The sequence below is a fragment of the Chromobacterium vaccinii genome, assembly GCF_001855275.1.
In the GTDB taxonomy this organism is placed as follows: Bacteria; Pseudomonadota; Gammaproteobacteria; order Burkholderiales; family Chromobacteriaceae; genus Chromobacterium; species Chromobacterium vaccinii.
Map to the genome: position 1 here is coordinate 2,298,577 of NZ_CP017707.1, position 56,467 is coordinate 2,355,043.

The 56,467-nt window shown below is 61.3% G+C and carries 53 protein-coding genes and 2 pseudogenes (2 of these 55 running past the window's edge); 25 read left to right on the forward strand and 30 right to left on the reverse strand.

All coding sequences use genetic code 11. The features are described 5' to 3' along the window. Positions 1-244: the 5' portion of an accessory factor UbiK family protein gene (locus BKX93_RS10695; RefSeq protein ID WP_021478497.1), read on the reverse strand. Its footprint begins 44 nt before the window's first position; only the first 244 of its 288 coding nucleotides appear in the window; the start codon lies at positions 242-244; its stop codon lies off the left edge, out of view. Positions 245-554: 310 nt separating this feature from the next. On the opposite strand from BKX93_RS10695, the gene glnK reads away from it, so the two are divergent. Together glnK and BKX93_RS10705 are read left to right on the forward strand one after the other, a co-directional pair. Further along, complete coding sequence (glnK, locus tag BKX93_RS10700; protein WP_021478498.1) at positions 555-893, forward strand: P-II family nitrogen regulator; 339 nt, start codon at positions 555-557, stop codon at positions 891-893. Positions 894-920: 27 nt separating this feature from the next. Continuing rightward, positions 921-2,231 (forward strand): ammonium transporter, encoded by a 1,311-nt coding sequence (locus BKX93_RS10705; protein ID WP_046168010.1) that lies wholly within the window; start codon positions 921-923, stop codon positions 2,229-2,231. Positions 2,232-2,346: 115 nt separating this feature from the next. Here the strand turns inward: BKX93_RS10705 and BKX93_RS10710 are convergent, their stop codons facing one another. The 6 genes from BKX93_RS10710 to BKX93_RS10735 all read right to left on the reverse strand — a co-directional run bounded on the left by BKX93_RS10710 (position 2,347) and on the right by BKX93_RS10735 (position 7,130). After that, entirely contained in the window at positions 2,347-2,778 is a 432-nt protein-coding gene (locus BKX93_RS10710) for a ClpXP protease specificity-enhancing factor (protein WP_046156647.1), read from the reverse strand. A gap of 10 nt (positions 2,779-2,788) precedes the next feature. Beyond that, the gene (locus tag BKX93_RS10715) at positions 2,789-3,391 is read right to left on the reverse strand and encodes a glutathione S-transferase N-terminal domain-containing protein (RefSeq protein WP_021478501.1); all 603 of its coding nucleotides are present in this window, start codon (positions 3,389-3,391) and stop codon (positions 2,789-2,791) included. A gap of 153 nt (positions 3,392-3,544) precedes the next feature. After that, positions 3,545-4,309 (reverse strand): cytochrome c1, encoded by a 765-nt coding sequence (locus BKX93_RS10720; protein ID WP_046156648.1) that lies wholly within the window; start codon positions 4,307-4,309, stop codon positions 3,545-3,547. A gap of 17 nt (positions 4,310-4,326) precedes the next feature. Beyond that, a complete protein-coding gene (locus BKX93_RS10725; RefSeq protein WP_046156649.1) occupies positions 4,327-5,670 on the reverse strand; it encodes a cytochrome b in 1,344 nt (447 codons plus the stop codon). Positions 5,671-5,684: 14 nt separating this feature from the next. Continuing rightward, positions 5,685-6,269, reverse strand: coding sequence for a ubiquinol-cytochrome c reductase iron-sulfur subunit (petA, locus tag BKX93_RS10730; RefSeq protein WP_070979767.1), 585 nt, complete (start codon positions 6,267-6,269; stop codon positions 5,685-5,687). A 114-nt stretch (positions 6,270-6,383) separates the two neighbouring features. Next, positions 6,384-7,130, reverse strand: a complete 747-nt coding sequence (locus BKX93_RS10735; protein WP_070979768.1) for a Nif3-like dinuclear metal center hexameric protein — start codon at positions 7,128-7,130, stop codon at positions 6,384-6,386. 349 nt (positions 7,131-7,479) lie between these two features. Between BKX93_RS10735 and rfbB the strand changes: the two genes are divergently transcribed. From rfbB to rfbC, 4 genes are read left to right on the forward strand one after another with little or no spacing between them, the layout of a single operon-like run. Beyond that, complete coding sequence (gene rfbB, locus BKX93_RS10740) at positions 7,480-8,538, forward strand: dTDP-glucose 4,6-dehydratase (RefSeq protein ID WP_070979770.1); 1,059 nt, start codon at positions 7,480-7,482, stop codon at positions 8,536-8,538. Positions 8,539-8,543: 5 nt separating this feature from the next. Then, on the forward strand, positions 8,544-9,470 hold the full coding sequence (gene rfbD, locus BKX93_RS10745) for a dTDP-4-dehydrorhamnose reductase (RefSeq protein ID WP_070981775.1): 927 nt from the start codon (positions 8,544-8,546) through the stop codon (positions 9,468-9,470). Between the two features lie 17 nt (positions 9,471-9,487). Beyond that, entirely contained in the window at positions 9,488-10,372 is an 885-nt protein-coding gene (gene rfbA, locus BKX93_RS10750; RefSeq protein ID WP_046168014.1) for a glucose-1-phosphate thymidylyltransferase RfbA, read from the forward strand. Between the two features lie 10 nt (positions 10,373-10,382). Next, entirely contained in the window at positions 10,383-10,925 is a 543-nt protein-coding gene (gene rfbC / locus BKX93_RS10755) for a dTDP-4-dehydrorhamnose 3,5-epimerase (protein WP_046168015.1), read from the forward strand. Between the two features lie 90 nt (positions 10,926-11,015). Here the strand turns inward: rfbC and groL are convergent, their stop codons facing one another. The 3 genes from groL to BKX93_RS10770 all read right to left on the reverse strand — a co-directional run bounded on the left by groL (position 11,016) and on the right by BKX93_RS10770 (position 14,263). Continuing rightward, positions 11,016-12,656, reverse strand: coding sequence for a chaperonin GroEL (gene groL, locus BKX93_RS10760; protein ID WP_046168016.1), 1,641 nt, complete (start codon positions 12,654-12,656; stop codon positions 11,016-11,018). 47 nt (positions 12,657-12,703) lie between these two features. After that, positions 12,704-12,991: a co-chaperone GroES gene (gene groES, locus BKX93_RS10765; protein WP_046168017.1), complete on the reverse strand. Its 288-nt coding sequence runs from the start codon at positions 12,989-12,991 to the stop codon at positions 12,704-12,706. A gap of 165 nt (positions 12,992-13,156) precedes the next feature. Then, positions 13,157-14,263 (reverse strand): MraY family glycosyltransferase, encoded by a 1,107-nt coding sequence (locus BKX93_RS10770; protein ID WP_046168018.1) that lies wholly within the window; start codon positions 14,261-14,263, stop codon positions 13,157-13,159. Positions 14,264-15,751: 1,488 nt separating this feature from the next. Here BKX93_RS10770 and BKX93_RS23685 point away from each other — a divergent pair. The 3 genes from BKX93_RS23685 to fcl are packed head-to-tail and all read left to right on the forward strand — an operon-like array spanning position 15,752 to position 19,463. Continuing rightward, entirely contained in the window at positions 15,752-17,317 is a 1,566-nt protein-coding gene (locus BKX93_RS23685; RefSeq protein WP_244887258.1) for a mannose-1-phosphate guanylyltransferase/mannose-6-phosphate isomerase, read from the forward strand. A 41-nt stretch (positions 17,318-17,358) separates the two neighbouring features. Further along, the gene (gene gmd, locus BKX93_RS10775; protein ID WP_070979772.1) at positions 17,359-18,477 is read left to right on the forward strand and encodes a GDP-mannose 4,6-dehydratase; all 1,119 of its coding nucleotides are present in this window, start codon (positions 17,359-17,361) and stop codon (positions 18,475-18,477) included. A 20-nt stretch (positions 18,478-18,497) separates the two neighbouring features. Next, positions 18,498-19,463 carry a GDP-L-fucose synthase gene (gene fcl / locus BKX93_RS23690; protein ID WP_083340507.1) on the forward strand — a complete coding sequence of 322 codons (966 nt, stop codon included), beginning with the start codon at positions 18,498-18,500 and terminating at the stop codon, positions 19,461-19,463. Positions 19,464-19,485: 22 nt separating this feature from the next. Here fcl and BKX93_RS25990 read toward each other — a convergent pair whose 3' ends face one another. Then, on the reverse strand, positions 19,486-19,776 hold the full coding sequence (locus tag BKX93_RS25990; RefSeq protein WP_425304945.1) for a sensor histidine kinase: 291 nt from the start codon (positions 19,774-19,776) through the stop codon (positions 19,486-19,488). After that, a complete protein-coding gene (locus tag BKX93_RS25505) occupies positions 19,709-20,314 on the reverse strand; it encodes a histidine kinase dimerization/phospho-acceptor domain-containing protein (protein ID WP_222103302.1) in 606 nt (201 codons plus the stop codon). The genes BKX93_RS25990 and BKX93_RS25505 overlap by 68 nt, the downstream gene beginning before the upstream one ends. Here BKX93_RS25505 and BKX93_RS25995 point away from each other — a divergent pair. Further along, positions 20,211-20,501, forward strand: a pseudogene (locus BKX93_RS25995) (TolC family protein); the annotation flags it as partial. The gene BKX93_RS25505 and the pseudogene BKX93_RS25995 overlap by 104 nt on opposite strands. Positions 20,502-20,693: 192 nt before the next feature. Here BKX93_RS25995 and lpxO read toward each other — a convergent pair. The 3 genes from lpxO to BKX93_RS10805 all read right to left on the reverse strand — a co-directional run bounded on the left by lpxO (position 20,694) and on the right by BKX93_RS10805 (position 24,898). Next, positions 20,694-21,614, reverse strand: coding sequence for a lipid A hydroxylase LpxO (gene lpxO, locus BKX93_RS10795; protein ID WP_070979775.1), 921 nt, complete (start codon positions 21,612-21,614; stop codon positions 20,694-20,696). 122 nt (positions 21,615-21,736) lie between these two features. Beyond that, positions 21,737-22,471, reverse strand: a complete 735-nt coding sequence (locus BKX93_RS10800) for a metallophosphoesterase (RefSeq protein WP_070979777.1) — start codon at positions 22,469-22,471, stop codon at positions 21,737-21,739. A 114-nt stretch (positions 22,472-22,585) separates the two neighbouring features. Next, positions 22,586-24,898: a penicillin-binding protein 1A gene (locus tag BKX93_RS10805; RefSeq protein ID WP_244887259.1), complete on the reverse strand. Its 2,313-nt coding sequence runs from the start codon at positions 24,896-24,898 to the stop codon at positions 22,586-22,588. A 166-nt stretch (positions 24,899-25,064) separates the two neighbouring features. Here BKX93_RS10805 and BKX93_RS10810 point away from each other — a divergent pair, with 166 nt between their 5' ends. The 8 genes from BKX93_RS10810 to BKX93_RS10845 all read left to right on the forward strand — a co-directional run bounded on the left by BKX93_RS10810 (position 25,065) and on the right by BKX93_RS10845 (position 32,147). Next, positions 25,065-26,177, forward strand: coding sequence for a pilus assembly protein PilM (locus BKX93_RS10810; RefSeq protein ID WP_046156186.1), 1,113 nt, complete (start codon positions 25,065-25,067; stop codon positions 26,175-26,177). Further along, complete coding sequence (locus BKX93_RS10815) at positions 26,178-26,753, forward strand: PilN domain-containing protein (protein ID WP_021478280.1); 576 nt, start codon at positions 26,178-26,180, stop codon at positions 26,751-26,753. After that, the gene (locus BKX93_RS10820) at positions 26,750-27,361 is read left to right on the forward strand and encodes a type IV pilus inner membrane component PilO (protein ID WP_046156184.1); all 612 of its coding nucleotides are present in this window, start codon (positions 26,750-26,752) and stop codon (positions 27,359-27,361) included. Before BKX93_RS10815 ends, BKX93_RS10820 begins: the two co-directional genes overlap by 4 nt. A gap of 5 nt (positions 27,362-27,366) precedes the next feature. Then, complete coding sequence (locus BKX93_RS10825) at positions 27,367-27,885, forward strand: pilus assembly protein PilP (protein ID WP_046156230.1); 519 nt, start codon at positions 27,367-27,369, stop codon at positions 27,883-27,885. Beyond that, positions 27,882-29,981 (forward strand): type IV pilus secretin PilQ, encoded by a 2,100-nt coding sequence (locus tag BKX93_RS10830; protein WP_046168024.1) that lies wholly within the window; start codon positions 27,882-27,884, stop codon positions 29,979-29,981. The genes BKX93_RS10825 and BKX93_RS10830 overlap by 4 nt, the downstream gene beginning before the upstream one ends. A gap of 34 nt (positions 29,982-30,015) precedes the next feature. Then, positions 30,016-30,570, forward strand: a complete 555-nt coding sequence (gene aroK / locus BKX93_RS10835) for a shikimate kinase AroK (protein ID WP_021478276.1) — start codon at positions 30,016-30,018, stop codon at positions 30,568-30,570. Further along, positions 30,570-31,649 carry a 3-dehydroquinate synthase gene (gene aroB, locus BKX93_RS10840; RefSeq protein ID WP_070979778.1) on the forward strand — a complete coding sequence of 360 codons (1,080 nt, stop codon included), beginning with the start codon at positions 30,570-30,572 and terminating at the stop codon, positions 31,647-31,649. Before aroK ends, aroB begins: the two co-directional genes overlap by 1 nt. Before the next feature lie 117 nt (positions 31,650-31,766). Further along, complete coding sequence (locus tag BKX93_RS10845; protein ID WP_021478274.1) at positions 31,767-32,147, forward strand: type IV pilus assembly protein FimV; 381 nt, start codon at positions 31,767-31,769, stop codon at positions 32,145-32,147. A 90-nt stretch (positions 32,148-32,237) separates the two neighbouring features. Here the strand turns inward: BKX93_RS10845 and msbA are convergent, their stop codons facing one another. From msbA to BKX93_RS10860, 3 genes are read right to left on the reverse strand one after another with little or no spacing between them, the layout of a single operon-like run. After that, on the reverse strand, positions 32,238-33,992 hold the full coding sequence (gene msbA, locus BKX93_RS10850; RefSeq protein ID WP_046168175.1) for a lipid A export permease/ATP-binding protein MsbA: 1,755 nt from the start codon (positions 33,990-33,992) through the stop codon (positions 32,238-32,240). A gap of 11 nt (positions 33,993-34,003) precedes the next feature. Further along, positions 34,004-35,119: a glycosyltransferase family 4 protein gene (locus BKX93_RS10855; protein WP_244887260.1), complete on the reverse strand. Its 1,116-nt coding sequence runs from the start codon at positions 35,117-35,119 to the stop codon at positions 34,004-34,006. Then, positions 35,119-36,009, reverse strand: coding sequence for a hypothetical protein (locus BKX93_RS10860; RefSeq protein ID WP_052717596.1), 891 nt, complete (start codon positions 36,007-36,009; stop codon positions 35,119-35,121). Before BKX93_RS10860 ends, BKX93_RS10855 begins: the two co-directional genes overlap by 1 nt. A gap of 242 nt (positions 36,010-36,251) precedes the next feature. Between BKX93_RS10860 and rfaQ the strand changes: the two genes are divergently transcribed. Further along, the gene (rfaQ, locus tag BKX93_RS10865; RefSeq protein ID WP_070979779.1) at positions 36,252-37,325 is read left to right on the forward strand and encodes a putative lipopolysaccharide heptosyltransferase III; all 1,074 of its coding nucleotides are present in this window, start codon (positions 36,252-36,254) and stop codon (positions 37,323-37,325) included. 2 nt (positions 37,326-37,327) lie between these two features. After that, complete coding sequence (locus tag BKX93_RS10870; protein WP_070979781.1) at positions 37,328-38,419, forward strand: glycosyltransferase; 1,092 nt, start codon at positions 37,328-37,330, stop codon at positions 38,417-38,419. Position 38,420: 1 nt separating this feature from the next. On the opposite strand, the gene BKX93_RS10875 is transcribed toward BKX93_RS10870, so the two are convergent. The 8 genes from BKX93_RS10875 to cysG all read right to left on the reverse strand — a co-directional run bounded on the left by BKX93_RS10875 (position 38,421) and on the right by cysG (position 46,951). Next, complete coding sequence (locus BKX93_RS10875) at positions 38,421-39,710, reverse strand: O-antigen ligase family protein (protein WP_083340509.1); 1,290 nt, start codon at positions 39,708-39,710, stop codon at positions 38,421-38,423. Next, positions 39,700-40,671, reverse strand: a complete 972-nt coding sequence (locus BKX93_RS10880) for an NAD-dependent epimerase (RefSeq protein WP_244887261.1) — start codon at positions 40,669-40,671, stop codon at positions 39,700-39,702. Before BKX93_RS10880 ends, BKX93_RS10875 begins: the two co-directional genes overlap by 11 nt. A gap of 64 nt (positions 40,672-40,735) precedes the next feature. Next, a complete protein-coding gene (locus BKX93_RS10885) occupies positions 40,736-41,659 on the reverse strand; it encodes a glycosyltransferase (protein WP_070979784.1) in 924 nt (307 codons plus the stop codon). Between the two features lie 18 nt (positions 41,660-41,677). Then, positions 41,678-42,820, reverse strand: coding sequence for a glycosyltransferase family 4 protein (locus BKX93_RS10890; protein WP_070979786.1), 1,143 nt, complete (start codon positions 42,818-42,820; stop codon positions 41,678-41,680). 42 nt (positions 42,821-42,862) lie between these two features. Further along, entirely contained in the window at positions 42,863-44,602 is a 1,740-nt protein-coding gene (gene ptsP / locus BKX93_RS10895; RefSeq protein ID WP_070979787.1) for a phosphoenolpyruvate--protein phosphotransferase, read from the reverse strand. Positions 44,603-44,776: 174 nt separating this feature from the next. Beyond that, complete coding sequence (locus tag BKX93_RS10900; protein ID WP_021478263.1) at positions 44,777-45,046, reverse strand: HPr family phosphocarrier protein; 270 nt, start codon at positions 45,044-45,046, stop codon at positions 44,777-44,779. Continuing rightward, the gene (locus tag BKX93_RS10905) at positions 45,033-45,530 is read right to left on the reverse strand and encodes a PTS sugar transporter subunit IIA (protein ID WP_326980797.1); all 498 of its coding nucleotides are present in this window, start codon (positions 45,528-45,530) and stop codon (positions 45,033-45,035) included. The genes BKX93_RS10900 and BKX93_RS10905 overlap by 14 nt, the downstream gene beginning before the upstream one ends. An 8-nt stretch (positions 45,531-45,538) precedes the next feature. Then, positions 45,539-46,951, reverse strand: coding sequence for a siroheme synthase CysG (cysG, locus tag BKX93_RS10910; RefSeq protein ID WP_070979789.1), 1,413 nt, complete (start codon positions 46,949-46,951; stop codon positions 45,539-45,541). Positions 46,952-47,100: 149 nt separating this feature from the next. Here cysG and BKX93_RS10915 point away from each other — a divergent pair, with 149 nt between their 5' ends. Continuing rightward, the gene (locus tag BKX93_RS10915) at positions 47,101-49,077 is read left to right on the forward strand and encodes a sensor domain-containing diguanylate cyclase (RefSeq protein ID WP_070979790.1); all 1,977 of its coding nucleotides are present in this window, start codon (positions 47,101-47,103) and stop codon (positions 49,075-49,077) included. 34 nt (positions 49,078-49,111) lie between these two features. Continuing rightward, a complete protein-coding gene (locus tag BKX93_RS10920) occupies positions 49,112-49,915 on the forward strand; it encodes a DUF3025 domain-containing protein (RefSeq protein WP_070981786.1) in 804 nt (267 codons plus the stop codon). On the opposite strand, the gene BKX93_RS10925 is transcribed toward BKX93_RS10920, so the two are convergent. Next, positions 49,867-51,075 carry a YihY family inner membrane protein gene (locus BKX93_RS10925; protein WP_046156222.1) on the reverse strand — a complete coding sequence of 403 codons (1,209 nt, stop codon included), beginning with the start codon at positions 51,073-51,075 and terminating at the stop codon, positions 49,867-49,869. The genes BKX93_RS10920 and BKX93_RS10925 overlap by 49 nt on opposite strands. Positions 51,076-51,173: 98 nt before the next feature. On the opposite strand from BKX93_RS10925, the gene wrbA reads away from it, so the two are divergent. Continuing rightward, positions 51,174-51,767, forward strand: a complete 594-nt coding sequence (gene wrbA / locus BKX93_RS10930) for an NAD(P)H:quinone oxidoreductase (protein WP_070981788.1) — start codon at positions 51,174-51,176, stop codon at positions 51,765-51,767. Between the two features lie 185 nt (positions 51,768-51,952). Here wrbA and BKX93_RS23700 read toward each other — a convergent pair. After that, positions 51,953-52,217: pseudogene (locus BKX93_RS23700) on the reverse strand (chromate transporter); the annotation flags it as partial. Positions 52,218-52,408: 191 nt separating this feature from the next. Further along, the gene (locus tag BKX93_RS10935; RefSeq protein WP_070979792.1) at positions 52,409-53,287 is read right to left on the reverse strand and encodes a LysR substrate-binding domain-containing protein; all 879 of its coding nucleotides are present in this window, start codon (positions 53,285-53,287) and stop codon (positions 52,409-52,411) included. 123 nt (positions 53,288-53,410) lie between these two features. Here BKX93_RS10935 and BKX93_RS10940 point away from each other — a divergent pair, with 123 nt between their 5' ends. Further along, positions 53,411-54,373: an amidohydrolase family protein gene (locus BKX93_RS10940; protein ID WP_070979794.1), complete on the forward strand. Its 963-nt coding sequence runs from the start codon at positions 53,411-53,413 to the stop codon at positions 54,371-54,373. 235 nt (positions 54,374-54,608) lie between these two features. Here the strand turns inward: BKX93_RS10940 and aguA are convergent, their stop codons facing one another. Then, positions 54,609-55,769: an agmatine deiminase gene (gene aguA, locus BKX93_RS10945; protein ID WP_235429487.1), complete on the reverse strand. Its 1,161-nt coding sequence runs from the start codon at positions 55,767-55,769 to the stop codon at positions 54,609-54,611. Positions 55,770-55,905: 136 nt separating this feature from the next. On the opposite strand from aguA, the gene BKX93_RS10950 reads away from it, so the two are divergent. Then, positions 55,906-56,467 carry the 5' portion of a LysR family transcriptional regulator gene (locus tag BKX93_RS10950; protein WP_222103304.1) on the forward strand. 413 nt of this gene lie beyond the right edge of the window, so only the first 562 of its 975 coding nucleotides appear in the window; its start codon is at positions 55,906-55,908; its stop codon lies beyond the right edge, outside the window.

Genomic DNA, 56,467 nt, shown 5'->3' on the forward strand with positions numbered 1-56,467 from the left:
CCTCGTCCGGGAACACTTGATTCTCCAGCCTGGCCAAGCGCGACTCCAGCGCGGCCAGCTTTTCCCGCGTGCGCGCCAGCACCGCCTGCTGCACATCGAATTCTTCGCGGGTGACCAGATCCATCTTGGAGAACGTGGAAGCCATCATCGCGCGGACGTTCTTCTCGATGTCCTTGGCCGGGCTGGCGGCGATGGTCTCGCTGATCTTGGCGCTGATTTCTTCAAACAGTTTCTGGCTCAACATGGTAGCGGCTCCCGCAGTGTCTTGATCTTCAGCCGAGTGTAGCAAAAAGCGCCCTCGCGCTCCCGCATTTCCTGCCCGCAAGGACATGTCAGCCCGTCTCCAGAATTCATCCGGGCCATGCTGCGGCGCAACGATGCACCAAAACTGTGCAGCATAAGCAGCCCCGGCGCACAAGGAAAGTGCCAAAACGGACAGCGCGGCCTTTTTTGCAGTGCATCACAATTCAGAGAACGCCCATCGCGGGCTGGCACGATTCCTGCATAACCATCCGCAGCAGAACCATCTGTCAATCGTCCGAGAAGGAGCCGCCATGAAACTCGTTACCGCAGTGATCAAGCCGTTCAAGCTTGACGAAGTCCGCGAAGCGCTGTCCGCCATCGGCGTACAAGGCGTCACCGTTTCCGAGGTCAAGGGCTTCGGCCGCCAGAAAGGCCATACCGAGCTGTATCGCGGCGCAGAATACGTCGTCGACTTCCTGCCCAAGGTGAAGCTGGAAATCGCCATCGACGACGCGCTGCTGGACCAGGTGGTGGAAGCCATCGAGAAGTCCGCCCGCACCGGCAAGATCGGCGACGGCAAGATCTTCGTCTACGACCTGGAGCAGGTGATCCGCATCCGCACCGGCGAAACCGGCGCCGACGCGGTCTGACCGCTTTGTGAAACTGGGGAAACCATAATGAAAAAGATACTCGCTGCAATGGCTTCCGGGCTCGCCGCCCTCTCGCTGCCCGCCCTGGCCGACGCGCCGGCCGGTCCGACGGTGGTCGCCGCCAAGGTGATCAACTCCGGCGACACCGCCTGGATGCTGACCTCCACCGCCCTGGTGCTGTTCATGACCATTCCCGGCCTGGCGCTGTTCTACGGCGGCATGGTCCGCAAGAAGAACGTGCTGGCCACGCTGATGCAAAGCTTCGCCATCACCGCGCTGGTAACCGTATTGTGGGCAGTGATCGGCTACAGCCTGGCCTTCACCGTGGGCACGCCGTACATCGGCGATCTGTCGCGCTTCATGCTGGACGGCATGGTGTACATGAAGGATGCCGGCAAGCTGGCCGTGCATCCGCTGGCCGGCACCATTCCGGAATCGGTGTTCATGACCTTCCAGATGACCTTCGCCATCATCACCCCGGCCCTGATCACCGGCGCCTTCGCCGAGCGGATGAAGTTTTCGGCGATGCTGGCCTTCATGGCGCTGTGGTCGCTGCTGGTCTACGTGCCTGTGGCGCACTGGGTATGGGCGCCGGGCGGCTGGATGGGCGACAAGGGCGTGCTGGACTTCGCCGGCGGCACCGTGGTGCACATCAACGCCGGCGTGGCCGGCCTGGTGACCGCGCTGGTGCTGGGCAAGCGCGTCGGTTTCGGCAAGGAGGCGATGCCGCCGCATAACCTGGTGCTGACCCTGGTGGGCGCGTCGATGCTGTGGGTGGGCTGGTTCGGCTTCAACGCCGGCTCGGCAGGCGCCGCCGACGGCCGCGCCGGCATGGCGATGGTCACCACCCAGGTCGCCACCGCGATGGCCGCGCTGGCCTGGATGTTCGCCGAATGGGCCACCAAGAAGAAACCATCGGTGCTGGGCATCGCCTCCGGCGCGGTCGCCGGCCTGGTGGCCATCACCCCGGCCGCCGGCTTCGTCGACGTCAAGGGCGCGCTGATCATCGGCCTCGCCGCCGGCGCGGTCTGCTTCTGGGGCGCCACCGGGCTCAAGCACATGCTGGGCTATGACGACTCGCTGGACGCTTTCGGCGTGCACGGCGTGGGCGGCATCCTGGGCGCGCTGCTGACCGGCGTGTTCGCGGTCAAGGACATCGGCGGCGCCGACGGCAGCCTGGCCATCCAGGCGCTGGGCGTCGGCGTGACCATCGCCTACTGCGGCATCGTCACCTTCATCCTGCTGAAACTGGTGGACATCTTGCTGGGACTGCGCGTCGCCGAGGACGAAGAGCGCGAAGGCCTGGACTTGGTGCTGCACGGCGAGCGCGTGGAATAAGCCGCCAGATCGAAGATTGTTGTGTAAGGGACTTGGCGGGGCTTCGGCCCCGTTTTTTTTCGCCGCTCCAAAATGAAAAACCGGCCAGGGGCCGGTTTCGATCGATGCGACAAGCTTACTTGACGATGCGCAGGCTGGGACGCCCGCTGGGGCGGTTCGGCGACGGATCGTCGCCGCCGGAATCCGGCGCGTCCTCTTCGGCGCTGACCGGCTTCAGGCTGGCCGCCTCCTCGCTCATCGGCTCCACCTCGAAGCCCATGCCTTCGCCGGTCTCCCGGGCGAAGATGGACATCACGTTGCCGATGGGCACCCAGATGTCGCGCGATACGCCACCGAAGCGGGCGGAAAACGAGATCCACTCATTGTCGATGCGCAAGTTCTTGGTTGCGCCATCGGCGATGTTCAGCACGATCTCGTTGTTCTTCACGTACTCGAGCGGCACATCGGTGCGGCTGTTCACCCATACCACGATGTACGGAGTGTAGCCATTGTCGCCGCACCACTGGTGCAGCGCGCGCAGCATGTACGGCTTGGTGCTGGAGCTCATCGCGTCTCCTTTACTTGCGCATCGCCTTTTCGGACGGGGTCAGCGAATCGATGAAGGACTGGCGCTGGAAGATGCGCTCGGCGTACTTGAGGATGGGCGCGGAGCTCTTGCCCAGGTCGATATTGTAGTGCTCCAGGCGCCACATCAGCGGGGCGATGGCCACGTCGATCATCGAGAAATCGTCGCCCAGCATGAACTTCTGCTTGGAGAAGATCGGCGCGATGGTGGTCAGGCCGTCGCGGATCGCTTCGCGCGCCTTGGTCGCTTCCTTGCCGGTGGCGCCGGCTTCCAGCGTTTTCACGTGAATGAACAGCTCGTTCTCGAAACGATGCAGGAACAGGCGGGCGCGGGCGCGCATCACCGGATCGGCCGGCATCAGTTGCGGGTGCGGAAAACGCTCGTCGATGTATTCATTGATGATGTTCGACTCATGCAGGATCAGGTCGCGCTCCACCAGAACCGGCACTTCGTTGTACGGGTTCATCACAGCCAGATCTTCCGGCTTGTTATGGATATCCACATCGATGATTTCGAAATCCATCCCTTTTTCGAAGAGCACGATACGGCAGCGCTGACTGAACGGGCAGGTGATTCCGGAGTAGAGGGTCATCATGGCGGATAAAATCCTTGACTAACTTGAAAAATGAGTGCAGCGCGCATTCTAGCACTATCCAGCGGCCACATTCCAGTCTTTCAACACAACATCATGATTTTAAAAAAGAAAAAGGCGGAATCTCTTCCGCCTTTTTTCAACAGGCTGATCGCTTTAGTGCACGTCGCGCCAGTATTCCTTCTTCAGCAGATACACCAGCGGGAACAACAGCAGACCGAGGAACATCACCACCACGTAACCGATCTGCTGACGCTTCACCGCGGCCGGCTCGCCCATATAGACCAGGAAGTTGGTCAGGTCGCGCATGCGGCGGTCGAACTCGGCGGTGTTGGCCTTGCCGTTCTCCAGCTTGGTCAGCGTGCCCGCCTTGACCAGTTCGAGCTTATGCTCCTCCTGGCCTTCGGCGTTCTTCACCGTCTTCAGCTCCTGCTCGCCCTGCCATTCCCAGAAGATGTGCGGCATGCCCACCTTGTCGAACACCAGGTTGTTCCAGCCGGTCGGACGGGACGGATCGCGATAGAAGCCGCGCAGATAGCTGTACAGATAATCGGCGCCGCGGGAACGGGCGATCAGCGACAGGTCCGGCGGCGTCGCGCCGAACCAGGCCTTGGCATCCTGCTTGTTCATCGCGATGTTCATCTGGTCGCCGATCTTGGCGCCCTCCGGCATCAGGTCGGCCTTGATCTGCTCCTCGGTCAGGCCGATGTCCTCCAACCGGTTGTAGCGCATCATGCTGGCCGAGTGGCAGGACAGGCAGTAGTTGGCGAAGATCTGCGCGCCGCGCTGCAGGCTCTCGGTGTCCTGGATGTCGATGTTCGCCTTGTCGAGCTTGGGCCCGCCCTCGTTGGCGAAGACCGGCATCGCGACAGGCAGCGCCAGCGCCGCGGCGGCGATCAGGTGACGGATCTTGTTTTTCATTTTCCTTATCCCCTTGCTTACACGTTCATGGCGAACAGCGCGGCCAGGAACACGGTCAGCGCCACCAGGGCCACGAACTGGATCTGGCGCTTGGCGTTGGTATCGGTCACGCGCTCCGGCACCGGGAGGCTGCCCACGTCGTTCTTGGTGTAGAACGGCATGCCCAGGAAGAAGGCGAAGTAGATCGCCGAGAAAATCTGCGAGATCAGCGTGCGCACTTCGGTCGGCGGCATCGCGCCCAGGATGCCCAGCCCGATGAACGCGGCGATGAACAACACCAGCGCCACCTTGAACTTGGGACCGCGGTAGCGGATGGACTTGATCGGCGAGCGGTCCAGCCACGGCAGGAAGGCGATCAGCACCACGGCCGCGCCCATCGCCAGCACGCCCCACACCTGGGTGCCGGCAAACGACGGAATGGCGCGCAGAATCGCGTAGAACGGCGTGAAGTACCATACCGGCGCGATGTGCGGCGGGGTCTTCAGCGGATCGGCCTGATCGAAGTTCGGGTGCTCGAGGAAGTAGCCGCCCATTTCCGGCAGGAAGAACACGATCACCGAGAACACCACCATGAACACCACCACGCCGAGGATGTCCTTGATCGTGTAGTAGGGGTGGGAGTAGATGCCGTCCAGATACAGGCCGGTATTCGGATCCTTGGGCTGCTTCTTGATCTCCACGCCGTCAGGGTTGTTGGAGCCCACTTCGTGCAGCGCCATCAGGTGGGCCGCCACCAGCGCCAGCAGCACCAGCGGCACCGCGATCACGTGCAGCGCGAAGAAGCGGTTCAGCGTGGCGTCGGACACCACGAAATCGCCGCGTATCCACAGCGACAGGTCGGGGCCGATCACCGGGATGGAGCCGAACAGGTTGACGATCACCTGGGCGCCCCAGAACGACATCTGGCCCCAAGGCAGCAGGTAGCCCATGAAGGCCTCGGCCATCAGGCACAGGAAGATCAGCGTGCCGAACACCCACACCAGCTCGCGCGGCTGCTTGTACGAGCCGTAGATCAGGCCGCGGAACATGTGCAGGTAAACCACGACGAAGAACATCGAGGCGCCGGTGGAGTGCATGTAGCGGATGATCCAGCCGCCGGCCACGTCGCGCATGATGTACTCGACCGAGGCGAAGGCGACCGGAATGCCGGCGGCGTTCAGCGTGCCGTCCGGCTTGTAGTTCATGGTCAGGAAGATGCCGGTCACGATCTGCAGCACCAGCACCAGCATGGCCAGCGAACCGAAGAAATACCAGAAATTGAAGTTCTTGGGCGCGACGTACTTGCCCCATTGACTTTCCCACAGGGCGGTCAGCGGGAAACGCTCGTCCACCCAGTTAAGCAATTTTTGCGCTTTGCTCATTTTTCGCCCTCAGCTTATTTGTCGTCGCCAATCAGCAGGCGGCTATCGGACAGATACTTGTGCGGGGGGATTTCCAGGTTCTTCGGTGCCGGCACCCCTTTGAACACGCGGGCGGCCAGATCGAACTTGGAACCATGGCAGGGGCAGTAGAAGCCTCCCAGCCACTCCGGCCCCAGGTCGGCGGGCGCCAGGTCGGGCCGGAAGGTCGGCGAACAGCCCAAGTGGGTGCAAATGCCGACCGCCACCAGGAATTGCGGCTTGATCGAACGGTTCTCGTTCTGGCAGTACTTGGGCTGTTGATCGACTTCGGATTTCGGATCCGCCAGCTTGGGATCGTTCTTGGGCAGGTTCTTGATCTGCTCGGGCGTGCGGCTGAGCACCCACACCGGCTTGCCGCGCCATTCGACGTTGATCTTCTGGCCGGCTTCGATCTTGCCGATGTCGACCTCGACCGGCGCGCCGGCCGCCTTGGCCCTCTCGGACGGGAAAAAGCTCATGAAAAATGGCGTGGCCGCGCCGACTACCGCAACACCCCCAACAGCGCTGGAGGCGATCGTCAGAAAACGACGGCGCCCCGTATCGACTTGCTGTTCACTCATTACAGTCATCCTCAATCGTGGAAATCGAGCCCTAAACCGCTGGATTTTACCCGATTACTAGTAGGGACTTGAAGCTTCTATGCAAATAAATTGAGCGAGACGCCAGCAACTTGCTTAAACAGGGTTATAAACGTCAATAAATTCGACATTTATGCCAGAGACTTGCGCCAAATGCTCGCCTAGTGCCTTGATGCCAAAGCGTTCCGTGGCATGATGCCCAGCGGCGATGAATGCCACATCGCTTTCCATCGCCATGTGGTAATTCTGTTCCGATGCTTCGCCAGTGATGAAAACGTCAACCCCGAGCGCGATCGCATCGGTGAAAAAACCCTGCGCCCCGCCGGTGCACCAGGCCACTCGGCGCACCGGCTTGTCCTGCCGCCCGAGCAACTGCGCCTGCCGACCCAGCGCCCCGGTCACATGCTCCGCGAAGGCCGCGGCATCGCCCCCGTCCGTCCAGCCCCCATGCCAGAGCAGGTTCTGCTCGCCGGCCTGCCCCGCAGACTCCAGCCCCAGCGCCTTGCCCAGCTGCGCGTTGTTGCCCAGCTCCAGATGCCCGTCCAGCGGAAGGTGATAAGCCAGCAGGCTGATATCGTGCTGCAGCAAGGCGCGGATGCGCTGCTTCTTCATGCCGCAGATGCGCGCGTCCTCGCCTTTCCAGAAATAACCGTGATGCACCAGGATCGCGTCCGCTCCTCTTTCCGCCGCCGCATCGATCAAGGCCTGCGACGCCGTGACGCCGGTCACCACCTTCCTGATCTCGCCTCGCCCCTCCACCTGCAGGCCGTTGGGCGCGTAATCCTTGTAACGCCACGGCTCAAGACAGGCATCCAGGATATTCTGCACATCACTTATCTTCATGATTTCCATTTCCTCAATATCGATTATCAATGCGACTTTGTCACCATGGCCGCCTAGCCCGGCGTTATTCACGGTAAAACCGCTCTATTTTTGCCGGATGTTTTCAAAGTCGATAAAATCCCAGAGTCCGCCATATCTCTGGATTTGCGCTAGGCATGCCTGACCCGGCCTCGTTCGGTCCCGTTCCTGCTGAATACTCCGCCTCGGGTCCAAACAGGCGGCACTCGGCCCCAATGCTATCTTTAAATTTGCCGGCATCCGCTTATCGCGCGCATCGCGCCGTTCAAAGCCGGACGCCAGGTTTCGCAAGCCGTCACTGGTAACGAAACCGATCATACAGGAAGCTTCAATGACCATTCTCGTTACCGGCGGCGCCGGCTTCATCGGCGGCAACTTCGTTCTCGACTGGCTGGCCGGCCGCGAGGAAACCGTTGTCAATCTGGATGCTCTGACTTACGCCGGCAATCTGGAAACCCTGCACTCGGTCAGGACCAAACCCAACCATGTTTTCGCGCATGGCGACATCGGCGACCGGGAGCTGGTCGCCAAGTTGCTGCGCAGCCATCGTCCGCGAGCCATCGTCAATTTCGCCGCGGAAAGCCATGTGGACCGCTCGATACACGGGCCCGGCGATTTCATTCAGACCAATATCGTCGGCACCTTTAATCTTCTGGAGTGCGCGCGCGAATATTGGAACGGGCTGGAAAGCGGCGAGCGCGAAGCCTTCCGCTTTCTCCATGTTTCCACCGACGAGGTATACGGCACGCTGCAGGCTGAAGATCCGCCCTTCGCCGAAACCAAGCGCTACGAGCCCAACAGCCCGTACTCCGCCTCCAAAGCGGCATCCGACCACCTGGTGCGGGCCTGGCACCACACTTACGGCCTGCCGGTGCTGACCACCAATTGCAGCAACAACTACGGACCCTATCACTTTCCGGAAAAACTGATCCCGCTGGTCATCCTGAACGCGCTGGCCGGCAAGCCGCTGCCCATTTACGGCGACGGGCGGCAAGTCCGGGACTGGCTGTACGTCAAAGACCATTGCAGCGCGATCCGCCGCGTGCTGGAAGCCGGCAAACCCGGCGAAACCTACAATGTCGGCGGCTGGAACGAGAAAACCAATCTCGAAGTGGTCAACGCGATCTGCGGCATCCTCGATCAACTGAAACCCCGCGCGGACGGCCAAGACTATCGCGAACAGATCCAGTTCGTCGCCGACCGCCCCGGCCACGACCGCCGCTACGCGATCGACGCTCGCAAGCTGGAACGGGAGCTGGGCTGGAAACCGGCCGAGACCTTCGACAGCGGCATCCGCAAAACCGTCGAATGGTATTTGAGCAACCCGGACTGGATAGAGCATGTCAGCAACGGCAGCTACCGGGACTGGCTCGACAAGCACTACGGATGAGCGCCATGCATCGCATCCTGATAACCGGGAAGAACGGCCAGGTCGGCCATGAGCTGCAACGCTCGCTGGCGCCGCTGGGCGAGCTGATCGCCACCGACAGGCAGGAATTGGATCTGTCCCAGAGCGGAGAGCGCATCGAACAGGCTCTGGATCGCCACCATCCCGACATCATCGTCAATCCTGCCGCCTATACCGCGGTGGACAAGGCCGAAAGCGACGAGGAAACCGCGAACGCCGTCAACGCCGACGCCGTAGGCGCCATCGCGCGCTGGGCCGCCCGCCGCGGCGCGCTGCTGGTGCACTACTCCACCGACTACGTATTCAACGGCGACGGCGAGCGCCCCTGGCGCGAAGACGACGCCACCGGCCCGCAATCGGCGTATGGCCGCAGCAAGCTGGCTGGCGAGGAGGCCGTGCGCCTGGCCGGCTCCCGCCATTTGATATTCCGCACCAGTTGGGTGTTCGGCGCGCATGGCTCCAATTTTCTGAAAACCATGCTGAAGCTGGGACAGGAGCGAGATGCGCTCAAGGTCGTCGACGACCAGATCGGCGCGCCGGCCCCCGCCGCCCTGATCGCAGACATCACCGCCGAGCTGATCCGCGAGTATCTAGCCAAGCCGGCCGGGTTCGCATTCGGGACCTACCATCTGGCGCCGCATGGCGAAACCAGCTGGCACGGTTACGCGCGCTACCTGCTGCAGCGCGCGGCATCGTCCGGCCTGCCGCTGAGAATCAATCCCGCCGACATCCAGGGCATTCCCAGCAGCGACTACCCGCTGCCGGCCAAGCGCCCCGCCAACTCCCGCCTGTGCTGCGACAAGCTGGAAAAGACTTTCAACATTTCGCTGCCGGAATGGAAATCCGGAGTGGATCAAGTGCTGGCCGAGCTGCTCAACGGCGCGTCCGGCAACAAAGGGATACCCCGGGAATGACCACAGGAAACCAGACAATGAAACGAAAAGGCATCATTCTCGCCGGAGGCTCCGGCACCCGGCTCTATCCGGCGACCATCGCAGTCAGCAAACAACTGCTGCCGATCTACGACAAACCGATGATCTACTACCCGCTGACGACATTGATGTTGGCAGGCATTCAGGACATCCTGATCATCTCCACGCCTCAGGACACGCCTCGCTTCCAGCAGTTGCTCGGCGATGGCAGCCAGTGGGGGATCAATCTGCAATACGCGGTTCAGCCCAGCCCGGATGGCTTGGCCCAAGCCTTCCTGATCGGCGAGCGCTTCATCGACGGCAGTCCTTCCGCCTTGGTTCTCGGCGACAATATCTTCTACGGGCATGAGTTCTCAAGCCACTTGCAGGCGGCCAACGCCCGGCAGGAGGGAGCGACCGTATTCGCTTACCGCGTAAGCGATCCGGAACGCTACGGCGTCGTGGAATTCAATAGCGCAGGCACCGCGCTGTCCATCGAGGAGAAGCCGACCAAGCCGAAATCGAATTTCGCGGTCACCGGCCTCTACTTCTACGATTCCCAAGTCGTGGACATCGCCAAGAGAATCAAGCCCTCCGCTCGCGGCGAGCTCGAAGTCACCGATGTCAACAATGTCTACTTGCAGCAGGAGCAATTGACTGTCCAGACGATGGGCCGGGGTTTTGCCTGGCTGGACACCGGCACCCACGAATCGTTGTTGGAGGCAGGTCAGTTCATCGCCACGATAGAAAATCGCCAAGGCCAAAAAGTAGCCTGCCCCGAAGAGATCGCATTCCGCCAGGGATGGATTGACGCGGAGCAAGTCGCGCAGCTGGCCAGGCCATTGGCAAAAACCGGCTATGGCCGCTATCTGCTGACGATAATAGAAAATCCACTTCTTTCTTGAGAATTCCGCGATGAAGGTAATTGATACCGAGATCGCTGCAGTCAAAATCCTAGAACCACAAGTTTACGGTGATGAACGCGGCTTCTTTTTTGAGAGTTTCAACCAGAAACACTTCGAACAAATAACAGGCCTCAACGTCCAATTTGTTCAGGACAATCACAGTCGCTCCAGCAAAGGAGTGCTGCGCGGGCTGCACTACCAGTTGTCACCTCATGCGCAGGGCAAACTTGTCCGCGTGATCTCCGGAACGGTTTTCGACGTTGCCGTCGATATTCGCCAGGGCTCGCCTACCTATGGGAAATGGGTAGGCGCGGAATTGTCTGCCCGCAATAAACGACAACTATGGATTCCGCCCGGTTTCGCCCATGGCTTCTATACGCTGTCCAACCATGCGGAGTTTCTCTACAAAACAACGGACTACTGGTTTCCTGAACTAGAGCGCTCCATCGCCTGGAACGATCCGGACCTGGCCATCGCCTGGCCCACTGACACCCCGATCTTGTCAGCCAAGGACCTCCAGGCTCCCGCGCTTGCCAATCAGCTCCACGCGTAAACGCAGAGCGTAAAAAAGCCCTGGCAATCAATGCCAGGGCTTTTTTTTACTCAGGTCAGGCATCTATCGATGCCTGACGCTGCGCATCTATTACATCATGCCGCCCATGCCGCCCATGCCGCCCATGTCAGGCATGCCAGCTGCCGGCTTGTCTTCCGGCAGCTCGGCGATCATGCAGTCGGTGGTCAGCATCAGACCGGCTACGGAGGCGGCGTGTTGCAGAGCGGAACGGGTCACCTTGGCCGGGTCCAGCACGCCCATTTCCAGCATGTCGCCGTATTCGCCGCTCGCGGCGTTGTAGCCGAAGTTGCCCTTGCCTTCCAGCACCTTGTTCACCACGACCGACGGCTCGTCGCCGGCGTTCTTGACGATCTGGCGCAACGGGGCTTCGATCGCGCGCAGCACGATCTTCACGCCGGCTTCCTGATCGACGTTGTCGGTCTTCAGGCTTTCCAGGGTCGCGCGGGCGCGCAGCAGGGCTACGCCGCCGCCAGGCACCACACCTTCTTCAACCGCGGCGCGGGTGGCGTGCAGCGCGTCTTCGACGCGAGCCTTCTTCTCTTTCATTTCCACTTCGGTGGCGGCGCCGACTTTGATCACGGCAACGCCGCCGGCCAGCTTGGCCACGCGCTCTTGCAGCTTCTCGCGGTCGTAATCGGAAGTGGCCTCTTCGATCTGCTTGCGGATCTCGCCCACGCGAGCCTGGATGGTGGCGGCTTCGCCGGCGCCGTCGATGATGGTGGTGTTTTCCTTGCCCACTTCAACGCGCTTGGCTTGGCCCAGCTGGTCCAGGCTTGCCTTTTCCAGGGTCAGGCCCACTTCTTCGGCGATCACTTCGCCGCCGGTCAGCACGGCGATGTCGGTCAGCATGGCCTTGCGGCGGTCGCCGAAGCCCGGAGCCTTGACAGCCACAACCTTCAGGATGCCGCGGATGGTGTTCACCACCAGCGTGGCCAGCGCTTCGCCTTCAACGTCTTCGGCGATGATCAGCAGCGGGCGGCCGGACTTGGCCACTTGCTCCAGCACCGGCAGCAGGTCGCGGATGTTGGAGATCTTCTTGTCGAACAGCAGGATGAACGGGTTGTCCAGCGCGGCAATCTGCTTGTCCTGGTTGTTGATGAAGTACGGGGACAGGTAGCCGCGGTCGAACTGCATGCCTTCCACCACGTCCAGCTCGTTGTTCAAGCTCTTGCCGTCTTCAACGGTGATCACGCCTTCCTTGCCCACTTTTTCCATCGCATTGGCGATGATTTCGCCGATGTCGGAGTCGGAGTTGGCGGAGATGGAGCCAACCTGGGCGATTTCCTTGGAGGTCGCGCACGGCTTGGCGATCTTGGCGATCTCGCCCACCAGGGACACCACGGCCTTGTCGATGCCGCGCTTCAGATCCATCGGGTTCATGCCGGCGGCGACGTACTTCATGCCTTCCTGCACGATGGCCTGGGCCAGAACAGTGGCGGTGGTGGTGCCGTCGCCGGCCACGTCGGAAGTCTTGGAAGCCACTTCCTTAACCATCTGCGCGCCCATGTTCTCGAACTTGTCCTTCAGTTCGATTTCCTTGGCGACGGACACGCCGTCCTTGGTGATGGTCGGCGCGCCGAAGGAGCGGTCCAGCACCACATTGCGGCCCTTGGGGCCCAGAGTCACTTTAACCGCGTCGGCCAGGATGTTGACGCCGGCCACCATCTTGGTGCGCGCGGATTCACCGAACTTAACGTCTTTAGCTGCCATGCTCGAAATCTCCAGAATCTATTTATGAAGTTCAGGTAAGGGTCGGATTACTCGACGATGCCCATTACATCTTCCTCGCGCATCACGAGGACTTCGTTGCCATCGACCTTGACGGTCTGGCCGGAATACTTGCCGAAGATCACCTTGTCGCCGACCTTCAGCTCCAGCGAGCGACGCTCGCCGTTTTCCAGGATCTTGCCGTTTCCAACCGCCAGGACTTCGCCCATGTCCGGTTTCTCGGCTGCGGCACCCGGCAGAACGATGCCGGAAGCGGTCTTTTCTTCAGCCTCGAGGCGCTTGATAACAACACGGTCGTGCAGAGGACGAATTGCCATGGATCTCTCCTGTTACATTGGCTGTTGAGAGTGGAACATCAGGTATGTATTAGGTTGCGGCAGAGAGCTTAGCACTCAACCGTTGCGAGTGCTAATAATAGGGACGCGCCTGAGCGTTTTCAAGAGGCAAAGCCACGAATGGCGCTCATCGCGCCCTTCGAAAGGTCACCTCAAGCGACAACCTCGCCTCAGCACAAGCCAGCGCGGCGTACGGAAACGGATGATCATCCGGTAGAGATAGATATAAGAAGCGGCGAACAAAGCACAGAAAACCATCAACACGCCTGTGTGTTGCCAGAACAACATCGCAGGCACCACGGATACAGAAGACAACGCCCACAGGTACGGGGAGGTCAGGCTATTGCGCATTGTAAGATGACTGGCATCTTTGGAGCCCACCATCCAGCGGACGAGCCGCTTGTAGACCAGCATGTGCAGATGCAGGCCATCCGGCATGCCAGGCGACATCCCCCTCAGGAACTTCTTCCGATAGATAGAGTACAGCGTTTCGAAAACTGGGTAGATCACGCACAAAAGCGGGAACCACGGAGAAACCTGAGGATGGCGAGCAACCAACAGCACCGCCACTTCCGCGATCATGAATCCAACCAAATACGCGCCTCCGTCGCCGGCAAAGATCAGACCGCGGGGAAAATTCCAGAACAGAAAACCCGCAATCGCGCCGACCATGGCAAAGGAAAGCCCCATGAGAGCAACGTCCTGCACCTTGAAAGCAACGTACGCCATAGCCAGAAAGATAAAGATGGAGACAACGCCGGACAGACCGTTATAGCCATCGATAATGTTGACGGCATGCGCCACGCCACCAACCGCCACGATCGTCAGCAGCAAAGACAGCAACCAGACCTGCGAGAGCAGGCTGTCAACCAGTGGAATGTCCAGGCGCTGCAAACCCGCGCCCAAGATGAAGTAACCAAGCGCCGCGGCGGCAAAAGTGGCCAACAGACGAGGCAAAGGGCCAACCTTCTTGGTCACATCCTCAAGAATGCCTACGATAAACGCCGGCATGGCAACAATTAAAATCAACAATATCTTTAGATCATTCAACGACCATGCCAAAAATCCACAACCTACCGCCAACCCCAAGGCTATCGGCACGCCACCAATTCGAGGAACCGGATGAGCATGAAATTTCTGCACCCCTCCTAAATCATGATCAGCGGAAAAACCCTCATGAAGATGCCGAAAATGGATCAAGCACATCCCACCTAGCAAGGATATAAATGTTGCCGACAATAAAATTTGCAGCATGATGATAGGCCTCTTGTATTTTTGATAGCGACATCGATCAAGATGCCGCCTCAGCAACAAAATCGAACATGCCATTGTAGATAGCATACCAGAATTAAACCACTGCTCGAATGCAACAAAACCTGGCCAGTATTGTTCCCACAATCGAGATCGCCTCATCCGGCGCGTCAAGCCGAATCTCGATTGGCCGATGAAGGGCCGCGAACAAAACCCCGGAAAGCTCTGGAGCCCAGCGCGCCCACGCAAGCTGTGCAAACAATGCGCAAAAAGACGCGACGCAGGATCAAGGATTTTGCCAGCGGCGCCCATTCAAACCCCGGCGCAACAGGAACCCACAGTACGCAACATCAGCGATCTCGGTCTCATCAAGACAACTCTGCCAACAGCCTTCAGCATCACTTGTTTGCTCAGCCAGCCGCAACAAACCTAGCCGCGCAGACAAAGACCAAACCGGCTCAGCACCGGAATCGCCTCATTCGCGCATTCCCTAGCCTCTTCCTCAGCCAAAACGACCAAAGGACCACTCCTCCGTCCGCATAGAGATGGCAAGCACTACGGACAACTCATCTCAGCGGCGGCATGCCGGATTTCTCCAGAGTGGTGCCGACATCCGGCACCGCATTCTCTTTTCCCTATTCTCTCACAGCACCGCTGCCACATCGATGTCCGCCATCTCAGCGTCCCTAACGCAATGGGCCGGGAAGCCCCATCAAGCACACGCTCTCCTGCCGGTGACCATGTGGTCGGTCGCATACGCCGGTGACTTGCGCCATCCGCGCATCGAATGCTCTCTTGCATGGCGCCACCTTGCTCCACCTTCAAGAGACGGCAAAACCGCACTAAAATATGCAGGCTTCCATTCAGTTAGACGCCCACAAACCTGTACAGGTTACAAAGTAAATATTTAAAACAACCGCTTACCTGTGCATTTGCATGGCCAAGTGGGGCTCCTCGCGCGCCGCACAGCGCCGCTACCAAGGCCACAATGAAAAATTACGCATGCGTACATAAAAATTGGGCTACAAAACACTTAAAACAGAACCGATTCCGCAATAATCATGACAAAATCCTCCACTCTTGAAAGCGCCTGCATGGAGGAGTCTGGGCATCCCAACAGCCAGTTGACCGGTAGCTTACCGCACCCCAGCGCGGAAACGGCGATCTTCCCGCATCAGGCCACCATCCGCGCCAGCCCCCGCGATAGGCATACCGCCCTTCCATGGAATCCGTCACCAGTGGTTGACCACCACTGCTGGATGCCGGAACATATGAAACATTGCGCAAGAACAGCATGTTAACCATGCCGGCTGGCGGAAAAAATCAGTATGAAATTGCCATGAGAAAGGAATTAAATTTCCTGACGGCAACCATAAAATACATTAAACAATGAAATATCTTACTAAGAGATTAGTATGAATTTTAATTTATCGCCTTATAAAATTGAAGCAATTCGATATTAACTAACATCTTAAACTGTGCGCCCACGCCGTGCGCACTGTATTATTGTTTTGTTTTCGTCAAGATTTTACGGCACACTTCCAAGCACTAAAAGAAAATACACTACCAACTTTATACGTAGCCAAGCAGCTTGAATTCGAGAGATACGCCATGCCAAAAATAACACCTGTCATCCTCTGCGGAGGCTCCGGAACACGCTTATGGCCGCTTTCACGCTCCGGCTTCCCCAAGCAATTTCTGAGTTTGACTGGAAGTGAAAGTCTCTTTCAACAAGCCACTCTACGACTTGATTGCCTAAAAATACCCGACAGTAAGCTCACTCCTCCACTAATCGTGTGTAATGAAGAGCATCGATTCCTTGCGATGGAACAGCTTAGGGAAATCAATCTTGACGCCTATCACATCTTACTCGAACCCACCCCTAGAAACACTGCGCCGGCCCTGACAATTGCCGCATTGCAGGCACTCCAGGATAATGAAGATCCGATTTTAATCGTCACTCCCGCAGACCAAGTCATACAAGATCAAAATATTTTCGAGCAAGCCATTGACTATGCGGTACAAGCGGCTGCATCAGGTGCCATCGCCATTTTAGGTATTTCGCCAGACAGGCCAGAAACAGGCTACGGCTACATTAAAAGCCTGCACTCATCGTCTGATGAGGAACATCTCCACTCCGTCGAGTGTTTTGTAGAGAAGCCTAATGCTGTACTCGCTCAACAATATCTAAACGAAGGAGGCTATTTCTGGAATGCCGGCATCTTTGTTTTAAAAGCCTCGATCTGGCTTAATGCCTTGCAGCACTTCAGACCTGACATTCACAAACAAACTCAACACGCATGGAATCACAAGACCGTTGACGCTGTTTTTATACGCCCTGACAAAAATGAATTTAATGCGATACCCTCCGAGTCAATCGATTATTCCGTCATGGAACATTGCCCGGGCAGTCCATTCGCTATTCAGATGATACCGCTAAGGGCGGGCTGGAGTGATTTAGGTTCATGGGATGCCGTTTGGGATATTCTTGAAAAAGACGAATCCGGTAATGCCTTATCTGGTGACGTCTTAGCAACAAACTCTCATAATACGTTAGTGCAAGCCACCAGCCGGTTAGTAAGCCTCGTGGGCGTGAAGGATCTTATTGTAATTGAAACTCCAGATGCAATATTGATCGCAGATAAAAAATGCAGTCAAGATGTCAAAAGCATAGTCTCCAAGCTTAATGAACAGAAGCGCGAAGAACTTGCTTTACATCGCAAGGTACATCGCCCGTGGGGATGGTATGACTGCATTGATGAAGGTGGGCGTTTCAAGGTCAAGCGCATCATGGTCAAACCCAAAGCCAGCTTAAGCTTACAAATGCACCATCATCGAGCAGAACATTGGATTGTGGTGAAGGGCTCGGCAGAAGTCACTAATGGCGATAAAAAGATTCTACTATCGGAAAATGAGTCTACCTATATACCAATAGGCCAAACACATCGCCTTGTAAATCCAGGCATGATTCCGCTTGAACTAATTGAAGTTCAATCCGGAAGCTATCTCGGAGAAGATGATATCATTCGAATTACAGATGATTACAATCGTCACTGACTCCTCACACAAACTCATTTAAAAATAGGATATAAAAATTAATGAAAAAGGCTCTCATTACCGGCATTACTGGCCAAGACGGTTCTTATTTGGCCGAATTCCTGCTGGAAAAAGGCTATGAGGTTCATGGCATCAAGCGACGCGCTTCGCTTTTCAATACACAACGTATTGATCACATTTACCAAGACCCTCATATTGAAAATTCTAATTTCAAATTGCACTATGGCGACTTGACAGACTCGTCCAACCTCACTCGCATATTACAAGAAGTACAGCCTGATGAAGTTTATAACTTAGGCGCTCAAAGCCATGTTGCTGTTAGTTTCGAATCTCCGGAATATACGGCGGATGTCGATGCAATTGGCACCTTGCGACTTTTAGAGGCTATCCGTTTTTTGAAGCTTGAGAAAAAAACCCGCTTTTATCAAGCATCAACCTCCGAGCTATATGGCTTGGTTCAGGAAACACCGCAAAAAGAAACCACTCCATTTTACCCAAGAAGCCCATACGCGGTAGCCAAGCTCTATGCGTACTGGATCACGGTTAACTACCGTGAAGCCTACAATATCTATGCTTGTAATGGTATTTTGTTCAACCACGAAAGTCCTCGGCGCGGAGAAACCTTCGTAACGCGTAAAATCACTCGTGGCTTAGCCAATATCGCGCAGGGTCTGGAGAATTGTCTATACATGGGCAACTTGGACTCGCTTCGTGACTGGGGACATGCCAAAGACTATGTACGCATGCAGTGGCTAATGCTGCAACAAGAGAAACCCGAAGACTTTGTAATTGCCACTGGCGTTCAATATAGTGTTAGACAGTTTATTGCCTGGAGCGCGCAGAATTTGGGCATCGAGCTGTCTTTTGACGGCACCGGAGTTGATGAAGTTGCCATCGTAAAAGCGATTCATGGGGACATGGCCCCCGCGCTCAAAGTGGGCGACATTATCGTCAAAGTCGATCCGCGATACTTCCGGCCAGCAGAAGTTGAGACTTTGCTGGGAGATCCTACAAAAGCCAAAGACAAGCTTGGATGGGTGCCTGAAATCACGGTTCAGGAAATGTGCAAAGAAATGGTTGAGTATGATTTGCAACAAGCAAAACAACATGCCCTTCTAAGATCTCACGGCTACAAATTGCCCGTCTCCGTCGAATACTAACCAATTCAGGCTCGTCTACAATGCATAATTTTAATGCTAAAGTTTATGTTGCAGGCCACTCCGGAATGGTTGGCTCTGCCATTATTCGCCACTTAAAGTCCCTTGGCTATAAAAATATCATTACTAAAAGCCATACGGAGTTAGACCTTTGCAACCAACAAGCTGTGCAAGCCTTTTTCTCAGAAACGGAAATTGAGCAAGTGTATCTAGCGGCAGCAAAAGTTGGAGGCATCCACGCAAACAATACCTACCCAGCCGAATTCATCTATCAAAACTTGATGATGGAGGCCAACATAATTCATGCCGCACATTGCCATGGTGTTGAAAAATTATTATTTTTAGGCTCCAGCTGCATTTATCCCAAACTTGCAGATCAGCCTATTAATGAAAAGTCTCTCCTCACAGGCCTGCTTGAACCCACAAATGAGCCCTATGCTGTCGCAAAGATAGCAGGGATAAAATTGTGCGAGAGTTATAATCGGCAATATGATCGTGACTATCGCAGCATAATGCCGACGAATCTTTATGGCCCAGGGGACAACTACCACCCAGAGAATAGCCATGTCATTCCGGCCTTAATAAGACGTTTTCACGAAGCCAAAATTTCCGAATCCCCAGAGGTAGTTGTATGGGGAACAGGAACGCCTCGGCGTGAGTTTTTATTCGTTGACGATATGGCTTCGGCTTCAGTTTTTATTATGAATCTCCCCAAGTCTCAATGGCAAAGCACAGTAAATACCATGTGCTCCCATATTAATGCCGGGAGCGGAATAGACCATTCAATACGTGAGCTCGCTCAAACTATTTCGAAAACGGTAGGCTATAAAGGCAATATTACATTTGACACCAGCAAGCCTGACGGCACGCCTAGAAAATTAATGGATAGCACATTGTTGAGGGATCTCGGCTGGTCCCCGAAACATCCGTTGGAGGAGGGTCTTGCCAGAGCTTATTTAGAATATGAACAAGGAACAATTAGGCAATAAGCGTCATAAGATCACAGACACTCTAAGATGAGTGTCTGTGATCTCCCTCTGGCCAGTTCAGTTCAAACCTCGTCCCGCCGCCAGCCCCCGGGCCGCACACTGCCTCTCCGCCATGCGCATGGACGATGTCCACCACCACGGCCAGTCCCAGGCAGCTGCCTCCGGCACCCTGCTGCCGAGCGTCGTCTCCGCGTCGGAAGGCTTCGAGCACGCATTGAGCCAATTCATCGGGCATTCCCGGCCCCTCATCTTCCACCCTCAGATAACAACGGCCGTTTTCCACCCCAGCCTGGATGCGGACGGCGCCTGGCACCGCGTAACGGCGAGCGTTGTCCAGCAAAGCCAGCAGCGCCTGGCGGATGCGGACCGGCCCCCAGCGCGCCGGCTGGCCATCCAGGCGCGAGGCCGGCGACGCGCTGCGCGTCGCCGAAAACTTCGACTACGGCCCTAACCTCGGAACCGAGATCGGTTTCCCGCAATTGCAGATCGAGATGGCCGCTCTCAGCCAGGCTGATGGCACGCAGGTCCTCGATCAGCCGAGCCAGGCCCTCCACCTGGGCCAGCAGCCGGCGGAACTGGCTTTCGTCCGGGGTGAACACCCCTTCCGCCAGCCCCTGCAGCCTCCCCCGCAGCACAGTGACCGGCGTGCGCAGCTCATGGGCGATGGCGGCGTTCCAGAACGCCTGCTCCTTGGTCATGCGCTTCAGCTGGTCAGGCAGCGCGTTGAAATCGTCGGCCAGCGCGGCGGTGCGCAGCGGGCACCGCGCCTGGAGCTTCGCGCCGCTGGCTTCGTTGCCGCTGTTTCCCAGCGGCAGGCTATGCGTCGAGCTGCGCCTGGCCGAGCTGCGCAAGTCCAGCGCCGTCGTCGAATACGAACGCGCGATCCAGACCGCCTTCCGCGAAGTGGCCGACGGCCTGGCTGGACGCGAAACCTTCGGCCGGCAGATCGCCGCCCAGGGCAGGACGGTGGCCAGCGCCGAGCGCCGCGCGGATCTGTCGGCCCAGCGCTACCGCGCCGGCGTCGACGGCCGATTGGAATTGCTGGACGCCCAGGGCCAGCTCTACGCAACAGGCGCTGCTCGACCTGCGGCGCGGCGAGTTCGGCAATGCGGTGGCGCTGTACAAGGCTCTGGGCGGCGGCTTGATCGACCATTGATTCCCGGCAGGAGCGATCCGGCCAATACAAAAACCGCGCTCATCGGCGCGGTTTTTCATTTCCCAAGCGAGTGCTTAGCGCCACGCGCCCCAGAACAGCCACAGCACAATGGGGCCGCCCAGGATCAGCCACTTCAGCAGATAGTAGGTGAAGCGGCTCTGCGCCTTGATCTTCTTGCCCAGCAGGCGCACCTGCTGGATGTAGCGGAAGGCGCGATTGAGGCCGCCGACGCGGTCGCCCGCCTCGTTCGGCGAATTGGCCGCTCCCACCAGCACGCGGCTGACGATGCGGTTGATCACCCGCGCCGGCCAGAACCACATCGGCCGCTCCACGTCGCAGAACAGGATGATGCGGTTCTGGTCGGTGGTGTTCTCCGCGTAGTGCAGATAGGTTTCGTCGAAGATCACCGCCTCGCCGTCGCGCCAGCTGTATTTTTCGCCGTCCACGTCGATGAAGCAGCCATCATCGTTGGGCGTGATCAGGCCCAGATGGTAGCGCACCGAACCGGCGAACGGGTCGCGGTGGCGCACCAGGCGGCTGCCCGGCGGCAGCGCGGCGAACATCGCCGCCTTGATGTTGGGAAACTGCCTCAATAATTCGGTGGTGTACGGGCACAGCGCCTGGGCGGACGCGTGATCCTGGCCATACCATTTCAGGTAGAAGCGTTTCCAGCCGGTTTTGAAGAAGCTATTGAAGCCCAGGTCGTCGTACTTGTCCGAGGCCTTGATATTGCCGCGGTCGTACAGCGCCACCGCCTCTTCGCGGATCTTTTCCCAGTTGGCGGTAAGCGCCTGCAGCTCGGGGAAGCGCGCCACCGGCAGGTAGGGCTTGGGCGGCACCTTGGAAAACAAATACATGAAGCAGTTGATCGGCGCCATGATGGTGGAGTGGTCGCTCAACTGGCGCCAGAATCCCAGCCGCACGCGGCCGCGGAAATGCACGTAAAGGGTGGACAGCACGAAAACCGCCACCACCAGAATCTTGAAATAAGGCATCGGCAACTCCAGACAATCAGAGCGACATTGTAAAACGACAGGACCATCAGCGCAGGCTTATTCGGGTAGAAACTGGCCGCAAGGTACAAAAAATGGCCGCATCTTCAGCAATTTGGACCCTTTCAGACAAATACCGTTCGTACCGAATAGCTGCCTGCGGAAAAGTCGAACAGCCGGTAACCGCGCCGATCGTCGATCTCGATGTCGCATGCGCCGCGCCTCCACTGGAAGCAGGTTGCCGGCCCCACCTCCAGCGTCTTGCCGCGGTAAGCGATGCTGTGCTCGCCGTGCACATGGCCGCAGATCACCAGTTTCAGCGCCTCCGCCGCCGTCGCGGCCTGCCAGAATGGCGAGGCCTGCGCCAGCATGCAATCGTCCAGCAAGGGCGTGCCCACCGCCAGCGGATGATGGTGCAGCACCACGGCCGCCGACCCCTCTCCCGCCGCGTCCAGCCGCTGGCGCAGCCGCTCCAGCTCGGCGTCGCCGATCCGGCCGCCATCCTGCCCGGCCACGCAGCTGTCGACGCCGATGAAGGTCCAGCCGCCCAGCGCCAGCGTCTCCAGCGGCCGCAGGAAATCATAGCCGGCGAACACCCGCGCCATCGCCGCGCGGTCGTCGTGGTTGCCGGCGATCCAGTGCACCGGCACGTCCAGCTCGGCCAACGCTTCCGCCGCCAGATGGTACGACGCCTCCGATTCATCCTGCGACACGTCCCCGGTCAGCAAAACCGCCTCCAGGCCCGGCTCCCGCGCCGCCGCGGCGAGCACCGCTTCCAGCGCGGCGTGGGTATCCCGCTCCAGCAGGCGGCCCCGCTTGTCCGCGAACAGGTGCAGATCGGTCAATTGCGCGACTTTCATTCCCGACTCCCCGCCATGTCAAAGGCATCGATTATCGCCGAAACCGCGCATCGGCTCAGACAATAAAAAAACCGGCGGGATGTCCCGCCGGTTGTTCGCGTCCGGTGAAGAGGATCAGAACAGCTGATCCTTGACGTTCTCCACCGCGTCCTGGGCGGCGGGCTTGCCGCTGTCGGTGTCCGACAGCGGCGCGCTGGCGTCGCCCTCGCTGCCCGGCACCGAGCCCTGGTTGTCGATATGCAGCTCCGGATTGGTCTTCTGGAACTCTTCGTAGTAGTACTCGTCGCCGCCGCGCTGGCCGGCGCCCGGCTTCACCACGATGCCCTGCGGCACCGGCAGCTCCACTTCCGGCTGTCCCTTCAAGGCGTTGCCCATGTAGTTGATCCAGATCGGCAGCGCGGCGGTGCCGCCGTAGCCGTAGCGGCCCAGCGAGCGCGGCTGGTCGAAGCCCACCCAGGTGGCTGCCGCCAGATTGGGATTGAAGCCGACGAACCAGGCGTCCTTCCAGTCCGAGGTGGTGCCGGTCTTGCCGGCCAGATCGGTGCGGCCCAGGCTCATCGCGCGGAAGCCAGTGCCGTAGCGGACCACGTCGCCCATCATCGAGCGCATGATGAAGGCGTTGCGCGGATCGATCGCCTGCTGGGCGTTCTGGCCGGCCACGGTGGGCACGGTCTTGGCCAGCACGCGGCCGGACTGGTCTTCGATGCGGTCGATGAAGAAGGCCTTGGTGCGGTAGCCGCCGTTGGCGAACACCGAGTAGCCCTCCACCATCTGCAGCGGCGTCACCGAGCCCGCGCCCAGCGCCATCGGCAGATAGGCCGGATGCTGCTTGGCGGAGAAGCCGAAGCGCTGCAGGTATTGCTGGGCGTAGTCGGTGCCCACCGCCATCAGCACGCGCACCGATACCAGGTTCTTGGAGCGGGTCAGACCCTGGCGCAGGGTGATCATGCCGGAGAACTTGCCGTCGTCGTTTTTGGGCGTCCACATCTGACCGTTGACCCCGGGCACCGACAGCGGCGCGTCGTTGATCAGCGTGGACGGCGTGATGCCGCGCTCGATGCCCGACGAGTAGATGAAGGGCTTGAACGAGGAGCCCGGCTGGCGCCAGGCCTGGGTCACGTGGTTGAAGCTGCGGCGGTTGAAGTCGAAGCCGCCGATCAGCGACTTGATCGCGCCGGTGCGGGTGTCGAGCGACACGAAGGCGCCCTCCACTTCCGGCATCTCCACGATCTCCCAATAGCCCTTGGCGTTGGCCTGCACGCGGATCACCGCGCCGCGGCGGATTTGCAGCTGGGCCGACGCCTTGCTGCTCAGCCCGCGGCGGGCGAAATCGAGGCCCGTGCCCTTGATCGACGCGATCTTGCCACCGCGCATGTAGGCGCGCACCTCGGACGGGCTGGCCGACAGCACGATGGCCGGCAGCATGTCGCCGCTGTCGCGCAGATCGCCCATCGCCTCGTCCAATGCCTCGGTGGCGTCCTCGCCGTCGCCGGCCGGCAGATCCAGAAAGCTCTCCGGACCGCGGTAGCCGGTCTTGCGGTCGTAATCGATCAGACCGGCGCGCAGCGCGTCGTACGCCCATTTCTGGTGGCGGCTGTCCACGGTGGTGTAGACCTTGAAGCCTTCGGTGTACGCCGCTTCCTTGTAACGCTCGTACATCGCCTGCCGTACCATTTCCGCAACATACTGGCCGGGCTGGCTGGTTTCCGCCACCTGGCCGGCCAGATGCAGCGGCTCGGCCAGCGCCTGGTCGTACTGCTCCTGGGTGATGAAGTTCAGCTCGCGCATGCGACGCAGCACATATTGCTGGCGCAACTTGGCGCGGTCGGGATTGACTATGGGGTTGTAAGCCGACGGCGCCTTGGGCAGGCCGGCCAGCATCGCCATCTGGGCGGGGCTCAGGTCGTTGAGCGTCTTGCCGTAATACGTCTGCGCCGCGGCGGCGAAGCCGTAGGCCCGCTGCCCAAGGTAGATCTGGTTGAAGTACAGTTCCAGAATCTGGTCCTTGCTCAGCGTGTGCTCGATCTTGAACGCCAGCAGCGCTTCGTTGAACTTGCGGGTGAAGGTTTTCTCGCTGGACAGGAAGAAGTTCTTCGCCACCTGCATGGTGATGGTGCTGGCGCCGGAGCGGGCATGGCCGGACACCAGGTTGCCGACGGCGGCGCGCATGATGCCGAGGTAGTCGATGCCGCTATGCTGATAGAAGCGCTCGTCCTCGGCCGCCAGCACCGCCTGCTTCATCAGCTGCGGCACTTCATGGATGCGGGAAAACGAACGCCGCTCTTCGCCGAATTCGCCCAACAACTGGTTGTCGGCGGAGTAGACGCGGAGCGGAATTTTCGGACGGTAGTCCGTGATTACATCAAGGCTTTGCAGGCGCGGGTAGGTTATGATGATTGCAATCGCGGCGGCACCCGCGAGCAACACCACGCCACCTAGGAATACGCCTGCCAAAATAGCAAGAAATCGTCTGAGCATATTTACGATGGGCTTTCACTGGAAACCGGATTATAACGTCTTGTGAAAGCCAACAAGACAAACAATGGCGGCAACAGTTCGAATTTCTGTTGCATGAGACCTGATCGAGGCGCGGATGCTAATCGATAAATTGAGGCTCGGGCGCTCCTTGCTCGAACAACTGGGGCTGGGGAAATCCCACAATTCGCCGCTGCTTGGGCTGGACATCAGCAGCACCGCGATCAAGCTGGTCGAGCTCTCCCGCAACGGCCGCAACATCCAGGTGGAGCGCTACGTGACCGAGCCGCTGCCCAAGGACGCGGTCAACGACGGCAATCTGGTCGACATCGACGGCATCTCCGAAGCGCTGCGCCACGGCTGGAAACGCCTGGGCAGCCCGATACGCAGCGTCGCCATCGCCATCCCCACGCCGATGGCCATCTACAAGAAGCTGCTGGTGCCGGCCAGCCAGACCGAAGACATGGACGATCTGATCGAGTCCGAGGCCAACCAGATCATCCCCTTTCCGCTAGACGAGGTGAACCTAGACCACCAAGTGCTGGGCCCGTCGCCGTCCAGCCTGGACGATCTGGAAGTGCTGCTGTGCGCCGCCCGCAAGGAAAAAGTGGAAGAGCGCGTGGCGGTGGTGGAAATGGCCGGCCTGCGCGCCCAGGTGGTGGACGTGGAATCGTTCGCGATGATGACGGCCTTCGAGCAGATCCAGCAGCAGCTGCCGGACGAAGGCATGAACCAGACCTTCGCGCTGTTCGACATCGGCGCCACCCGCATCCACTGCAACATCATCCGCAACAACCAGCAAATCTACTATCGCGAGCAGATGTTCGGCGGACACCAACTGACGCGCGACGTCCAGCGCCGCTACAACATCAGCTTCGAGGAAGCCGAAAGCGGCAAGCGCAACATGGCGCTGCCCGACGGCTACGAATCCGAGCTGATGCACCCCTTCATCGACTCGCTGGCCCAGGAAATCCAGCGCGCGCTGCAATTCTTCTACACCACGGTCAGCGTGTCGCAATATCTGCGCGTCGACTACATCCTGCTGGCCGGCGGCTGCAGCATGCTGCCCGGGCTGGACGACGCGGTGGCCGGCCGCACCCAGATCAGCACCATGATCGCCAACCCGTTCACCACCCTGGTCCAGGCGCCCGGCATCCGGCTGAAAGAGCTGCTGATGGACGCGCCTTCGCTGCTGATCGCCTGCGGGCTGGCGCTCAGGAGGTTCGACTGAATGATCCGGGTCAACCTCCTCCCCCACCGCGAACAGAAGAAAGCCGCGCACCGGCTGCGCTTCCAGCTTCTGCTGGGCGCCGCCGTCCTCGTTTCACTGGTGCTGCTGACCATAGGCTATATGGTGTTGCAACACCAGATTTCGGAACAGGAGGCGCGCAATCACGTGCTGCAGGCGGAAATCGGCAAGCTGGACCGGCAGATCAAGGACATCGGCAAGCTGAAGAAACAACGCGATGACCTGCTGGCGCGCAAACAGCTGGTGGAGCGGCTGCAGGAAGGGCGAAACTCCGCGGTGCACCTGTTCGACCAGCTGGTGCGCCAGACCCCGGACGGCGTGTATCTGAGAAGCTTCAAGCAGATCGGCAACCAGGCGACGCTGACCGGCTACGCCCAATCCGGCGCCCGGGTTTCCAGCTACATGCGCCAGCTCGGCCAGTCGGAAACCTTCGACGCGCCGGTGCTGGTCGAAGTCAGTTCGATCATCGTCAACAATCAGCGCGTCAGCGCGTTTACGCTCAATGCCACGATGAAGCAAAGCCTGCCCTCCAACAAACCCGCCGGAGCCACGCCATGACGCTGGACGAGTTGCGCGCGCTCGATCCCAAGGACATGCCCAACTGGCCGCTGCAGGCGCAGATGCTTATGCTGTTCCTGCTCTTGCTGCTGGTGGTGGGGCTGGGCTATTTCTTTGTGCTGGGCGAGCAACTGGACAAGCTGGGCCAGTCCCGCCTGCAGGAAGCCACGCTGAAGCAGACCTTCATCGACAAGAAACGCCAAGCGGTGAACCTGGACGCGCTGGAACAACAGTTGAAGGAAATCGACGCCTCCTTCGGCGCCTTGCTCAAGCAACTGCCGACCAAGTCCGACATGGATACCCTGCTCACAGAAATCAATCAGGCCGGCATCGGCCGCGGGCTGCAATTCGACCTGTTCAAACCCGGAGCCGAGACCCGCACCGCGGAGATGGCCGAAGTGCCGATCACCATCCGACTGACCGGCTCGTACAACGACCTGGCTGCCTTCGTCAACGACATCGCCCAACTGTCCCGCATCGTCACCATCGGCGAGATCAATCTCACGCCAAGCAGCGGCAAGGACAACCGGCTGATCATGGACGCGACGGCCCGCACTTACCGGGCGCTGGAGCCTGGCGAACGCCTCGGCGCGATGGCGCAGAAGTGATGACGATGAGAAGAATAGCGATCTGCCTGCTCCCGCTGCTGCTGGGCGCCTGCGGAGACGGCGGCAACGACGACCTCAAGCAATGGATGGCGAACAGCAGCCTGGGCCTGCGCGGCCAGATCGAACCGTTGCCGCAAGTGCAGGCCTATAAACCATTCAACTATCAGGCCTACGACCTGACCGATCCGTTCAATCCGCAGAAGCTGCAGGCGGGCAAGCGCCAGAATTCGGCCAACGCGCCGGACCTGAGCCGCCCGAGGGAGGCGTTGGAAAATTACGATCTGGACAAACTGGAGATGGTGGGCACGATACGACGGAGCGCCGCCATCTACGCGCTGATCCGCACGCCGGAAGGATCAGTCTACCGAGTGCAGCCCGGCAACTACCTGGGGCTGAACTTTGGCAAGGTCACCTCGATCAGCGATGCGGAAGTGCAACTTGCCGAAACCGTCGAAGACCTGAATGGAGAGTGGGTGCAGCGCAGCAGCAGCCTGCATCTTGCAGAACAAGGGCAGAACAAATGAAAAGACTCGGCATCGCATTGTGGACAGGCCTGGCCTTGTGCCTGGCCGGGGGATTGGCCGTCGCCGCGCCGTCCATCACCGCGCTGGACGCGGGCAAGGTGGACGGCAACCGGCAGACGCTGCAAATCACCTTCGACGGCCCGGCGGTCAAGCCCAACAGCTTCTCCCTGTCCAACCCGCCCCGCATCGCGCTGGACTTCGCCAACACCGGCGTCAAGATGTCCAAACCCTCGCTCAGCGTCGACAGTCCGTTGCTGCGTTCTGCCGTCGCGGTAGAGGCCAGCGGCCGCTCTCGGCTAGTGCTCAACCTGGCCCGCAACGCCAGCTACCGCAGCGAGATCAGCGGCAACCGCCTGCTGCTGACGCTGGACGGCTCCACCTCTTCCGAGCAAGCATCCTCCACGCCTCAGGAAATCGCGCCGACCGTCCGCGCCGACATACAGGCGCAAAGCGCCGCGGGAGGCGCGGCCGGCCTGGATTTCCGGCGCGGCCGCAACGGCGAGGGCCGGGTGGAGCTGGCGCTGCCCAGCGCCAACACGCCGGTGGACATCCGGCGCGATGGCGCCAACCTGGTGGTCGACATCGCCAGCGCCTCATTGCCGCCCCAGTTGGTGCGCCGCATCGACGTCACAGACTTCGGCACTCCGGTAGCCAAGGTGGACGCCGCCAATCTGGGCCGCAACATCCGCGTCACCGTGATACCACAAGGCGACTGGGAGTACTCGTCTTACCAGACCGACGGCAAGCTGGTGGTCGAGGTGCGGCGCCCCGCGCTGACAATGGCGGGCGGCGGCGACGCCGGCAAACCGCTGTACAAGGGCGACAAACTGTCGCTCAACTTCCAGAACATCGAGATCCGCACCGTGCTGCAGGTGATCGCCGAATTCACCGGCCTCAACGTCGTCACCAGCGACTCGGTCACCGGCAACATCACGCTCCGGCTGAAGGACGTGCCCTGGGACCAGGCGCTGGACCTGATCCTGCAAAGCAAGGGGCTGGATCAGCGCCGCAACGGCAACATCATCCAGATCGCGCCGCGGGACGAACTCTTGGCGCGCGACAAGCAAGTGCAGGAGGCGCGGCAACAGCTGGCCACGCTGGAGCCGTTGCGTTCGGAAACCTTCGTGCTGCGCTACCGCTCGGCCGAGGACTTCAAGAAAGTGCTGGACGGCGACAACAGCTCCGGCAAGAAGGAAAGCCTGCTGTCGGAGCGCGGCAGCGTGCTGATCGACCCCAAGACCAATACCCTGATCGTCAACGACATCGGCACCGCGATCGACAAGATCCGCGATGTGATCGCCAAGACCGACATCCCGGTGAAACAGGTGCTGATCGAAGCCCGCATCGTCGAGGCCACTGACAACTGGGAGCGCGATCTGGGCATCAAGCTCACCTATGACCGCGCCGACCCCAAGGGCATCATCTCCGGCAACCCGCTGGGCACCAACGTCAACAACGTCACCAACCTGAACACCAACCAGCCCTATGTGATCCAGACCACGCCCGCCGGCGTCAACCTGCCGATCGCCAATCCATCCGGCACGCTGTCCGCGCTGTACAACGTCGGCCACTCGGTAATCCTGGGCCTGGAGCTGCAGGCGATGCAGGCCGAGGACAAGGGCCGCATCATATCCAGCCCGCGGGTGATGACCGCCGACCGTCAGGAGGCCACCATCGAGCAGGGCACCGAAATCCCCTATCAGGAAGCCAGCTCCAGCGGCGCCACGTCGGTGGCGTTCAAAAAGGCGGTGCTCAGCCTCAAGGTGAAACCGCAGATCACGCCCGACAACCACGTGATGATGGACATCACCGTCAACAAGGACTCGGCCAATTTCCAGCAGACGGTGAACGGCACGCCGTCGCTGTCGACCGAGAAAATCACCACCCAGGTGCTGGTGGACAACGGCGGCACCGTGGTGCTGGGCGGCATCTATCAACAGCAGCTGGACAATGTGGTCAACAAGGTGCCCTTCCTCGGCGACATTCCCCTCTTGGGCGCGCTGTTCCGCAGCTCGCAGAAGATAGACAAGCGCAGCGAGCTGCTGATTTTCATCACCCCGAAAGTGATCAACGACCTGGTGGCCGCGTCGCGCTGAAGGGCCAAGACAGATTCATTAACGATCAGCTACAATGCCTGCCATGGAGAAACTGGCAGGCAACTTTTTTCTGGTCGGTCTGATGGGCGCGGGCAAGACCACGGTGGGCAGGGCGCTGGCGCGCCGCACCGGCAAGACGTTCTACGATTCCGACCAGGAGATCGAGGCGCGCACCGGCGTGCGCGTGGCCACCATCTTCGACATCGAAGGCGAGCTGCGCTTCCGCAATCGCGAAGCCTGCGTGATACGCGACCTGGCCCAGCAGCGCGACATCGTGCTCGCCACCGGCGGCGGCGCCGTGATGCGCGAGGAAAACCGCAAGGTTCTGGCCAGCCACGGCACAGTGATCTACCTGCGCGCCGCGATAGACGATCTTCTCGCCCGCACCCAGCACGACAAGAACCGCCCCCTGCTGCAGATCGCCGATCCGCGCGCCAAGCTGGAAAGCCTGTTCAACGAGCGCGATCCGCTGTACCGCGAGATCGCCGACATCATCATCGACACCACCCAGCAGAACGTCAATCTGCTGGTCGCCCGCCTGTTCGACCAGCTGTTGGCCTCACCGCACCATCCCAAGGAAACCGACTAGTGATCACCCTCGACCTGATCCTTCCCGACACCCGATACCCGATACACATTGGCCACGGACTCCTGGAACAGGTCGATCTGCTGCTGCCCCACCTGCCGCTGCCCAAAGTGGCCATCGTCAGCAACGCCACTGTCGCGCCGCTCTATCTGTCCCGGCTGCAGCAAGCGCTGGAAGCCCGCGGCGTGGCCTGCGCCAGCGTAGTGCTGCCCGACGGCGAACGGCACAAGGACTGGCAGACGCTGAATCTGATCTTCGACGCGCTGCTGTCGGGCAACGCCGAGCGCAAGACCACACTGATCGCGCTGGGCGGCGGCGTGATAGGCGACATGACCGGCTTCGCCGCCGCCTGCTACCAGCGCGGCGCGCCCTTCATCCAGATTCCCACCACCCTGCTCGCGCAGGTGGACTCCTCGGTCGGCGGCAAAACCGCGATCAACCATCCGCAGGGCAAGAACATGATCGGCGCCTTCTACCAGCCGAAGGCCGTCATCGCCGACATGGATCTGCTGGCCACCCTGCCCGACCGCGAGCTGTCCGCGGGCCTGGCTGAAGTGATCAAGTACGGCCTGCTCGGCGACGCCGGCTTCCTCGCCTGGCTGGAAGCCAATATGGCCAAACTGCGCGCGCGCGACGGCGAAGCGCTGCAATACGCGGTGAAGCGCAGCTGCGAAATGAAGGCCGCCATCGTTTCCGAGGATGAGAAGGAAAACGGCGTGCGCGCGCTCTTGAATCTGGGCCATACCTTCGGCCACGCCATCGAGGCCGGACTGGGCTATGGCGCGTGGCTGCACGGCGAGGCGGTGGCCGTCGGCATGGTCTTGGCCGCCGCGGCCTCCGCCGAGCTCGGCTGGATCAGCCGGGACGACCTAGAGCGCGTGCGCCGGTTGATCGCCGCCGCCGGCCTGCCGGTCAAGGCTCCCTCCATGCCGACCGAGCAATGGCTGAGCCTGATGAGCCACGACAAGAAGGTCGAGGCCGGCACCGTGCGCTTCGTGCTGTTGCGCTCGCTGGGCCAAGCCGTGATAGAGTCGGGATTGAACACCGCCTTGCTGGACCGGATTCTGCGCGAAAACAGCTGATCCCGGCTGTCCAGGCGGCCTGGCTACGGATTTATACGAATTGCCAAGTCGCCCGCCTCGTCAGAATAATCAACAGACTAAATAAGATGTTGTTTCACACGAGGGGGGAGAAATAGAATGGATGTCTTTACGGCACTGGCCAGCAGTCTGGCCCTGATGCTCGTCTATTATTCGCTGCGCCAGTTCTGGCGTCATCTACGTTACATCAAGCCCGTTCAACGCGGCATCGACCCTGTCGGAGAAGCCGAAGTCTTCCTGGCTTATGGCCGCACCCGCGAAGCCGTCCGAGTCCTGAAGGATTCCCTGAAGGACGATCCCGACAATCTCCACGCCAAAGTCGCCCTGCTGCGCGCGTATTCCAACGCCCGCGACAGCAAGGCCTATGTGTCGCTCGCGCGCGACGTCCACCCTCAAGTGCAAGGCCAGCCGGTCTGGCACACGATACGGGAAAACGGCCGCGAACTGGCGCCCCAGGAGCCGCTGTTCTCCAAACGTTGAGTTCCAGCGCTTAAGCGCAATGCCCAACGAAACAAGGCTGCCCCAGGGCAGCCTTGTCGTTTTCCGCCAAGAGCGATGGGGCTGGGCGGCTCAACCCGCCTTCGGTTCGCTGAACTGCAGGCTGTGCAACCTGGCGTACAAGCCGCCCTGCCCCAGCAATGCCTGATGACGCCCCTGCTCGACCACCTGCCCCTGATGCATCACCACGATGCGGTCGGCGTTCTCGATGGTGGACAGCCTGTGCGCGATCACGATCGTAGTTCGGTTTTTCATCAGGTTTTCCAGCGCGGCCTGCACCAGACGCTCCGACTGAGTGTCCAGCGCCGATGTCGCTTCGTCCAGGATCAGCAGCGGCGCGTTCTTCAACAGCGCGCGCGCGATCGCCAGCCGCTGCCGTTGGCCGCCCGACAAGCGGGAACCGTTTTCGCCGATGATGGTATCCATCCCCTCCGGCAAGGCCTCGATGAACTCCAGCGCATTGGCCGCGCGGGCGGCATCGATGATCGCTTCGCGCGACGCATCCTCCCGGCCGTAAGCGATATTGGCCGCCACGGTATCGTTGAACAGCTCCACCTGCTGGCTGACCAGCGCGATATGCCCGCGCAGCTGGCTCAACGGGATGTCGGACAGCGCCACGCCGTCCAGCAGCAGCCGTCCTGCAGACGGCTCGTAGAAACGCGGCACCAGGCTGGCCAGCGTAGTCTTGCCGCTGCCGGAAGACCCCACCAGCGCCACGGTCTCGCCGGGCTGTATCGTCAAGTCGATGCCGGACAATGCGGGGTTGTCTACATTGGGATAGGCGAAGCTGACGCCGTCAAAGCGCAGCTGCCCGCTGGGCGCGGACAGGGCGCGATCGCCGCTGTCGGCCTCGCCGGGCTCGTCGATGAAGGAGAATACCGACTCCGCCGCCGCCAGGCCGCGCTGCATCGCCTGCGATACGCTGGAAATGCGCTTGACCGGCGCGAACAGGCCGAGCATCGCCGTCAGAAACACCATGAAGTCGCCGGCGGTCAGCGCGCCATGCTGGGCGCGCAGGCCGGCAAAGTACAAGATCGCCGCCAGCGCGCACGCGATCATCAACTGGGTGACGCTGGTATTGGCCGAGCTGGCCGCGCTTTGCTTGACCTGGTTGCGCCGCACCGACGTCGCCGTATCGTCGAATCGCGCCATCTCGCGCTCTTGGCCGCCATATACCTTGATCGCGCGCTGGCACTGGATGCTCTCCGCCAACACCTGGGTCATCTGCGCCATATGCTGCTGGTTCTGCCGCGCCAATCCGCGCAGACGCTTGCCCACCAACCGCATGCAATAGGTAACCCCCGGCATCACCACCAGGCAGATCAGCGTCAGCTGCCAGTCGGTCATCAGCATCAGGCCCAGCATGCCCAGCGCTGTCAAGCCGTCGCGCACGGTGACGGTGATCACGTTGAAGCCCGCCTCGGTCACCTGATTGACATCGTTGGTGATCCGCGACATCAACCTGCCAGACTGGTGCTCGTCGTAATAATGCGCCGGCAAACGCACCAGCTTGGCGAACATCTGCTGCCGCAAAGCCTGCACCAGCTGCCCGGTCAGCCAGCTGGCGGTATATTCGTTGATGAAGCCAGCCACGCCGCGTATCAGGTAGATGCCGATGATGGCCAGCGGCACCCACATGATCACCTGGGGATCTTTATTGACAAAGCCGCCGTCGATCAGCGGCTTGAGCAGCTTGGCGACGGCAGGCTCGGTCAGCGCCGCCACCGCCATCGACAGGATCGACAGCAACAGCACTTTCCAGTAGCCAAACAAGTATCCGAGCAGCCGCCGGTATATAGCCCAACTATTCTTAAACGAATCTTTCATTCAAAACCCTGTCATCGGCGCGGCCAGCGCGGCAACCCTGCTAATTGAAGAATGCTTTCCAAATTGCGCTCGACCGAGAAACGCTGACGGACATCCTCGCGCCCCATCTCGGCCATCGCGCGCATCCTGGGCAAGTCGGCCAAGGCCTCCGCCAGCGCGCGGGTCCAGTCGGACACGCTGCCAGGCGCAGCCAACAGGCCGGTCACGCCATGAGAAACCGTCTCCGGAATGCCGCCGGTATCGCTGGCGATGACGGGAATGCCCAAACCCAGCGCCTCGATCTGCGACATGCCCAGCGGCTCGTAAGTGGAAGGCATGACGACGATATCGGCCCGGGCGAGCAAGGCCGCAACCGGATTGACGATGCCGGCCAGCAAAACCCGATCCTGCAACCCCAAACGAGAGACTTCCGCTTCGATGCGCGCCTTCTCCCCGCCGTCTCCGGCGATGACGTAACGCAAGCCAGGCCACGCGTCTTTCAATTCGGCCAACGCGCCGAGCAAAGTCAGATGCCCCTTTTCGCCGCGCAGCATCGCCGCATGCGCCAGCACCGGGCCGGTCCCGCTAGAGAGCCAATCGGCAATCCGCGGCGGCAAGGGCTGTCCGGCAGCCTGGTCCAGCCGCTCGAAATCGATCCCCGGATATACGACATGCAAGCGCTCCGTCCGGATCGCAGGATTCGCCAACAGGGTTTGCCGCAAGCATTCGCTCGGCAGCATCGTCGCATCAATCAGGTGGTTGTAAGTCAAGGTCGACGGGTAACCGGCCTGGTAAGTTCGGGATCGCAGCAGAAACGGCCGATCCCGCAACATTCTGGCGGCAAGGGCCACATTATTGCTGTCATGCCCGCTGTGACAGACCGCCAGCCTGGGCCGGTGCTCCCGCATCCAGCGCCATAAGCCCACAATGGTGGGCAGATGCGCGCTGTTTCGAAAGCGCAAGGGCAGGATGGCCAAACCCTTGTCGCGCGCGACATCGGCCACCGCCGTGCCGGGACGGCACGCCAGCACCGGCCGGTAGCCCGCCTCGCCCAGCTTGGCCATCTGCTGCATCAGTTGAAACTCCTGCCCTCCCACGTTGGGCGAAGACTCGGAGAATAATATGAACTCAGACATGCGGATGCCCATCAACCTTCGGGCGGACACAGCTCAGCCCAGGGCCGGCCGGCCGCCAACGCGGCCTTGAGGTGCTGGCACAGCTCGAACTGCGATTCGAAACCATTGTTATAGCTGATGCTGCCGATGTGATACCAGCAATCATCGATCACCTGAATGCTGAAAGGGTGCCCGCTGACCGGATCGCGGATCTCGCGCATGCGATGCTTCGCCATTCTCAGACTGGAAGCGTCCAACTCCCGATACAGCGAACGCCAATTGCGGCCCCCGGTATCCAGGCCATTGGAAAAGTCATACAGAAAATTGAGCCGGCGTCGCTTCATGTGGTCGAAGCGGAACGCGCAATACCCGGCCCACAAATGCCAACCCCACTCGCTGTGGTTAGGCAGTCCGTACACCGGCTGGTCGTCGAGATCGACCAGCAGTCGGCTAGGCGCCACCGGAATCATGTCGTGATCGATGAAAGCGAAACTGCGGGGTTCGGCCGGAAGCACGACGTTGTGGTAGATCCAGCTCATCGCGAAGCCATGGGAACGATTGACATGCCGGGTCGGATTGGCCGGCAGGGCCAGATAAGGCACCTGGTTTTCGCGGCAGACCTGCTCGATCTGGCGCCTCATTTCCGGACGCCGGGAATTGTCGAACACCACCATCCGGGTGCCCGGAACATTCACGCGCGCGCGTTCCAGTTGCCAGTTCAGCGCCCAGGGCTGCTCGAACGCGACAACCAGGCCCAGGTTGGCCGCCGGGTCGCGCAGGCTCTCTACAAAGCGCTCCTGCCCCACGGCGCGCTTGGCCAGATACATGGTTTGCCATGCATCGTTCCGCCACTGCTTGAGCGCATCATGGCACGGCGACAGCCTCAACCACTCGGCCAAGCCAAAATCGGACAGATCACGCATTACGCACACACACTCCAGATATTATTCTTCATACATCAACCCCGCTTACGGCGCGCCTCGGCCAAACGCACGGAGAGGCGCAATCATCGCAGCAATAACCACGGGCAGCAAGCTTCCTCAAGAAGGCTCCCATGTCGTATATAATCGCCTGATCATGATGCCGCCGTGGCCTCTACTAATCGCACCAGCGCGCCCGCCGAGCCCTCCCGGGCATCGCCCGGGACGAACATCCGCACCCTCTTATGCCCCAGACCGAAGCACCCGACCGCATCCTTCTGATCAAACTGCGCCATCATGGCGACATCCTGCTCACCACGCCGGTGGCCAGGACGCTGAAATCGCGCTACCCGCAGTGCGAGATCGACATGCTGGTCTACCAGGAAACCATCCCGCTGCTGCAACACAATCCCGACATCTCCCGCGTCTGGACGCTTGACCGCTCATTGCGCGGCTGGCGCAAACTGGCGTCTCAGCTCCGCCTGCTGCTGGCGCTGCGCCGGCAACGCTACCAGACTGTGATACACCTGAGCGACCAGATGCAAGGGGCCTTTTTCGCCAAGCTGCTGGCCCGCCGCCACGCGATCGGCTTCGATTACCCGAAACGCCGCAACAGCCCCTGGCATCGCTTTTTCACCGCCCTCGCCCCGCTAGCGCCGAGCGATACCCTGCACACCGTCAGCCAGAACCTGCTCGCGCTGTCGCCGCTTGGCATCACGCCGACCCCCGACGAGCAACGCTGCGTGCTGCCGATCCAGGCTGCCGACCGGGAAACGGTGGCGGCGCTGCTCAAGGAAGCCGGCGTCAACGGCCCCTACATCGTCATCCATCCGTCCTCCCGCTGGTTCTTCAAATGCTGGGAGGACGATAGATTCGCCGAACTCGCGGAAGCGCTGGCGTCCGACGGCTGGCCCATCGTTCTCACCGCGGCGCCCGATCCGGCCGAAATGGACATGGTCGCCGCCATACGGGCGCAAATCCGCTCCGACCGCGTCGTCTCCGTCGCCGGCCGGCTCACCCTGAACCAGTTGGCGGCCATCATAGACGGCGCCAGACTGTTCATCGGCGTGGATTCCGTCCCCATGCACATGGCCGCCGCGCTGGGCAAGGACACCATCGCCCTCTTCGGCCCCAGCAAAATCCATGAGTGGCATCCCTGGATGACCCGCCATCGCCTGCTGAACGCCGCCGACTACGGCGAACTGATCGATCCGGACCAAGTGGACACCTCGACGCGCCAGCGCTATCTGGCAAACATCCCGCTGGAGGCGGCGCTGAACGCCAGCCGCGAGCTGCTGTCCTCCCCAGCCCAGGAATAAGCATGCGCCATACCATTCTGTTCATTATCGACGGCCTGCCCGGAGGCGGCGCCGAGCGCGTGGTCATCACCCTGGCCGGCGAGATGGCCGCCCGCGGCCATCAAGTCACGATCGCCTCATTGCAAGCCTGCCTCGACTATCCGATACCCGAAGGCGTCGACTACCTTCTGGTGGAAGACCGCTACCGCGGACCGTTTCGCCGCCAGACCGAGATCCTCCGCCGGGCACGCCAGCTAGATAGCGCGCTTCGTCGGCATTTCGCTGGGCGCACCGTCAACCTGGCCATCTCCAACCTGCCGAAAACCGACAGGATCGTGGCGGCCTGCCCCTATCTGGAACAAGCCTGGCTGTGCCTGCATTGCGCGATCCAGGCAGGACAGCTGGCAGAGCGAAGCGGAATCCGCCATTGGCTGAAAAAACGCCAGCTCATCCGCACCTATTCGGACCGCAAACTGATCACGGTCTGCCGGGCGCTGCAGCGGGACGCGCTGGATTGCGGCTTACGCCCGGCGCGGATGGAAGCCATCTACAATCCCTTCGACCTGGACTGGATCCGCCAGCGCGCGGCAGCGCCCTGCCCGATGGATGGCGAGGACTTCATTCTTCATGTCGGCCGCTTCAACCATCAAAAACGGCACGACCGACTGCTTGAGGCATTCAAGCTGAGCGGCTATTCCGGCAAGCTGGTGCTGCTTGGCCAAGGCGGCCAAGCCGAACTGTCTGCGGTCCGGGCCCAGGCACAGCGACTAGGCATCGCGGACCGGCTGATCGTCGCCGGCTTCACGGACAACCCCTACGCCTACATGCGGGCCGCCCGCGCGCTGGTGCTCAGCTCCGACTACGAGGGATTCGGCAACGTGCTGGTCGAAGCGCTGGCCTGCGGCACGCCGGTGGCCAGCACCGATTGTCCGGAAGGCCCGGCGGAAATCCTGACCGGCGATCTGGCTATCGGCCTGAGCAAGATGGATAGCCAATCGCTGGCAGACGCCATCACGCGCGTTCTGCGTTCTCCGGCGCTGCTGCGACCAGAACAATTGGAGCCATTCTCGCTCAATACCGCTGTCGATCGCTATCTAACGCTGGCGAATCAATAAGCTAGAGCGCAGCCTCGTTCCTGGCATCGAATATCGGTGCCAGGTACAGGCCGAGAGCGGCAAGCATCGCACCGCACATCGCGATCTGGGGGCTCAACAACAACACATCGCTCAGCCCGAATACTAGCCAGAATCCGACATAAAGCGCCATGAAACGCCTGGAGAAGCCTCCGCGCTTCCAGCCATAGATGGCAAATCCCGATAAAAAAACCAGCCAGGATAATGCGCCCGGAACCCCCTGCAGAGACATAATCTCAAGCCATTCGTTATGCAAGTGAACATCCCGCATAACCAAGGCTGCCTTATTGAGCGCCCCATCATTGACCAACTGATGAAATAGCTCATCCCGCGCCTGGATGCCCTGCCCCCACGGCCGTTCCCGCACCGCATGCGCTCCTGCATCCCAAAGCGAAAAGCGGATGCCCAAAGAGGTATCTGCATTGCCTTGGCTATAAGCAATCAAATCTGTTTGCGCTTCCTTGATTCTACTGCCCACCACCGCCCAACTGGACCATAGCGCAAGCCCGGCCAACAACGCAGCGATCGCATAGGTGCGCCAGCTCTGATTCAAGCCAAAGCGCCATAGGACAGCACAGCCAAGCACAAACAGGTAAACCAGAAGCGCCGCGCGCGTGCCTGTTGCCACAATGGACATGAACTGCAAGGCGATCAGCAAACAGAGGCCGAGCCACTGCCATTTTTTTAGCCGGAATGGGTAAAACAATAATAAGGCGAAAAAATGAATCGCGCAGAGGAGATAGGCCGCGCCGGTAGCATACAAGCCCCCCAAGCCAACCCTGACCCCATGCGCATCATGCCAGGCTTTCAAAGTAATAATGGACAGCAACGCCGACGCGGATACCATAGCGAGCGTCGCGCATGCTGGAGACAAACGCCGCCCGAATGATCCCCACAATGGCAGCAAAAGCAAGGGCAAGGCGCTAAGCCAGATTTTATTTGAGAGCTGGTAGGCGAAGGCTACGGAAAAAAGGGCAGGGTCGGCTGGCGCAGGAAAATACCAGAGCCAGGCGGCGCGAAACGCAATGAAAATCAGCAGCGCAAGCGATAACAACAGGTTCAGCGCCTTCGATTCGTCATCCCGACGTTGAAACATGGCCAACGGCAAAGCCAGCAAGGATAGCGAGCACAGAATGTAAAACAGTGTGCGTCCGGATGCGGGAAAAGCCAGGATCAGACAGCATCCCAGCAGCAGGGCCAATGGAGCCGCTTGATTCGCTCGGTCCAACATTGGCGCTTTCCACGCCGGCGCCGCCATGCCATTAAACCGCATGGTAGCTCCGGAACCATTCGACAAAACGCGCCATGCCGATTTCAAGCGATGTAGACGGCGTGAAGCCCACCGCCTCCCTCAGACGGGACGTCTCGGCATAGGTAATCGGCACATCGCCATCCTGCATCGGCAGATATTCCTTGACCGCCTCCTTGCCGCAATACTTCTCAGTCAGCTGGATGAATGTCATCAACTCCACCGGCTGATGATTGCCGATATTGAAAATCGTATGCGGCAACTCGCCCGATGGAACATGCTCCATCACTCTTACCACACCCTCGACGATGTCATCGATATAGGTAAAGTCGCGTTGCATCTTGCCATGATTGAACACTTTGATCGGCCGGCCATTCAGAATGGCGTCGGTGAATAACCAGGGAGCCATGTCCGGACGCCCCCACGGGCCGTAAACGGTAAAGAAACGCAAGCTGGTCGTAGGCAACTGGTACAAATGGGAATAGCTGGCCGCCATCAACTCATTCGCGCGCTTGGTCGCGGCGTAGAAGCTGACAGGATGATCGGCTCGCTGATCCTCTGAAAACGGCACGGCCGAACCACTGCCATAGACGCTGGATGATCCGGCGAACACCAAGTGTTTCACCGGATAGTGGCGACAGGCCTCCAATACATTGGTAAAGCCCAGCAAATTGCTTTCCGCATAAGCATGGGGGTTTTTCAGCGAATAACGCACCCCGGCCTGGGCTGCCAGATGGATGACATAGTCGAATTTTTCAGCCGCGAACAAGCGCTCCATCGCGGGCCAGTCCGCGATATCTTGCCGATAAAAGCTGAAACCAGGCCGCCCCTGCAAAGTCGCCAATCGCGCATGCTTGAGCTCGACCGCATAGTAATCGTTCAGATTGTCAATCCCGACAACCTGAACATCCCCCCGCCCCAACAGCTTTTCACATACGGCCCGGCCAATAAAACCGGCGGCGCCGGTCACCAGAATCTTCATCATTGAATACCTTATGTCCACTCAGCGGACCATCACTTATACGTTCGCGCCAGCCAGAATCAAGCTGTCACAGCCTCAATCGCACCCGCAGAAAGCGCAGCTTCCATTTGCAGGAAACCTGTCTCGCCGCAAGATACTTCCATACCGAAATGGACTGAAGTTTTTCAGCGACTGCGGGCTGCGCATTCAGGAATTGACGCCCGGAAGGCGTTTTAAGCAAATCTTTGGCAAAGCCGATCCAGAGATGCGCGGTCTGCCAAGCGGCGATACGCCCGGCAAAAGCGGTCTCGATGCTCTGCAATGCCCTGATGTATTCCTCGCCGTAACGCCATGTCTGACCGCGATCGGACAGGCTGCCCGGACGCTTGTAATAGGCATAGACAGGCGCCGCGCCCCATACGATGGATTGCGCCTCGGTGATCCAATGGGGCGTCGTCATCATGTCTTCGTAGCATTTCATGGCGGCCAGATCATGCTGCAGCAAAATCTGGCGAGTCACGCACTTGCCTGCGAAGTGTCCTTGCAGACTCTGATGCTCGCAAAATAGGTCGCAAGCTTGCTGAACCGACAACGGCGCCACATCGCGAAACAATCCTCCCGCCTCGCTCCCATCCAAGGGCTGGCCGGTTTCCCGCAACGGCGTCATCAACAAATCCGGCTCATGCCGCCGCAGCATATCCACCATCCAGGCCAGGCCGCCCGATAAGAAAGCATCGTCACTGTCGAGAAAGGTCACATATCGTCCATCCGCCTGGCCCACGCCGGCCTGGCGCGCCAAACCGACATTGGCGAAATCAACCGAAATCGTTTTCAACCAGGGATGGGGTCGCGCGAACTCCTCAAGTATCTTGGCCGTTTCATCGGTAGACGCGTCATTAATCGCGATCACCTCAACCTGCTCCAACTCAGCCATTTGCCGCGCCAACACCTCCAAGGTCCGCCCCAGATACGCTGCAGCGTTATGCGCCGGCATGATGATACTTAGCAACATCAACTCATAAACCTTTCTTCAAGCTACATCGCTAACCGACAATAAATCCCGGTAACAGTTCATCATTCGCTCCGCCATCGCCTCCAGGCTCAACCCCTCGACGCTGCATCGGGCCGCTTCCGCCAGAGCCGGCCAACGCTGATGGGCTGACGCCCATTCCGCCACGTTTCCGGCAAGCGCTTCTTCATCGAAAGCATCGGATGCCCAACCGTTCTCTCCCTGCCGGACAAACTCCGCCGCGCCGCACTGGCGCGTCGTCAAGACCGGCAGCCCGCAAGCAAACGCCTCGACGCACACATTGGGAAAGGGGTCATACAATGTAGGCAGGATGAAGGCATCCGCCATGCCATAGAACGGCTTCACCTCGCCTTGCGCGCCAGCGAAAACCACTCTGGCGCTCACGCCCAGCGTTTGCGCCAACTGGCGGTAGCGAGCCAGCCGTTTGTCGCCCCCCACCACCATCAGCCATACATCTTGATTAGCCCGCAACGCCCTCAAGGCGCGCGCCACGCCTTTACGCTCGAAACCCGAACCGACATACAGCAGCAGCGGCGCATCGTCGGGCACGCCCCACCTGCCGCGCATCGCCTGCCGATGCTCGGCGCGGAGGCGGGGATGGAAGGACTGCAGGTCCACCCCGTTGTAAATGACGACGATCTGCTGATCGGTCAGACCAAAATATTGCTGTATCTCCCGCTTTACCATCTGAGAATTGCAGATCACCCGCTTCAGACGGGGGTGATGGAACATCTCGGCCTCAGCCCGCTGGATATAATGATGGTAAGGGTTGCACCACAATACAAACCGGCCCCATGCCGACATGCCCTGTCGCCGCAATTGCAGCCAGCGCCGGTGGACGCCGTCTCCCGCCCGATAAATGTCGCAACCCGGAATGCGCTCATGCGACTGGACAAGATCGAAGCCCTCCCTCGACCATATCCGTCTGGCTTGCCGGGCAAAACTCCAATCGCGCCAGACATTGCCCAGATAGGAACCGCCAACCTGGTAAGCTTTGACGCCTTCGACAGGCTCCCAACGGCGCGCGATCAACGATACTTCCAGCGCGCCCTGATTGCGCAAAGCGGCCAGCGCGCGGCTCACAAAGCGCTCGGCGCCGCCAGCGGGGTTGTATTTCTGACGGACGATGGCCAAGCGTGTCATGCGGGGAAAAACCTCTCGAAATCCGGAAACTAAAAAGCCGGGTTAGACACCCGGCTCTGCATTCAGCATTTGCAACAGATCGGCTATTTTATCAGGGTCTTCTGATCTAAGCATGCGCGTCGCAATCGGCGCGATCTCGTCCAGATGGCTGGTCAGCACCCGCTGCTTGACCGACAACAGATTGGCCGGATGCATCGAAAACTTGCGCAGGCCCATGCCCAGCAGCAGCCGCGTCAGGCGCGCGTCGCCCGCCATCTCGCCGCAAACAGACACCGGCAGGTTGGCCTTGATGCCGGTCTTGATGGTGTGCAGGATCAACTTCAGCACCGCCGGATGGATGGGATCGTACAGATGGCTGACGGTATCGTCGTTGCGGTCGATGGCCAGCGTGTACTGGATCAGGTCGTTGGTGCCGATGGACAGGAAATCGACGTGCTTGGCCAGGCTGCCGGCCACCAGCGCCGCCGAAGGGATTTCTATCATCGCCCCCACTTCGACGTCGTCGGCGTAGGCGATGCCCTCGTCGCGCAGTTCCTCTTTGGCGTATTCGAACTGGACCAGCGCCTGCTTCAGCTCCGGCAGCGAGTTCAGCATCGGAAACAGTACGCGGATCTTGCCGTGCACCGAGGCGCGCAGCAGCGCGCGCAACTGGGCGCGGAACATCAAGGGCTCGGCCAGGCACAGCCGGATACCGGTCAGCCCCAGCGCCGGGTTCTCCGCCTGGCAGTGGTTCAGCCACTTGGGGCTCTTGTCCGCGCCCAGGTCCATGGTGCGGATGGTGACCGGCATGCCCTTCATCGCCGTCGCCACGTGGCGGTAGGCCTCGAACTGCTCGTCTTCGGTGGGCAGCGTGTCGCGCCCCAGAAACAGGAATTCGCTGCGGAACAGGCCGATGCCCACCACGCCGGACTCGCGCACCTCCTCCACATCCTGCGGCCGCTCGATATTGGCCAAGAGTTCGATCACCGTGCCGTCGCGGGTCACCGCGTTGGATTTGCGGATGGAAGACAGCTTGCGCCGCGCGCCGCGCCAGGCGCGCTGGCGGCGGCGGTATTCGGTCAGCACCAGCGCGTCCGGGTTGATGATCACCACGCCCTGCTCGCCGTCGACGATGATCATCTCATCCTCGCGGATCAGCTCCCGCGAGTGGTGCAGCGCGATCACCGACGGCAAGTCCAGGCTGCGGCCGAGGATGGCGGTATGCGAGGTGGCGCCGCCGACGTCAGTGATGAAGGCGGCGAAGTTGGAATCCTTGAAATAGACCATATCGGCCGGCGACAGGTCGTGCGCGACCAGGATGTGGTCGTCGACCAGGTCTTCCGGCGCCGGCAACTGCGGCGCGTCGCCGTCCAGATTCTTGAAAATGCGCTCGACCACCTGCAGCACGTCGTTCTTGCGTTCGCGCAGGTAGTCTTCCTCGATCGCGTCGAACTGCTCGATCAGGTGATCGCACTGCAGCTTCAACGCCCACTCGGCGTTGCAACGCTGCTTTTCGATGATCTCTCGCGGCTCGCGCGAGATGGTCACATCGCCCAGCAGCATGATGTGCAACGACAGGAAGGCGCCGAGCTCCGCCGGGGCGTTCTCCGGGATGCTGCCCCACAGCATCTCCAGCTCCTTGCGGGTGGCCTTCACCGCCTCGTCGAAACGCGTCTTTTCCGCGGGAATCTCATCGTCTTCCAGCAGATAATGCGCAACATCGTCCATGCTGCGCGAAATCAAGTGGGCCCGGCCGATGGCGATGCCGCCGCCTATCGCTACCCCGTGCAGGATGATGCTCATTTCCCCCTCCCTGGCAGGCCGGTGTTATTGTGCTGTGCCTGCCGCTGTCTCCGCCCGAAAGGTGCCTGACCGTCGCCTGCCGCCCACATCCCGGACGGCACGCGCATGCGGGTCGACAGCCTCAAGCGGGCTCCCTGAAAGCCGGGGAAATCCGGCCTCCCATCCCCTCGCCTCTCACTCCGCTTCGTCGAAGCGGTTGTTGATCAGCGCGGTCAGCGCCTCCAGCGCCTGTTGTTCGTCATCGCCGCTGATTTCCAGCTCGATCGTGGCCCCCTTGGCCGCCGCCAGCATCATCACGCCCATGATGCTCTTGCCGTTGACGCGGCGGTTGTTGCGGGAAATGAAAATATCGCTTTTGTAACGGCTGGCCAGCTGGGTGAACTTGCTCGAGGCGCGCGCGTGCAGGCCCAGCTTGTTGATGATTTCGACTTCAGATCGCAGCATTACCTTCCCCCGGGATTATATAAAGCACGCCTTCCAGGCCGCCGGTGATCGCCTTGCTGACGACGATTTCCAGCGGCTGGCTGCTGTAGCACAGCGCTCGCACCACCATCGGCAGGCTGGCGCCGGCCACCGCCTCGACGCGGCCCGGCCGGATCAGCCGGCTGGCGATATTGGACGGAGTGCCGCCGTACATGTCGGTCAGCACCACCACGCCATCGCCGCCGTCCAACCCGTCCACCAGGCCCTGCGCCTCGGCCAGCTTGCGCTCCGGGTCTTCGGTTTTGTCCACAGCCATTACCGCCAGATTATCCGGCTCTCGGCCCAGGATGTGCTTGGCGCAATCCGCCAGGCTACGTCCCAGGTCCCCATGTGCAATTATCAGAACACCTACCATGCCCGAGTCTTCGATTTGATGGGCCAGAACCCGTCCGGCCGCTTGATTTGAACCGCGCGGCGACGCCGGACAAACCGGCGCGCCGCGCATCCGCGAAATCAATCTTCCTGAATTGTAACAGCTGAATTCTCGCTGCGGCGGTACCAGGCCAGCTTGTCCGCCAATTCCACCACTTCTCCGACGATGATCAGCGCCGGCGACGCGATGCCGTGCGAGGCCATCAGACCCGGCAGCGTGGCCAAAGTGCCGCACACCGCGCGCTGGCGCTCGGTAGTGGCCCACTCCACCGCCGCCGCCGGCGTGGCCGCCGCGCGGCCGTTGTCGACGAAGGCCTGGCACAGCTCTGCCGCGGTGGACACGCCCATGTACACCACCACAGTCTGGTGCGGGCGGGTCAACGCCTGCCAGTCCAGGTCTATGGAGCCGTCCTGCTTGTGGCCGGTGACGAAAGTCACCGACTGCGCGTAATCGCGGTGGGTCAGCGGGATGCCGGCATAGGCGGCCGCGCCGCTGGCGGAAGTGATGCCGGGCACCACTTCGAAGGCGATGCCGTGCTCGGCCAGCGTGGCGATCTCCTCGCCGCCGCGGCCGAAGGTGAACGGATCGCCGCCCTTGAGCCTGAGCACCCGCTTGCCTTGCTTCGCCAGATCCACCAGCAACTGGTTGATGTCGTCCTGCGGCAAGGCGTGGTTGGCGCGCGCCTTGCCGACATAGATCCGCTCGGCGTCGCGCCGCACCAGTTCCAGCAGTTCCGGCGCCACCAGCTTGTCGTACAGCACCACGTCGGCCTGCTGCATCAGCCGCAGCGCGCGGAAGGTCAACAGGTCGGGATTGCCGGGACCGGCGCCCACCAGATAGACCGCGCCGGCGCGATCCGCGCCGCCGGCGGCGATGCGCGCTTCCATTTCGGCCCGCGCCGCCGCCTCGTCGCCATTCATCACCGCGTCGGCAAGCGGTCCTTCCAGCACCGTCTCCCAGAAGCGGCGGCGGGCGTCGACATCGGGAAAGCGCGCCTTGACCGCGTCGCGGAACGAGGAACCGAAGCGCGCCAGCCGGCCGTAACCGGCCGGGATCAGGCTTTCCAGCCGCGCGCGGATGGAGCGCGCCAGCACCGGCACGCTGCCGCCGCTGGCCACCGCCACCATCAGCGGCGAGCGGTCGATGATCGCCGGGCTGATGTAACGCGACGCTTCTGCGTCGTCCACCACGTTAACCAGGATGCCTCGCGCCTCGGCGTCGGCCGCCACGGCTCGGTTGACCTCGGCGTCGTCGGTGGCGGCCACCACCAGCCGCAAGCCGTCCAGCAACGCGGGCGAGTAGCGCCCGGAGACATGCTCCAGCTCGCCGCTTTCGGCCAGGTCGGCCAGCTCGGGCGCCAGCTCCGGCGCGACCACCCGCAACGAAGCGCCGGCCGCCAACAGCAGCCGGGTCTTGCGCAAAGCCACCTCTCCGCCGCCCACCACCAGGCAGCGCTGCTCCCGCAGCTTGAGAAATATCGGGAAAAACTCCATGCCACACTCCATGCCAGGGGGCGATTGCCGCCTTGTCCGCGCGCCGCGCGCCAGGCGCGCCAATATCGTCCAAGCATACTGTATTTGTTGCATAAATACGACGCTAAACCGCGGCAAATCCGACTCATACGGGGGCCAAGGGTTCGCTGATGTCAAAATTCCCGTTTCGATTCGCCGCCGTCGCCGTGGAGCGCAGTTTGATCCCCCGTACCTTTGTCCGCCAATCGGCCATTTCCGCCCTGCTCTGCCTGCCTCTGCTGCTGTCCGCGCTGGCGGCCGACCAGCGCGCGCTGCTGCTGGGCCAGACCGGCTGGCTGGCCGCGCTGTGCTGCGGCGCGCTGTGGCTGCACGGCCGGAATCAGCGGCGCAAGGCGCGCGCCACCCTGCAAGATGCCTGCCTGGGATTGCTGGAATTCGATCTGGCGCAACAATACGTGCGCGGCAGCGTCCACACCCTGCAACGGCTGCTGGGGCTGCCCGCCCATACCCGCGGCATGAACTGCGCCCGCTGGCTGATGCTGCTGCATCCCGAAGACCGCCAGCTGTTCTCCAACCTGCTCCAGCATCCGCCGGGCACGCCGGAAACCGGCTACGAAATGCGCATCCGCCACCACAGCGGCCACTGGGAATGGCTGGAAATGAATTTGCAGCCCAGCTGGCGCAACGGCAAGGTGCAGCAGTTGACTGCGATCTGCCGCGTGATCACCTCGCGCAAGCACGACGAAGCCGCGATGCTGCAGCGCGAGCAGCAGTTCCGCACCCTGGTGGAAAACGCCGAAGACATCATCGCCCGCTACGATCTTGAACTGCGCTGCCTGTTCATCAACCGCAGCGTCAGCCGCTTCTCCGAACTGCCGCTGGAAGAACATCTGGGCAAGACGCCGCGCGAGAAAGGCTGGTCGAACGAGGCCAGCGCCCGCTTCGAGCAGGAATGCCAGCTGCTGATCAACAACTGGGAGGCGCGCCGCTTCGAGCTGGAACTGCAGCACGGCCAGCAGCGCCACATCTTCGAGATCCGCCTGTTCCCCGAGTTCGACAAGGCAGGCATGCTCAAATCCATCCTGTCGGTGGATCGCGACGTCACCGCCACCCGCCAGGGCGAGCGGCTGCTGGCCGAGGAAAACGAGGTGCTGGAAATGATCGCCGGCAACCACCCGCTGCCGCAAACCCTTGAACAGATCTGCCAGATGATGGAGTCGCAACAGCCCGGCGCGATGTGCGCCGTGCTGCTGCTGGAAGAAAACGGCCAGTCGCTGCGCTTCGCCGCCGGCCTGAGCCTGCCGCCGGCCTACCGCAAGCTGTCCGAGCGCGTGATGGTCGGCCCCAGCGTCGGCTCCTGCGGCACCGCCGCCCATTGGAAGCGCACCATCGTCGTCGACGACATCCTGAATAGCCCGCTGTGGGCGCACGCGCTGCACAAGGTGCAGCCGTTCGGCCTGCGCGCCTGCTGGTCGATGCCCATTTTCTCGAGCGACCGCCAGTTGCTGGGCACGCTGGCCACCTACTACCGCGAGCCGCGCAGCCCGTCCCAGGAAGAACTGGCGCTGGCCCAGCGCATCACCCGCATCATCGCCATCGCGCTGCAGCGCGACGGCCACGAAAAGCAGCTGTACCGGCTGGCCACCCAGGACGGATTGACCGAGCTGAACAACCGCCGCCAGTTCATCGAGCTGGCCGACCGCGAGATCGAGCGCAGCCGCCGGCACGGCGGCCGGATGAGCGTGCTGATGATGGACCTGGACCGCTTCAAGGACATCAACGACCACTACGGCCACGCCATCGGCGACGAAGTGATACGCCATTTCTCCCAGGTCTGCCGCGAAGTGCTGCGCGCCAGCGACCTGTGCGGCCGCCTGGGCGGCGAGGAATTCGCCGCGGTGCTGCCGGACACCGGCCTCGACGACGCGCGCCAGGTGGCGGAGCGCCTGCGCGGCCTAGCTTCCTCCGCCAGGCTGGCCACCGTCACCGGCCCGCTGGGCTACACCGTCAGCATCGGCGTCGCCGAGCGCCGCGCCGACGAGACCGACATCGACGAGGTGCTGGGCCGCGCCGACAAGCAGCTGTACCAGGCCAAACGCGACGGCCGCAACCGCGTCAGCGGCGCGGCGCCCGCCCATTCGGGCTAGAATGCCGGCTTCAACCGCTCATCCCCGCTTGACCGTGAACCGCTGGCATACCGATTACCTGTCCCATCCGCTGTACCGCCCGGCGCGGCGCTTCGTCCCTCCGTTAGCCGACTGGCCCGACCAGGCTGGCTACGATGCGCTGCGGGACCGCGCCCGCGCCGCCGGCGCGCCGCTGCCGGCCGGCCTGCGCTTCGTCTGCGAACTGGAGCCGGACGCCTATTACGAGATGCATATCGGAGCGACCGGCGAAGTCCCCAGCCGCGCGCGAAACTGGCACGACTGGTTCAACGCGCTGGCCTGGCTGGCCTGGCCGCGCGCCAAGGCGGCGCTGAACCGCCGCCACGTCCGCGCGATCGCGCGCGGCGAGGCGAAGCGCGGCCCGCTGCGCGACGCCGCCACCCTGCTCGACGAATGCGGAGTCATCGTGGCAGTCGCCGATCCGCGACTGGGCCAATTGCTGGACGATATGCGCTGGCGCGAGCTGTTCATCGAACGCCGCGACGACTGGGGGCGGCGCATCGCCGCCCACACGCTGGGCCACGCGCTGATGGAAACCGGGCTGACGCCGCACTTGGGCTGGTGCGGCAAGGCGCTGATCATGGAAGTGGAGGCAGGCTTTTTCGAGCTGCTCGCCGAAGAACAGGCGGACAGGCTGGACGCGGAACTGGCCGCGCGGCTGGACGACGACGGCTTTCTCGCCAGCCCGCGCGCGCTGTGCCCGTTGCCGCTTCTGGGCATCCCGGGCTGGTGGCCGGACAACGAAAACCCGGCCTTCTACGACAATGCCGATTATTTCCGGCCGACCCGCCGCGCCAAGTCGGCCACGGTCACCGCCTGAAGCTGGTCGGTCAGCGGCCCCAGCAGCTCGGCCAGAGTCTGATCCAGCGCGTCGCCGCCGCTGGCGTCGCGACGGTAGACGAAGAGCTGGAACAGGTCCGACAGATTGATAGCCGACGCGCGCCGCATCAGCACCCAGGCGTCGCCGTGGCCCTTTTGCACATAGCCGCGCAGCGCCAGCCGGTCCAGCACCAGGCCCAGTTCGTCATACCCCACCTTCACCTGCTCCCGCAGCTGGCGCGGCGTCATCGCCTCGCCGCGCTCATGGGCGGCATCCAGCAGCAGCAACAGTTCCAGCGCGTCCTGGAAGCGGCGGTGCGGCTCGTTGCGGCGGCGCCACGCGCCGCCTTCCCAATAGGACAGCGCCGAGGTGAACACCGCGCCGGCCAGCACCACCAGCCACAGGCAATACACCCACAGCAGGAAGATCGGAATGCTGGCGAAAGCTCCGTACACCAGCTGGTAGCTGGCCACCTGGCCGATGTAGAAGCCGAAGCCCATCTTGGTGAGCTCCAGCAGCACCGCGGTGACCAGCGCGCCCCACACCGCGTGGCGGAAGGGCACGAAGCGGTTGGGCACGATGCGGTATAGCAGCGCCAGCACCAGCGCCGTCAGCACGATAGTGCCGCCGGTTTCCACCAGCCCCGCCAGCAGCGGCAGGTTTCTCTCGAAACGGGTGACGCGGAACAGCCAACGCCAGGACAGCAGGCTGCCGCCCAGCACCAGCGGCCCCAGCGTCAGCACCGTCCAGTACACCATGCTCTGCTGCAGCCACGGCCGGCCACGGCGCACGCCCCAGATCGCGTTGAAGGTGCGTTCGATGGTGGACATCAGCATCAGCGCGGTGACGCCCAGCATCACGATGCCGGCGGCGGTGAGCTTTTCCGCGTTGTCGGCGAACTGGCGCATGTAGACGGTGATCACCTTGCCGGCGAATTCCGGCACCAGCGTCGACAGCAGCATGATCTTGAAGCGGGTGCTGTAGTCGGAAAACACCGGAAACGCCGAAATCACCGACAGCGCGATGGTGAACAGCGGCACCAGCGCCAGCAGCGTGGTGAAGGTCAGGCTGCCCGACACCTGCAGCACGCGCAGGCAGCTCATGCGGCGCGAGATGAAGCGGGCGAAGCCGAAATAGGGTTCTAGGCGTTGAACTTGCATGGCGGCAAAGGTAATGCCAAAGCCGCCGCGAAGCAAGGGAGGCAAGGCAGGCCGCTTTGCCCTATCATGCGGCGATCAAATGCGATATAGAGGTCATCATGCTAGATATTCTGGTGCTGTATTACAGCCAGCACGGCGCCACCCGCGAACTGGCGCGGCTGATCGCCCGCGGCGTGGACGGCGTGCCCGGTTGCCAGGCGCGGCTGCGCACCGTGCCCAAGGTCTCCTCGGTATGCGAGGCGGTCGAGCCGGCCATCCCCGACGGCGGCGCGCCTTACGTCGAGCGGCAGGACTTGATCGATTGCGCCGGCCTGGCGCTGGGCAGCCCCACCCGCTTCGGCAATATGGCGTCGGCGATGAAGTACTTCCTGGACGGCACCAACGGCGAATGGATGCAGGGCGCGCTGTCCGGCAAGCCGGCCTGCGTGTTCACCAGCACCTCCTCGCTGCACGGCGGCCAGGAAGCCACGCTGCTGACCATGATGATCCCGCTGCTGCACCACGGCATGGTGATCGCCGGCCTGCCCTATTCCGAAGCCGCGCTGCTCGCCACCCAGACCGGCGGCACGCCGTACGGCGTCAGCCATCTGGCCGGGCCGCAGAGCGACCGGCCGATCAGCGAGCATGAGAAGGCGCTGGCCTTGGCCCAGGGGAAGCGGTTGGCGGAACTGGCAGTGAAGCTGGCGGGATGATGATGGCCTCGCCCGCTTGACGCCACCGGTACAGGGAAGCCGGCCTGCCGCATCCTGAAGCGCATCGGCGTCCCCCGCGGCTGCGCCAAGCGCCGGTTTCCGGAACCCCAGGCGAAAAAGAGCGCAACGCCAAGCAGCGCCGCGCCGGCGACAATCACCGGTTCAGGCAGCCTCTTCAGCTTCCATAACAAAGCCGCGGCCGCAATCGCCAGCAATACGGTGGGCAAATCGATCAGCGAACGCTGCGCCAGCACCGCCAACGAGCTGGCGATCGCGCCGATGGCCGCCGCGGTGATGCCGTTTACGAAAGCGGCCAGCCCCGGCCGTTTGCCGTGCTTCTTGAAATGCGGCGCGGCCAACACCGTAATCAGATAGCACGGCAGAAAAGTGGCCAGCCATCAGGTAGCCGGCGAAGCCGGTGGTGATCACCATCGGCCCCGGCGTGATCATGGCAACCGCCACCGCGTCGACGAACTGTTTATCGGTCAGCCAGTGAATCCGGCATCGCCCGTCGATCCGGCAGCAACCATGGCAGCGGCAGCGGCAGCGGCAGCGGCAGCTGCAGCGCGATCATCATCGAGCCACCGTCAAAACGATTGCCATGGACGAGGCCAGGCAGCCTTGACTAACTCCGCGCATACTCAGCCATTCAACATGTCCAGATAGCGCTGCGCCGCGCCCCATTCGCCCCCCGCCCGGCTGATCGCCGCCAATTCCGACACCAGCGGCGAGCGCTCAGCCAATCGGCGATAAACAAGATTAGGCACCGCCATTTTGCGCACCGGCGCTGGCACCAGGGCCAGGCCCAAGCCCGCCGCCGCCAAGGCCAGCACCGACATGGTGCTGCCCACTTTGTAGGCGATGCGCGGTTCGCCGCCCAATAGCCGGCGCAACATCGGCAACTGGCCCTCATCGTCGCCATCGGCGGCGTAAACGATGAACGGCTGCTCCCGCAAATCGACCGCTCGCAATATCCGGCGGGCCGCCAAGGGATGCTGCTCCCCCATCGCCACCTCCCAATGCCAGCTACCCGCTGGCCTGGCCTGCAAACCGGCTGGAAGCGAATGACCCAGTTGCGGGCAATAGCCGACATCCAGCCGCCCGGCCAGAAGCGCCTCCAACTGCGCCGCCGGCGCCATTTCATGCAACTCCACCGCCACATCCGGCCAGGCCGCATGGAAGGCCAGCAAATCATCCGACAAACGTCCCGCCGCCACGGCATTGCCGACAAAACCTATCCTCACCACGCCGGTTTCGCCGCGCGCTGCGCGGCGCATCACGCTCTTGGCTCGCTCGGCCTGCTCCACCGTGCGCCTCGCCTCGATCAGCAGAATCCGTCCGGCGTCGGACAATTCCACCTTGCGCGTGCTGCGCACGAACAAGGTCACGCCCAGTTCCTCTTCCAACGATCGGATCTGGGCGCTCAAGGCCGGCTGGACGATATGCAGCTTTTCGGCGGCCCGGCCGAAATGGCCCTCGTCGGCAACCGCCAGGAAATAGCGTAAATGGCGTAATTCCATGCGCCCAAACTCATCACTAAAAATGATCAATTTTGAAATTTAATCTATTGGAGTGATTTTTCAAGCGCGCCTACTCTGAGCTTCAGACGCCGCGCCGCAGCGCCATGAATCAGGAGCCACACCATGACCGCTACTCAACGCATCGATGTCCATCAGCATGTCGTCCCCCCATTCTGGGCTGAAGCCCTGCCCGCCCACGGCGGCGACCCTTCCGGCTGGAAAAGCCCGGAATGGAGCCCGCAGAGCGCCATCGCCTTCATGGACAGCCAGGGCATCGCCACCGGCGTGTTGTCGCTGACCGCCCCCGGCGTGCAGGGCTGGTCCGGCCAGTCCAAGCGGGACATGGCCCGCCGCGTCAATGAATACACCGCCGGCCTGGTGGAACACCGTCCGGACCGCTTCGGCAATTTCGCCACCGTGCCGCTGCCGGACATCGAAGGCTCGCTGCGGGAGATCGAATTTGCCTTTGACGCATTGAAAGCGGATGGCGTGGTTCTGCTCAGCAACTACCGCGGCCAATACCTGGGCGATCCGGCATTCGAGCCGGTCTGGGCCGAACTGAACCGCCGCCGCGCCACCGTGTTCATCCATCCGGGCAAACCCGCCATCGACGCCATCGCCGGCATGCCCAGCCCGCTGGTGGACTATCCCTTCGACACCACCCGCACCGCGGTGCAGATGGTGCTGAACGGCACGTTGGCGCGCCATCCGGACGTGAACGTCATCCTGTCCCATGCCGGCGGCTTTCTGCCGTACGCGTCCCATCGCTTCGCCGAACTGGCCCAGGGCGTGCGCAATGATGTCCCGGCGACCGAGGAATTGCTGCGCCTGTTCCAGCGCTTCTATTTCGACACCGCGCTGGCCTCCAGCCCGGCGGCCCTTCCCAGCCTGACCGCCTTCGCCGGCGCCGGCCGCATCCTGTACGGCAGCGACTACCCCTACGCGCCGGCATCGGTTGGGGCTTCGTTCACCGCCCAGCTGGACGCATGCGCTGAACTGTCTCCGGCGGAGCATGCCGCGATCAACCACCGCAACGCGCTAGCCCTGTTTCCCCGGCGGGCCAAAGTCGACAGCGTTCACCCATAAGCTGGCCAAGAACAGGAACGGCGTTTCAAACGCGGAAAGCCTTGCTGTGCAACGCTCTTAAGGGATGGGGAGGGAGGCAAACGGAATGAATTTGGGACGGCGGAATGGCTAGAAACGCGAAACGGGAAGTATAAGCTGGCCGCACTTGGGAACCATAAACTGATCGCACACTGCGCAAGCTAGGCCCATGGCAAACAGAAACGGCGGGAATTCACCCGCCGTGTACGATAGCGCCTCAGCCAGCCTTTCCTGCCGGAATCTGCTGGGTTATGCAGTGAATATTGCCGCCACCAAGCAGCACCTCGCGTGCCGGGACGCCGACTATTCGGTATTCAGGGAAGATCTCCTGCAATCGGCTGGCTGCCGCGGCATCGGTGCGCTCATCCAGCAGCGGGAAAATAATCTGTCCGTTGCTGATCAGGAAATTGACATAAGAAGCAGCCATGCGCTCGCCAACCTCGCGTGGCACTGCCTGCCCGCTAGCCACCACGCCGGCCGTTTCCTCCTGCTCATAGAACAAGGGGCCCGGGGCCAGCATCTTGTGAATCTTGAGCGGGCGGCCCTTGGCGTCGCGCGCTTTGGACAGCACTTCGTAGGCGGCCTGCGAACGCGGATACTGCGGATCCTGCTCATCGTCGACCCAATGCAGCACCACCTCACCCGGGCGGGCAAAGCAGCACATATTGTCGATATGGCCGTCGGTTTCATCCATGAACACGCCTTCCGGCAGCCAGATGAAGTGGCTCACGTCCAGATATTCGGACAACAAGGCTTCAATCTGGGCCTGGGACAAGTGCGGGTTGCGGTTGGGGTTGAGCAGGCACTCGGCGGTGGTGAGCAGCGTGCCTTCGCCGTCGACATGAATCGAGCCGCCTTCCAGCACCAGCGGGGCTGCGTAGCGATCAAAGCCATGCTGGGCCAACACCTGGCTCGCAACTTCACTATCCTGATCCCAAGGATGGTACAGCCCGCCATTGAGGCCGCCCCAGGCATTGAACTGCCAGTCCACGCCGCGCGCATTGCCTGTCTTGTCGATGACCACGGTCGGGCCGCTGTCGCGCATCCAGCAGTCATCGCTATTCATTTCCACCAGCGTCACTTCGGATGGCATCACCGCGCGGGCCTCGGCCATGCATGCTTGCGGCACCGCCATGAAGACCGGGGTGGCCGCCGCAATGGCCTTGGCGATGGCGGCGAAGGTCTGTTGCGCTTCGCGGCCGGCATGGCGCCAGTTATCCGGACGCTGCGGCCAGATCATCCATACCGCCTGCTGCGGGGCCCACTCGGCAGGCATATGAAAGCCGTCGGCGGCGGGTAGGCTGTTGAGCGTTTTGCTGTGCATTTTGATCACCATGACTTGATTGATGCCATCAGAAGTATTCAAAACATCGTGCATGTTCAGAGGACGGGCTGGGTTGGCTCGGCCAGTCGCAGCGGCACCAGGCCAGGGGGACGTGATGACCCGTTTTTTCTGCCATGCACGAGGAAGTGATTGACAGACGCAGTCTAGGGAGAGCCAAACTATTCAGCAAATGAACAATACGAATACTTTCATAAATACGGTGAATGATGTGAAACTGCATCAACTGGATCTGAACCTGCTGCTGGCGCTGGATGCCCTGATCAGCTTGCGCAGTGTCACACGGGCGGCAGAGAAACTGTTTGTCAGCCAGCCGGCGATGAGCCACTCGCTCAATCGCTTGCGGACCTTCTTCGACGACCCGCTGCTGGTGCGCTCGCCGCATGGCATGCTGCCGACACAAAAAGCGCTCTATCTGCAACAGGGCGTCCATCAGGCGCTCAGCCTGCTGCAAAGCCATTTCAGCCAGCCGGAGGCCTTTGACCCAGCCACATCGGCGCGCCGCTTCACCCTGTGCACCACGGATTATGTAGAGTGCGTGCTGATTCCGCCACTGGTGAAAAAACTGGCGGAGGTAGCGCCTAACGTTCATATCGACATCACCATCCTGCGCGAAGACATTCCGGAACTGGCGCTTGCCGACGGTGAAATCGACTTCCTGCTGGGTTTTGACGAATACATGTCCATCCCCAGCTATCTGTGCCGGGAAACCTGGCTGAACGAGCCGCTGATCG

What these genes read in the sequence shown, in the direction of transcription:
- glnK (WP_021478498.1), top strand. Translation starts at nt 555, where the DNA reads ATGAAACTCGTTACCGCAGTGATCAAGCCGTTCAAGCTTGACGAAGTC.
- BKX93_RS10705 (WP_046168010.1), top strand. Translation starts at nt 921, where the DNA reads ATGAAAAAGATACTCGCTGCAATGGCTTCCGGGCTCGCCGCCCTCTCG.
- BKX93_RS10710 (WP_046156647.1), bottom strand. Translation starts at nt 2,778, where the DNA reads ATGAGCTCCAGCACCAAGCCGTACATGCTGCGCGCGCTGCACCAGTGG.
- BKX93_RS10715 (WP_021478501.1), bottom strand. Translation starts at nt 3,391, where the DNA reads ATGATGACCCTCTACTCCGGAATCACCTGCCCGTTCAGTCAGCGCTGC.
- BKX93_RS10720 (WP_046156648.1), bottom strand. Translation starts at nt 4,309, where the DNA reads ATGAAAAACAAGATCCGTCACCTGATCGCCGCCGCGGCGCTGGCGCTG.
- BKX93_RS10725 (WP_046156649.1), bottom strand. Translation starts at nt 5,670, where the DNA reads ATGAGCAAAGCGCAAAAATTGCTTAACTGGGTGGACGAGCGTTTCCCG.
- petA (WP_070979767.1), bottom strand. Translation starts at nt 6,269, where the DNA reads ATGAGTGAACAGCAAGTCGATACGGGGCGCCGTCGTTTTCTGACGATC.
- BKX93_RS10735 (WP_070979768.1), bottom strand. Translation starts at nt 7,130, where the DNA reads ATGAAGATAAGTGATGTGCAGAATATCCTGGATGCCTGTCTTGAGCCG.
- rfbB (WP_070979770.1), top strand. Translation starts at nt 7,480, where the DNA reads ATGACCATTCTCGTTACCGGCGGCGCCGGCTTCATCGGCGGCAACTTC.
- rfbD (WP_070981775.1), top strand. Translation starts at nt 8,544, where the DNA reads ATGCATCGCATCCTGATAACCGGGAAGAACGGCCAGGTCGGCCATGAG.
- rfbA (WP_046168014.1), top strand. Translation starts at nt 9,488, where the DNA reads ATGAAACGAAAAGGCATCATTCTCGCCGGAGGCTCCGGCACCCGGCTC.
- rfbC (WP_046168015.1), top strand. Translation starts at nt 10,383, where the DNA reads ATGAAGGTAATTGATACCGAGATCGCTGCAGTCAAAATCCTAGAACCA.
- groL (WP_046168016.1), bottom strand. Translation starts at nt 12,656, where the DNA reads ATGGCAGCTAAAGACGTTAAGTTCGGTGAATCCGCGCGCACCAAGATG.
- groES (WP_046168017.1), bottom strand. Translation starts at nt 12,991, where the DNA reads ATGGCAATTCGTCCTCTGCACGACCGTGTTGTTATCAAGCGCCTCGAG.
- BKX93_RS10770 (WP_046168018.1), bottom strand. Translation starts at nt 14,263, where the DNA reads ATGCTGCAAATTTTATTGTCGGCAACATTTATATCCTTGCTAGGTGGG.
- gmd (WP_070979772.1), top strand. Translation starts at nt 17,359, where the DNA reads ATGAAAAAGGCTCTCATTACCGGCATTACTGGCCAAGACGGTTCTTAT.
- fcl (WP_083340507.1), top strand. Translation starts at nt 18,498, where the DNA reads ATGCATAATTTTAATGCTAAAGTTTATGTTGCAGGCCACTCCGGAATG.
- lpxO (WP_070979775.1), bottom strand. Translation starts at nt 21,614, where the DNA reads ATGCCTTATTTCAAGATTCTGGTGGTGGCGGTTTTCGTGCTGTCCACC.
- BKX93_RS10800 (WP_070979777.1), bottom strand. Translation starts at nt 22,471, where the DNA reads ATGAAAGTCGCGCAATTGACCGATCTGCACCTGTTCGCGGACAAGCGG.
- BKX93_RS10810 (WP_046156186.1), top strand. Translation starts at nt 25,065, where the DNA reads ATGCTAATCGATAAATTGAGGCTCGGGCGCTCCTTGCTCGAACAACTG.
- BKX93_RS10815 (WP_021478280.1), top strand. Translation starts at nt 26,178, where the DNA reads ATGATCCGGGTCAACCTCCTCCCCCACCGCGAACAGAAGAAAGCCGCG.
- BKX93_RS10820 (WP_046156184.1), top strand. Translation starts at nt 26,750, where the DNA reads ATGACGCTGGACGAGTTGCGCGCGCTCGATCCCAAGGACATGCCCAAC.
- BKX93_RS10825 (WP_046156230.1), top strand. Translation starts at nt 27,367, where the DNA reads ATGAGAAGAATAGCGATCTGCCTGCTCCCGCTGCTGCTGGGCGCCTGC.
- BKX93_RS10830 (WP_046168024.1), top strand. Translation starts at nt 27,882, where the DNA reads ATGAAAAGACTCGGCATCGCATTGTGGACAGGCCTGGCCTTGTGCCTG.
- aroK (WP_021478276.1), top strand. Translation starts at nt 30,016, where the DNA reads ATGCCTGCCATGGAGAAACTGGCAGGCAACTTTTTTCTGGTCGGTCTG.
- BKX93_RS10845 (WP_021478274.1), top strand. Translation starts at nt 31,767, where the DNA reads ATGGATGTCTTTACGGCACTGGCCAGCAGTCTGGCCCTGATGCTCGTC.
- msbA (WP_046168175.1), bottom strand. Translation starts at nt 33,992, where the DNA reads ATGAAAGATTCGTTTAAGAATAGTTGGGCTATATACCGGCGGCTGCTC.
- BKX93_RS10855 (WP_244887260.1), bottom strand. Translation starts at nt 35,119, where the DNA reads ATGGGCATCCGCATGTCTGAGTTCATATTATTCTCCGAGTCTTCGCCC.
- BKX93_RS10860 (WP_052717596.1), bottom strand. Translation starts at nt 36,009, where the DNA reads ATGCGTGATCTGTCCGATTTTGGCTTGGCCGAGTGGTTGAGGCTGTCG.
- rfaQ (WP_070979779.1), top strand. Translation starts at nt 36,252, where the DNA reads ATGCCCCAGACCGAAGCACCCGACCGCATCCTTCTGATCAAACTGCGC.
- BKX93_RS10870 (WP_070979781.1), top strand. Translation starts at nt 37,328, where the DNA reads ATGCGCCATACCATTCTGTTCATTATCGACGGCCTGCCCGGAGGCGGC.
- BKX93_RS10875 (WP_083340509.1), bottom strand. Translation starts at nt 39,710, where the DNA reads ATGCGGTTTAATGGCATGGCGGCGCCGGCGTGGAAAGCGCCAATGTTG.
- BKX93_RS10880 (WP_244887261.1), bottom strand. Translation starts at nt 40,671, where the DNA reads ATGATGAAGATTCTGGTGACCGGCGCCGCCGGTTTTATTGGCCGGGCC.
- BKX93_RS10885 (WP_070979784.1), bottom strand. Translation starts at nt 41,659, where the DNA reads ATGTTGCTAAGTATCATCATGCCGGCGCATAACGCTGCAGCGTATCTG.
- BKX93_RS10890 (WP_070979786.1), bottom strand. Translation starts at nt 42,820, where the DNA reads ATGACACGCTTGGCCATCGTCCGTCAGAAATACAACCCCGCTGGCGGC.
- ptsP (WP_070979787.1), bottom strand. Translation starts at nt 44,602, where the DNA reads ATGAGCATCATCCTGCACGGGGTAGCGATAGGCGGCGGCATCGCCATC.
- BKX93_RS10900 (WP_021478263.1), bottom strand. Translation starts at nt 45,046, where the DNA reads ATGCTGCGATCTGAAGTCGAAATCATCAACAAGCTGGGCCTGCACGCG.
- BKX93_RS10905 (WP_326980797.1), bottom strand. Translation starts at nt 45,530, where the DNA reads ATGCGCGGCGCGCCGGTTTGTCCGGCGTCGCCGCGCGGTTCAAATCAA.
- cysG (WP_070979789.1), bottom strand. Translation starts at nt 46,951, where the DNA reads ATGGAGTTTTTCCCGATATTTCTCAAGCTGCGGGAGCAGCGCTGCCTG.
- BKX93_RS10915 (WP_070979790.1), top strand. Translation starts at nt 47,101, where the DNA reads ATGTCAAAATTCCCGTTTCGATTCGCCGCCGTCGCCGTGGAGCGCAGT.
- BKX93_RS10925 (WP_046156222.1), bottom strand. Translation starts at nt 51,075, where the DNA reads ATGCAAGTTCAACGCCTAGAACCCTATTTCGGCTTCGCCCGCTTCATC.
- wrbA (WP_070981788.1), top strand. Translation starts at nt 51,174, where the DNA reads ATGCTAGATATTCTGGTGCTGTATTACAGCCAGCACGGCGCCACCCGC.
- BKX93_RS10935 (WP_070979792.1), bottom strand. Translation starts at nt 53,287, where the DNA reads ATGGAATTACGCCATTTACGCTATTTCCTGGCGGTTGCCGACGAGGGC.
- BKX93_RS10940 (WP_070979794.1), top strand. Translation starts at nt 53,411, where the DNA reads ATGACCGCTACTCAACGCATCGATGTCCATCAGCATGTCGTCCCCCCA.
- aguA (WP_235429487.1), bottom strand. Translation starts at nt 55,769, where the DNA reads ATGCACGATGTTTTGAATACTTCTGATGGCATCAATCAAGTCATGGTG.